The organism is Lentzea flaviverrucosa (assembly GCF_003350445.1).
GTDB lineage: Bacteria > Actinomycetota > Actinomycetes > Mycobacteriales > Pseudonocardiaceae > Lentzea > Lentzea californiensis.
In genome coordinates this window covers 54,952-112,622 of record NZ_QQAU01000013.1, presented here as the reverse complement: position 1 = coordinate 112,622, position 57,671 = coordinate 54,952, and the positions used below count along the sequence as shown (strand labels likewise).

The 57,671-nt window shown below is 70.4% G+C and carries 45 protein-coding genes, 2 tRNA genes and 3 pseudogenes (2 of these 50 only partly in view); 27 read left to right on the top strand and 23 right to left on the bottom strand.

The features are described 5' to 3' along the window. The 3 genes from DFR72_RS32945 to DFR72_RS32935 form a co-directional block, all read left to right on the top strand. On the top strand, positions 1–270 hold the end of the coding sequence (locus tag DFR72_RS32945) for a TetR/AcrR family transcriptional regulator (protein ID WP_114773847.1). 285 nt of this gene lie to the left of the window's left edge; 270 of the gene's 555 nt are visible here — the last part of the coding sequence; its start codon lies off the left edge, out of view; the stop codon is at positions 268–270. Positions 271–365: 95 nt separating this feature from the next. Further along, positions 366–1,286 carry an ArsR/SmtB family transcription factor gene (locus DFR72_RS32940; protein WP_090070330.1) on the top strand — a complete coding sequence of 307 codons (921 nt, stop codon included), beginning with the start codon at positions 366–368 and terminating at the stop codon, positions 1,284–1,286. A 16-nt stretch (positions 1,287–1,302) separates the two neighbouring features. Beyond that, positions 1,303–2,856, top strand: a complete 1,554-nt coding sequence (locus DFR72_RS32935; protein WP_090070332.1) for a tetratricopeptide repeat protein — start codon at positions 1,303–1,305, stop codon at positions 2,854–2,856. 161 nt (positions 2,857–3,017) lie between these two features. Here DFR72_RS32935 and DFR72_RS32930 read toward each other — a convergent pair whose 3' ends face one another. The 7 genes from DFR72_RS32930 to DFR72_RS32900 all read right to left on the bottom strand — a co-directional run bounded on the left by DFR72_RS32930 (position 3,018) and on the right by DFR72_RS32900 (position 18,107). Then, a complete protein-coding gene (locus tag DFR72_RS32930) occupies positions 3,018–4,823 on the bottom strand; it encodes a hypothetical protein (RefSeq protein ID WP_090070334.1) in 1,806 nt (601 codons plus the stop codon). After that, on the bottom strand, positions 4,820–5,923 hold the full coding sequence (locus tag DFR72_RS32925; protein ID WP_090070335.1) for a VWA domain-containing protein: 1,104 nt from the start codon (positions 5,921–5,923) through the stop codon (positions 4,820–4,822). Before DFR72_RS32925 ends, DFR72_RS32930 begins: the two co-directional genes overlap by 4 nt. Continuing rightward, positions 5,920–8,163 carry a DUF5682 family protein gene (locus DFR72_RS32920; protein WP_245983719.1) on the bottom strand — a complete coding sequence of 748 codons (2,244 nt, stop codon included), beginning with the start codon at positions 8,161–8,163 and terminating at the stop codon, positions 5,920–5,922. Before DFR72_RS32920 ends, DFR72_RS32925 begins: the two co-directional genes overlap by 4 nt. Beyond that, positions 8,121–9,191 carry an ATP-binding protein gene (locus tag DFR72_RS32915; RefSeq protein WP_211335617.1) on the bottom strand — a complete coding sequence of 357 codons (1,071 nt, stop codon included), beginning with the start codon at positions 9,189–9,191 and terminating at the stop codon, positions 8,121–8,123. Before DFR72_RS32915 ends, DFR72_RS32920 begins: the two co-directional genes overlap by 43 nt. After that, entirely contained in the window at positions 9,188–12,763 is a 3,576-nt protein-coding gene (locus DFR72_RS32910) for a WGR and DUF4132 domain-containing protein (protein WP_170176522.1), read from the bottom strand. The genes DFR72_RS32915 and DFR72_RS32910 overlap by 4 nt, the downstream gene beginning before the upstream one ends. A gap of 116 nt (positions 12,764–12,879) precedes the next feature. Further along, positions 12,880–16,386, bottom strand: a complete 3,507-nt coding sequence (locus DFR72_RS32905) for a WGR and DUF4132 domain-containing protein (RefSeq protein ID WP_170176521.1) — start codon at positions 16,384–16,386, stop codon at positions 12,880–12,882. Positions 16,387–16,565: 179 nt separating this feature from the next. Further along, positions 16,566–18,107, bottom strand: a complete 1,542-nt coding sequence (locus tag DFR72_RS32900; protein WP_090070342.1) for a glycoside hydrolase family 13 protein — start codon at positions 18,105–18,107, stop codon at positions 16,566–16,568. A 299-nt stretch (positions 18,108–18,406) separates the two neighbouring features. On the opposite strand from DFR72_RS32900, the gene DFR72_RS32895 reads away from it, so the two are divergent. Beyond that, a tRNA-Gln gene (locus tag DFR72_RS32895) sits at positions 18,407–18,479 on the top strand. 80 nt (positions 18,480–18,559) lie between these two features. Further along, positions 18,560–18,631: transfer RNA gene (locus DFR72_RS45870), tRNA-Ile, on the top strand. On the opposite strand, the gene DFR72_RS48000 is transcribed toward DFR72_RS45870, so the two are convergent. Further along, positions 18,588–19,316 (bottom strand): inositol monophosphatase family protein, encoded by a 729-nt coding sequence (locus DFR72_RS48000; protein ID WP_425459927.1) that lies wholly within the window; start codon positions 19,314–19,316, stop codon positions 18,588–18,590. The genes DFR72_RS45870 and DFR72_RS48000 overlap by 44 nt on opposite strands. Positions 19,317–19,385: 69 nt before the next feature. Here DFR72_RS48000 and DFR72_RS32885 point away from each other — a divergent pair, with 69 nt between their 5' ends. From DFR72_RS32885 to DFR72_RS32875, 5 genes and pseudogenes are all read left to right on the top strand, one after another. After that, positions 19,386–20,360, top strand: coding sequence for an ArsR/SmtB family transcription factor (locus DFR72_RS32885; protein WP_090070345.1), 975 nt, complete (start codon positions 19,386–19,388; stop codon positions 20,358–20,360). Then, the gene (locus DFR72_RS47785) at positions 20,357–20,527 is read left to right on the top strand and encodes a hypothetical protein (protein ID WP_170176520.1); all 171 of its coding nucleotides are present in this window, start codon (positions 20,357–20,359) and stop codon (positions 20,525–20,527) included. Before DFR72_RS32885 ends, DFR72_RS47785 begins: the two co-directional genes overlap by 4 nt. Then, positions 20,497–20,679: a hypothetical protein gene (locus DFR72_RS47780; protein WP_143086906.1), complete on the top strand. Its 183-nt coding sequence runs from the start codon at positions 20,497–20,499 to the stop codon at positions 20,677–20,679. Before DFR72_RS47785 ends, DFR72_RS47780 begins: the two co-directional genes overlap by 31 nt. Before the next feature lie 262 nt (positions 20,680–20,941). Next, positions 20,942–22,099, top strand: coding sequence for an RNA-guided endonuclease InsQ/TnpB family protein (locus DFR72_RS32880; RefSeq protein WP_211335616.1), 1,158 nt, complete (start codon positions 20,942–20,944; stop codon positions 22,097–22,099). Positions 22,100–22,186: 87 nt separating this feature from the next. Beyond that, a pseudogene (locus tag DFR72_RS32875) lies at positions 22,187–22,306 on the top strand (DUF1684 domain-containing protein); the annotation flags it as partial. Here the strand turns inward: DFR72_RS32875 and DFR72_RS32870 are convergent. The 3 genes from DFR72_RS32870 to DFR72_RS32860 all read right to left on the bottom strand — a co-directional run bounded on the left by DFR72_RS32870 (position 22,303) and on the right by DFR72_RS32860 (position 25,109). Beyond that, on the bottom strand, positions 22,303–23,001 hold the full coding sequence (locus tag DFR72_RS32870; protein ID WP_170176519.1) for an aminoglycoside 3'-phosphotransferase: 699 nt from the start codon (positions 22,999–23,001) through the stop codon (positions 22,303–22,305). The pseudogene DFR72_RS32875 and the gene DFR72_RS32870 sit on opposite strands and share 4 nt — an antisense overlap. A 38-nt stretch (positions 23,002–23,039) precedes the next feature. Next, positions 23,040–23,933: a hypothetical protein gene (locus DFR72_RS45860; protein WP_090070350.1), complete on the bottom strand. Its 894-nt coding sequence runs from the start codon at positions 23,931–23,933 to the stop codon at positions 23,040–23,042. A 159-nt stretch (positions 23,934–24,092) separates the two neighbouring features. Beyond that, positions 24,093–25,109 carry a LacI family DNA-binding transcriptional regulator gene (locus DFR72_RS32860; protein ID WP_090070352.1) on the bottom strand — a complete coding sequence of 339 codons (1,017 nt, stop codon included), beginning with the start codon at positions 25,107–25,109 and terminating at the stop codon, positions 24,093–24,095. A 155-nt stretch (positions 25,110–25,264) separates the two neighbouring features. Here DFR72_RS32860 and DFR72_RS32855 point away from each other — a divergent pair, with 155 nt between their 5' ends. Next, positions 25,265–27,982 carry an AfsR/SARP family transcriptional regulator gene (locus DFR72_RS32855; RefSeq protein ID WP_170176518.1) on the top strand — a complete coding sequence of 906 codons (2,718 nt, stop codon included), beginning with the start codon at positions 25,265–25,267 and terminating at the stop codon, positions 27,980–27,982. Here DFR72_RS32855 and DFR72_RS32850 read toward each other — a convergent pair. Both DFR72_RS32850 and DFR72_RS32845 read right to left on the bottom strand, forming a co-directional pair. Continuing rightward, entirely contained in the window at positions 27,968–28,441 is a 474-nt protein-coding gene (locus tag DFR72_RS32850; RefSeq protein WP_090070356.1) for a hypothetical protein, read from the bottom strand. The two genes, DFR72_RS32855 and DFR72_RS32850, sit on opposite strands and share 15 nt — an antisense overlap. 47 nt (positions 28,442–28,488) lie before the next feature. Continuing rightward, on the bottom strand, positions 28,489–29,931 hold the full coding sequence (locus DFR72_RS32845) for a sigma-70 family RNA polymerase sigma factor (RefSeq protein WP_170176517.1): 1,443 nt from the start codon (positions 29,929–29,931) through the stop codon (positions 28,489–28,491). A gap of 477 nt (positions 29,932–30,408) precedes the next feature. Here DFR72_RS32845 and DFR72_RS32840 point away from each other — a divergent pair, with 477 nt between their 5' ends. Beyond that, the gene (locus tag DFR72_RS32840) at positions 30,409–30,705 is read left to right on the top strand and encodes a YiaA/YiaB family inner membrane protein (RefSeq protein ID WP_211335615.1); all 297 of its coding nucleotides are present in this window, start codon (positions 30,409–30,411) and stop codon (positions 30,703–30,705) included. Between the two features lie 123 nt (positions 30,706–30,828). Here the strand turns inward: DFR72_RS32840 and DFR72_RS47995 are convergent. Both DFR72_RS47995 and DFR72_RS32830 read right to left on the bottom strand, forming a co-directional pair. Next, positions 30,829–31,107 (bottom strand): annotated as a pseudogene (locus DFR72_RS47995) (ATP-binding protein); the annotation flags it as partial. 294 nt (positions 31,108–31,401) lie between these two features. Then, positions 31,402–32,424 (bottom strand): LacI family DNA-binding transcriptional regulator, encoded by a 1,023-nt coding sequence (locus tag DFR72_RS32830; RefSeq protein WP_090070362.1) that lies wholly within the window; start codon positions 32,422–32,424, stop codon positions 31,402–31,404. A 150-nt stretch (positions 32,425–32,574) separates the two neighbouring features. Between DFR72_RS32830 and DFR72_RS32825 the strand changes: the two genes are divergently transcribed. The 8 genes from DFR72_RS32825 (at position 32,575) to DFR72_RS32790 (ending at position 44,756) form a co-directional block, all read left to right on the top strand. Continuing rightward, complete coding sequence (locus DFR72_RS32825; protein WP_090070364.1) at positions 32,575–34,206, top strand: glycoside hydrolase family 13 protein; 1,632 nt, start codon at positions 32,575–32,577, stop codon at positions 34,204–34,206. A gap of 16 nt (positions 34,207–34,222) precedes the next feature. Continuing rightward, a complete protein-coding gene (locus tag DFR72_RS32820) occupies positions 34,223–35,581 on the top strand; it encodes an ABC transporter substrate-binding protein (protein ID WP_090070365.1) in 1,359 nt (452 codons plus the stop codon). A 3-nt stretch (positions 35,582–35,584) separates the two neighbouring features. Continuing rightward, positions 35,585–36,547 carry a carbohydrate ABC transporter permease gene (locus tag DFR72_RS32815; RefSeq protein ID WP_245983716.1) on the top strand — a complete coding sequence of 321 codons (963 nt, stop codon included), beginning with the start codon at positions 35,585–35,587 and terminating at the stop codon, positions 36,545–36,547. After that, positions 36,532–37,404: a carbohydrate ABC transporter permease gene (locus DFR72_RS32810; protein WP_211335614.1), complete on the top strand. Its 873-nt coding sequence runs from the start codon at positions 36,532–36,534 to the stop codon at positions 37,402–37,404. The genes DFR72_RS32815 and DFR72_RS32810 overlap by 16 nt, the downstream gene beginning before the upstream one ends. Before the next feature lie 37 nt (positions 37,405–37,441). Beyond that, positions 37,442–40,363 carry a carbohydrate-binding protein gene (locus tag DFR72_RS32805; protein ID WP_090070367.1) on the top strand — a complete coding sequence of 974 codons (2,922 nt, stop codon included), beginning with the start codon at positions 37,442–37,444 and terminating at the stop codon, positions 40,361–40,363. An 82-nt stretch (positions 40,364–40,445) separates the two neighbouring features. Beyond that, on the top strand, positions 40,446–42,956 hold the full coding sequence (locus DFR72_RS32800) for a glycosyltransferase (protein WP_090070369.1): 2,511 nt from the start codon (positions 40,446–40,448) through the stop codon (positions 42,954–42,956). Then, complete coding sequence (locus DFR72_RS32795) at positions 42,956–44,356, top strand: radical SAM protein (RefSeq protein WP_090070371.1); 1,401 nt, start codon at positions 42,956–42,958, stop codon at positions 44,354–44,356. The genes DFR72_RS32800 and DFR72_RS32795 overlap by 1 nt, the downstream gene beginning before the upstream one ends. Before the next feature lie 109 nt (positions 44,357–44,465). Beyond that, positions 44,466–44,756: a DUF4342 domain-containing protein gene (locus DFR72_RS32790; RefSeq protein ID WP_090070373.1), complete on the top strand. Its 291-nt coding sequence runs from the start codon at positions 44,466–44,468 to the stop codon at positions 44,754–44,756. Between the two features lie 44 nt (positions 44,757–44,800). On the opposite strand, the gene DFR72_RS32785 is transcribed toward DFR72_RS32790, so the two are convergent. Then, a complete protein-coding gene (locus DFR72_RS32785) occupies positions 44,801–45,346 on the bottom strand; it encodes a DUF305 domain-containing protein (protein ID WP_090070375.1) in 546 nt (181 codons plus the stop codon). Further along, on the bottom strand, positions 45,346–46,389 hold the full coding sequence (locus tag DFR72_RS32780; protein WP_211335613.1) for a DUF1996 domain-containing protein: 1,044 nt from the start codon (positions 46,387–46,389) through the stop codon (positions 45,346–45,348). The genes DFR72_RS32785 and DFR72_RS32780 overlap by 1 nt, the downstream gene beginning before the upstream one ends. A 209-nt stretch (positions 46,390–46,598) precedes the next feature. Here DFR72_RS32780 and DFR72_RS32775 point away from each other — a divergent pair, with 209 nt between their 5' ends. Then, positions 46,599–46,784: a hypothetical protein gene (locus DFR72_RS32775; RefSeq protein ID WP_090070377.1), complete on the top strand. Its 186-nt coding sequence runs from the start codon at positions 46,599–46,601 to the stop codon at positions 46,782–46,784. Positions 46,785–46,790: 6 nt separating this feature from the next. Here the strand turns inward: DFR72_RS32775 and DFR72_RS32770 are convergent, their stop codons facing one another. Further along, on the bottom strand, positions 46,791–49,151 hold the full coding sequence (locus DFR72_RS32770) for an ATP-binding protein (RefSeq protein WP_245983715.1): 2,361 nt from the start codon (positions 49,149–49,151) through the stop codon (positions 46,791–46,793). 118 nt (positions 49,152–49,269) lie between these two features. Here DFR72_RS32770 and DFR72_RS47210 point away from each other — a divergent pair. Beyond that, positions 49,270–50,169: pseudogene (locus DFR72_RS47210) on the top strand (glycosyltransferase 87 family protein); the annotation flags it as partial. Positions 50,170–50,326: 157 nt separating this feature from the next. On the opposite strand, the gene DFR72_RS32760 reads toward DFR72_RS47210, so the two are convergent. Together DFR72_RS32760 and DFR72_RS32755 are read right to left on the bottom strand one after the other, a co-directional pair. Beyond that, positions 50,327–51,415, bottom strand: a complete 1,089-nt coding sequence (locus DFR72_RS32760; protein ID WP_090070382.1) for a GTP-binding protein — start codon at positions 51,413–51,415, stop codon at positions 50,327–50,329. Continuing rightward, a complete protein-coding gene (locus DFR72_RS32755; protein WP_090070384.1) occupies positions 51,412–52,425 on the bottom strand; it encodes a GTP-binding protein in 1,014 nt (337 codons plus the stop codon). The genes DFR72_RS32760 and DFR72_RS32755 overlap by 4 nt, the downstream gene beginning before the upstream one ends. A gap of 73 nt (positions 52,426–52,498) precedes the next feature. Here DFR72_RS32755 and DFR72_RS32750 point away from each other — a divergent pair, with 73 nt between their 5' ends. Genes DFR72_RS32750 through DFR72_RS32740 form a run of 3 tightly spaced genes read left to right on the top strand, consistent with a single transcriptional unit; the run spans position 52,499 to position 54,117 of the window. Next, positions 52,499–53,116 (top strand): DsbA family oxidoreductase, encoded by a 618-nt coding sequence (locus tag DFR72_RS32750; protein ID WP_090070386.1) that lies wholly within the window; start codon positions 52,499–52,501, stop codon positions 53,114–53,116. 1 nt (position 53,117) lies between these two features. After that, the gene (locus tag DFR72_RS32745) at positions 53,118–53,459 is read left to right on the top strand and encodes an STAS domain-containing protein (RefSeq protein ID WP_090070388.1); all 342 of its coding nucleotides are present in this window, start codon (positions 53,118–53,120) and stop codon (positions 53,457–53,459) included. Continuing rightward, positions 53,452–54,117 (top strand): DUF1345 domain-containing protein, encoded by a 666-nt coding sequence (locus DFR72_RS32740; protein ID WP_211335612.1) that lies wholly within the window; start codon positions 53,452–53,454, stop codon positions 54,115–54,117. Before DFR72_RS32745 ends, DFR72_RS32740 begins: the two co-directional genes overlap by 8 nt. Here the strand turns inward: DFR72_RS32740 and DFR72_RS32735 are convergent, their stop codons facing one another. Next, complete coding sequence (locus DFR72_RS32735; RefSeq protein ID WP_170176516.1) at positions 54,118–54,558, bottom strand: helix-turn-helix domain-containing protein; 441 nt, start codon at positions 54,556–54,558, stop codon at positions 54,118–54,120. It abuts the gene before it with no gap. A 73-nt stretch (positions 54,559–54,631) separates the two neighbouring features. On the opposite strand from DFR72_RS32735, the gene DFR72_RS32730 reads away from it, so the two are divergent. Both DFR72_RS32730 and DFR72_RS32725 read left to right on the top strand, forming a co-directional pair. Next, positions 54,632–55,828: an MFS transporter gene (locus DFR72_RS32730; RefSeq protein ID WP_170176515.1), complete on the top strand. Its 1,197-nt coding sequence runs from the start codon at positions 54,632–54,634 to the stop codon at positions 55,826–55,828. Next, positions 55,825–56,082, top strand: a complete 258-nt coding sequence (locus DFR72_RS32725; protein ID WP_245983714.1) for a Smr/MutS family protein — start codon at positions 55,825–55,827, stop codon at positions 56,080–56,082. Before DFR72_RS32730 ends, DFR72_RS32725 begins: the two co-directional genes overlap by 4 nt. A 3-nt stretch (positions 56,083–56,085) precedes the next feature. On the opposite strand, the gene DFR72_RS32720 is transcribed toward DFR72_RS32725, so the two are convergent. Both DFR72_RS32720 and DFR72_RS32715 read right to left on the bottom strand, forming a co-directional pair. Continuing rightward, the gene (locus DFR72_RS32720) at positions 56,086–56,856 is read right to left on the bottom strand and encodes an MHYT domain-containing protein (RefSeq protein ID WP_090070394.1); all 771 of its coding nucleotides are present in this window, start codon (positions 56,854–56,856) and stop codon (positions 56,086–56,088) included. Between the two features lie 130 nt (positions 56,857–56,986). Next, positions 56,987–57,671: the 3' portion of a cobalamin B12-binding domain-containing protein gene (locus tag DFR72_RS32715; protein ID WP_342768698.1), read on the bottom strand. The gene runs 332 nt beyond the window's last position; 685 of the gene's 1,017 nt are visible here — the last part of the coding sequence; the start codon falls outside the window, past its right edge; its stop codon occupies positions 56,987–56,989.

The following is a 57,671-nucleotide window of genomic DNA, read 5'->3' as shown; positions in this document are numbered from 1 at the left end:
CCGGACGACCTGTGGTCTCACCCGTCTGTCGTAACGGCACTGCTCGGCGTTCCGGAACTGCAGCAGCGCCTGGACGTCGCCGCGACCCGCTGGAGGCAGCAAACCGATTCCGACGGGCTGCACCCACAACGCGCGGACCTCATTTCCCGTGCACTCGACGGAGTGACGCTGGCAGACCTGCTGTGGCGCGGCCAGGAGTCGGCCGAAGAACGCGATCACACCCGTGACCTGCTGCTGAAGCTCACCGAGCAGTCCGGGCCGCTTGTCTGAGTTTGTCCACGGAACGTTGTCAAGTGGAACAACGCTGACACCGGACAACGAAGTCTGCGTACCTTCGGAAGTGGTTGCACTCCGGGGGGAAGCACATGCCGATCGTCATGTCCGAACCCGTGCCCAAAGGGCGCGGACTCACCATTCACTTCGAGTTGGAAGACCTGGCGCGCACACGGTTCGCCACCGCTCCGCTGCCGATGTACGAGCTCGTGTTCACGATGCACAGCGGTAACTGGGACCGCCTGCTGCTGCCGCAGATCCGCCCGCTGGCCGAACTGGTCAGACCCGGCCGGTTCATCCCGGACTTCTTCAACTCGGCGCGTCCCGACTTCGAGGACGCCGTGTGCCAGGTGCTGGAGGTGCCCTCCACGAGGGTGCGCGACCAGATCGCGAGCATGCTGGGCACCACGTCACCGTGGCTGCGGTCGTTCGCGGCCGGCACCCCGACCTCACGCCAGGACCTGCGCTCGGCGTTCCGGTCCGGCTTCCGCGACCTGCTCGGGCCCAACTGGTCGCAGACACGCCAGGCGTTCGACGCGGAGGTACGGCTGAGGTCGTCGCAGGCGGTGACGCGCGGGCTGGGGGACCTGCTCGGCCACCTGCACCCGTCGATCTCGTGGACCTCACCGGCCCTGCACGTGGAACTGGGCTGGGACACCGAGATCTCGCTGCGCGGCACCGGAATGCTGATCGTGCCGGTGCTCAACGGCCTGACCCGCCCGGCGGTGGCGATGTTCGCCGAACCACAACCGCTGCTCTTCTACCCGGTCACAGCACCCCAGCCGAGCGGCGCCAGCCTGGAACTAGCGCTCGGCCGCACCCGCACCCTCGTGCTGCGGGCCCTCACCTCCGAACGCACCACCACCGAACTCGCGAAACACGTGGGCATCAGCCTGCCCACCGCGTCGCAGCACGCGACGGCCCTGCGCACCGCGGGGTTCGTGTCCACCCACCGCAACGGCCGGTCGGTCCGCCACCGCCTGACCAGGCGCGGCTGGGAACTGCTGAACTGACACCAGGGAGGCCGGCATGACCGCGATGCCGCAGTACCGCACCGACCAGAGCCCACGCGCGCTGGCAACCCGCCTGCGCGCCCTCTGCACCGCCCGCGTCCCCGTCGCCTGCCACGTCTACGCCGGACTTTCCGCCCCGGTGCCGACGTCCGCCCTCCACGCGCGCATCACCCACGCCATGGCGCGCGCGTTCGTGGCGGGTACGTCGGCGGACGTACCCCGTTTCGAACCGCCGCCCTCCGCCCAGCTGCGCCTGCTGACCGCCGCCAGCTGGGGCCGCCTCGACGGCGCGGGCCCGGACATGACCACGTTCCCGGTCGACCTGGCGTCCGAGCTGTGGTGGCGCGTGCACGAACGCGCGCTCGGTTCGGTGCGTGCGCTCGGGTCGTCGCGTGCGCCTGATCGTGGGGTCGGTTCGTCGAGTGCGCCGGAAAGTGGGCTCGGTTCGTCGCGTGCGCCGGAACGTCGGCTCGGTTCGTCGCGCACGCCGGAAGGTGGGCCTGGCTCGTCGCGCTCGCTCGACCGTGCGCTGGGCTCGTCGCGTGCGCCGGAACGTGGGGACGGCGCGTCGCGTGCGCCGAAACGTGGGTTTGTTTCGTCGGGTGCGCCTGACCGCGCGCTCGGTTCGTGGCATGCGCCGGAACGTGGGCTCGGTTCGTCGCGCACGGCAGAGGGCGGGCCCGGCTCGTTGCGCATGCCCGAGCGCCGCCTGGCCTGCGATCTGTTGCTGCGCCTGGGATACCCGCACCGCGCGGCCGAGGTGATCGGCCTGAGCGTGATCGACCCGCGCAAGCACGTGCTCTCACCCGACCTGGCCCTCGAACAACTCGCCGTCCTGCGCTGCCACCTCCCGTCCTCCGCCGTGGAGGCGATGGCGTTGCGCGGCGCCAGGTCCGGCCTCCCGCCCGAGACGCGGCGTGACCTGGCTCTGTTCGTGGTGTTCCGCAACGCCGCCCGCGGCGCCGACTCCACCTCGATGCAGGCCGCCGCCGCGCTGGCGATCAAGGCCTCGTCCGAGCTGCCGCAGAACGGCTTCGCCGGCCTGCTGAACCGGGCACGCCTGCACCGCGCGCTCGCCGCGGTCCCGTTCGTGCGGCGCGACATCGTGGAGACCCACCGGCTCCTGGGCCGGGCGCTGGAATCGCTGACGTCGATCACCCCGGCCGCCGAGATGGACCGGCTGGCGTGGGCGGACGAGGCCTATGCCCTGTACGCGTTCCTCATGCGTACGCACCTCACCGTCGGCCTTGGTCAGCGCGCCGCCGGCTACGCCGCCGAACTGGCCGAGCTCAGTCCGGGTGACGACAGGACGTGGGCGTTGCAGGGCGATGCGCTGGCTTCGTGTGGTCAGCTGGACGCCGCTCTCGACGCCTATGGCCGGGGCATCGCGCTCGGTGGCTGGGGTGCGGCGCGTGCTGCATACCTCCGCGCCTTTGTGCTGGAACGGCTGGGGCGGGTGGCTGAGGCGGCCGAGGACTACGTGCTGTCCCAGCGGATCGATCCGACCTCGTCGGTGGTGGCGGGGCCGGTCGAACGGCCTGTGCCGGGCGCCAAGTATGCAGTGGGCTGACGCGGTGCCTACCGCTCCTCCGCGCGATTCCTCCTTACGCAACGTGCGAACCCCGGATTTGGTTCCCGCTCTGTCCACAGGCTTCCGACTTGTCCACAGGCTTCGCCGACGAGAGTTTTAGCTGCCGTCCGGTGACGTTGACGAGAGCTTCAGCGGGTGTGTCAGCGGGCGTCTGCCGTCACCAGTAAGCGCAGGTTCGCGGCTAGCCAGGTGGTAGCGGTTGGGGCGTCGGCGAACACCGTTACGTGGGTTGCTGCTGTGCGTAGGCCTGCGTTGTGCAGGTGGGCGCCTACCTCTCGTACGCGGGTGAACAGGCTGTCCGTCAGGTGGTCCAGGCCTCGGTGGGCTGCCTCGGCCAGCACTGTGAGGGCGCTGTCGACCGTTGCACTCAGCGGGTCGGAGGCCGTGGTGCCCGGTGACAGGGGTTGCGGTGTCTGATCTGTCGCCAGGTCTGGGACGGTCACGCCTGTGGAGGCGAGGACGGCCAGCGGGTCGACTACCAGCGTGCCGCGGTGCCTGCGGACTGTGCCGGTGATCGTTGTCGGGTTTGCGCGCAACGCCGTTGTCAGTGCGTCCAGGGCGTGCGGTGCTACTGCTCGGTGTGTTGCCTCCAGGCGGCATGTTGTGCCGTTGGGGCTGTGGAGGGTTGCGGTCAGGCGTTGGGCGGCTGGGTCGTAGGCGAGGTCGGTCACCTCGGTGACCCGGATCGCGCGGACCAGTTCTGCCTCGACCCTTGCGCGGACCTGGCGGGGCGGTAGCTCGGCCAGGTGTGCGGCGGCCGCTTCGTAGTCGTCGATCACCAAGGCCTGCGGCAGGTGGTCCCAGGCCGTGCCGACGGGCGTCAGCGAGGTTTTGGCCACTCGGCTGGTTTTGAGCGTTACGGCTCGGCTTGCGCTGCGGGTCGCCGACTCGGACACCACGTTCGACGCCGCCAGCCGCTGGGCGGTGCGCAAGGGAGTGTTGCGCTGCACCAGTACTACGTCGCCTGATGCCAGGTAGACGTCGGCTGTGTTCTCCGCGCGCTGACGGGCGCCCAGCGCGGTCAGGCGGACGCGTTTCAGCGGGGTTTCCGCCGGCTCGTCCGGACCCAGGATTTCGGCGCGTGGGCCTGTGGCGGTGGTGCGGGCGTGCAGTTCTGTCAGCAGGGCGGCGAAACGTTCTGCCTCGTAGTCGGCGCTTCGGCCGCGGTACGCGGTCAGTTGGGCGAGCAGGTCGGTGATCACGGCGGCGGGCCAGTGCAGGCGTTGTGCGGTCAGGTCGCGGTGCAGGCGTTGCCACGCTACGTCTAGCACCTCGCTTGCGTTCGTGGCGCCGTCCAGCAGCAACTGGTCCAGCAGGTCGGTGACGGCGGTCAGGTCTGTTGCCGTGGTGGGGGACCCGCCCACGTCGACCGTGTCGGTGCCCTGTTCGTCGGCCTCGCGGAAGGCCCACACCGCCAGCGCTGTCGCCTCGTCCTTGTTGACCGCGTCCGTGTGGACGTAGGACAGGTCACCGGGCACCAGGAACGTGACCGTGCAGGTGGGGAGTTCCGCCTGTGCCGTCTGGTCCTGCGCGGTCGGGCGGCGGAGCTTCACGCGGTAGCCGGCCTGGTGCGCCCTGCGGGCTCGGCGCAGCGTGCGTTCGCCCATCAACGCCACCAGGTCCGCGTCCGGCACCAAGCCCGGTGACCACAGTTCGGCGGGTGCGCTCGCCTCCTGGGTGCGTTGGTAGGCGAGGACGACGGCGATGCGGTGCCGGCAGACGCCCGCCGCCCCGCAGCTGCAGCCGGCCGCGTCCAGTGCGATGCCCGGCGGCAGGGTGGTCGTCGTGCCGTCCGGGAACTTGCCCTGGACGGCGCCGGCGGGATCGATGTCGAGCGCCGGTACGACGCCCGCGTCGAGTTCCTTGACGGCGCGTTTCACCAGACCGCGGTTGGCCAGCGCCGCGAGCGCGTCCGGGGTCAGTGCCATCAGGTCGGGTCTGGTCACCTGAGTTTCTCCGCAACGAATTCCGCCAGCTGGCCCGGGGTCATCGCGCCCACGTGGGCGCCGACGTTCGCGAGGCGCTGGCCCAAAGCCCTGTCGTAGTCCGGGTTCGCTTCATCGTCCAGCGCGGCCAGGCACAGCACGTGGGTGCCCTGCTCGCACAGGCCCTTGACCGTGCGCACCAGGCGCTCCTCGCTGCCGCCCTCGTAGAAGTCGCTGATGATCGCGACGATCGACCGGCGCGGGCTGTCCACGAGCTCGGCTCCGTACGCGACGGCCTTGGCGATGTCCGTGCCGCCGCCGAGCTGCACCTTCATCAGCAGCTCCACCGGGTCCGTCACGTCCGAGGTCAGGTCGACCACGTTCGTGTCGAACGCGACCAGGTGCGTCCTGAGTCCCGGCAGCCCCCACAGGCATGCCGCCGTGACGGCCGAGTGGATCACCGAGCTGGTCATCGACCCCGACTGGTCCACCAGCAGGACCACCTGCCACTGCTCCAGGTGCCGCGTGGTGCGCGAGACGAACTTCGGGTGCTCGATCGCGAGCCTGCGCTCGTCGGGCTGGTAGCGCTGGAGGTTCGCCCTGATCGTCGAGCGGAAGTCGAAGTTGCGCGAGTTCTTGTGGATGCTCGGCCTGCGCGACCTCGTGCCGCTGAACGCCGTGCGCACCTCCGTCTTCAGCTTCTCCATCAACTGCTTCACGACCGCCTCGACGATCTTGCGGGCCATCGCGAGCACGGCGGGGTTCATCAGGTGCTTGGTCCGCAGCACCGCGCGCAGCAACGCCGGGTTCGGCTCGATCCGTTGCAGCACCTCGGGATCCGTGACGATGTCGGTGATCTCGTAGCGCTCGACCGCGTCGCGCTCCAGCCGTTCGATCGTCTCCCGCGGGAACAGGGTGTGCACCTCGTCCAGCCAGTCGACGGTCTGCAGCACCGAATCCTCACTGCCGCCCTTGCGCACACCGCGTTCGGCCAGCCCGGGATCACGCCCGTAGAGCCACTCCAGCGCCGCGTCCCGGCGTGCCGCGTCACCCTGCAGGCCCCCGGTGCAGCGCGACGCGGGCTCGCCGAGGATCAGCCGCCAGCGTTCCAGGTCCGTCATGCCAGCCCGCCCTTCACCAGCAACGCGTCCACGCGCTTCTCGATCGCCATCGCCTCCGCCACGCTGATCGGGTCGGCCGTGAGGCGGGTGACGCCCTTCACGCTGCCCTCGACACCGCGATGGGCGAGCACGGTGGCCGCGATCGTTTCCCTTTCCCTGGGCGGGAAGTAGCTGAAAGCGAGCCGCAACGCGGGCAGTGCCACCAGGAACTCGTCCTCGTCCATGGCACTGACCAGTTCGTCGAGCACCCCGACCAGGTCCGGGCTCGCCAGCACCTCTTCGCGCGCCACGGCGAACAGCCCGGTGAGCCAGTCGCCGAGCGCCTCGATGTTCCTGATCTTGTGCACGTCCGGCTGGGAACCCAGCGTCCAGGCGAGCCCGAGCGCCGCACCGCGCAGGTCCGGTGGCGCCTGCACGTCGTTGCTCACCCTGGTCGCGACGCCCGTGACGTCCGCGACGTCCAGCGACAGCGCTGACCTGGCGTGCAGCACCGCGTCCCTGGTCGCCGCCATCGCCTTGAGGCGGTGCGGATCGGCCGGGGCCGGCCCGCCGTGCAGGCCCTCGACCAGCCACAGCACCCGCGCGGTGCCGACGTCGATCACCGAGCCCAGCAACGGGTCCTTCTTGGTGCCGAACAACCTGTCGTGGCGCCACAGCCCGAGCACACCGCTCAGCACACTGCCCAGTGCCGCCAGGTCACCCGTGTCCCGGACGCCCTCGTTGAGGGTCTGCTTGACCCTGCCGGACAACGCCGAGATCCCGCACAGCACCGCGTCGAACAGGATCGTGGCCAGTTCTTCCAGCTGTGCGTGCCGGGAGCGGCGTTCCAGCGCCACCCCGGCCGCCTCCTCCAGCGTGGCACCGTTCTCGGCGGCCTCGATCAACGCGGCCAGCCGTTGCTCGACCGGCCGCAGCGTCCACTGCTCGTCCAGCTTGGGCTGCGCGCCCTCGGACGGACCGCTCGTGCGCTCGAAGCCGGGGATCCGCAGCACCCGCAGGCGGTGGAGAATCCTGCTGCGGTGCAACGCTTCCGGGTCTGTGAGGTCGAGCGCGACCTTGCCCTCCTGGTCGAGCCCGTGCGTCCGCAGCAACTCCTGCACGGCGTTGACCAGCGGCGGCGCGGGAGTGCTCGGGTGCAACCGGCCGACCTTGCCGCCGCGCAACGCCCCGATCATCTCGATCAACGCCGGGTGCGCGCCGGGCTGCAGCGTGCCGCGCCGCGTCCACGGCGGCGGCTGCGTCAGGTCCTCGGAGATCAACGCGCTGGTCAGCCCGTCGAGCACGTCCGTGCGCGCCAGGTTCTCGTGCCCGCGCAACCTCGCCAGCGCGCCGGCCTGGGTGCGCGCGGCGATGAGGTCGGCCGTCGACACGGGCTGCTGCCTGCGGCGCAACCTCGTCGCCACCGACTCGACCAGCCAGTCCGCCGCGCGCTGCGACCCGGTCTCCCAGACCTGCTGGTAGTAACCGGGTGAGGGCATTCCTGACTGGTAGCCGGTGAACGCGTCCAGCCGTGCGTGCGAGTACGGCACGAGATAGCTCGCGCCCCGTTCGCGTTCGGGCACCTCGGGCCACTCGGTGCCGCCGTCGAGTTGCGCCTTGAGCGCGGCCGTGTGGAAGCCACCGGTGATCACGACGACGGGCCTGTCGCCCGCGTCGTGCACCGCCGCCCGCACCCAGCGCGCCATGTACTCCTCGCGCGCCGAATCGCCCTCGTCCGCGGTCGCCGTGCCGCGCAGCAGGTCGAAGTACTCGGCCATGCCCTTCGGCTCGGTCTCGCACTCGAACAGGTGGTCCCACAGCACGTCGACGTTGTCGACCGAGAACTCCCGGCACAGCCGCTCGACGACCTCGGTGTAGCGCAGTTCCGCGTCCGCGTACCTGTTGCTGACGTCGCGGAACGCCTCGTGCCACGCGGGCAGGTCGATGAACCTGACCTCGGCGCCGCACCGGCGTGCCTCCGTGATCGCCACCCATTCCGGCGAGTAGTCGCAGAACGGCGACCACGACGCGTGCTGGTCCGAGTAGCTGAACAACGCGACGGGCAGCTCGTGCCCGAGCAGCAACTCGTCGATGCGCTCGTTGAAGTCGGCGGGACCCTCGATGAGCACGTACGCGGGCTGCTGCTGCTCGATGGTGGCGGCGACGATGCGGGCACAGGCGGGACTGTGGTGCCGGACGCCGACGAACACGGCCCCCATCAGCCGGGCAGCAGGTGACGGGCGCGGTGCAGCTCCTGCCACTGCGCGCCCTTGCGCCGCGACGCGTGCTGCTCCAGGTACCGCCGCAGCCGCGCCAGGTCCTCCGCGTTGTCCTTCGCGGCCGTGCCCGCCAGGCACTCCACGACGTCCGCGGCCGAACCGACCTCGCCGCGCAGGAACCAGCCGCGCAGACCCACCGCGTGCGCCACCGAGACCGCCTCGGCCGTGCTCATCACGGTCGTGAGCCGGTCGCCGCCCTCGCGCAGATCGCGGAACGTGCGGACCAGGACCTCCAGCACGTCGCGCCTCGGCGCGAGCTCCACACCGGAGCGTTCCAGCAGCTTCGCGGCCTCCTGCTCGACCAGCGCGAGCTCGGTGTCGAAGTCCGCGATCGGGAACACCGTCTCGAAGTTGAACCGCCGCTTGAGCGCGGCGCTCATCTCGTTGACGCCCCTGTCGCGCGTGTTCGCCGTGGCGATCACGTTGAACCCGTCCTGCGCGAACACCATGCCGTCCGGGCCGCTCAGCTCACCGATCGCCATCACGCGGTCGGACAGCATCGACAGCATGCAGTCCTGGACCTCCAGCGGGCAGCGGGTGATCTCCTCGAACCGGACGATCTTGCCCTCGGCCATGCCCCGCAACATCGGCGCCGGCACGAGCGAGCGCGGCGACGGCCCCTCCGAGACCAGCAGCGCGTAGTTCCACGAGTACTTGATCTGGTCCTCGGTCGTGGCCGCGCCGCCCTGGATCGTCAGCGTCGACTCGCCGCACACCGCCGCCGCGATCAGCTCGGACAACAACGACTTCGCCGTGCCCGGCTCACCGACGAGCATCAGGCCGCGGCTGGTCGCGAGCGTGACCAGCGCCCGGTCCACCAGGGACGGATCGCCCACGAACTTCTTGACGACGCCCCGCTTCTCGTCGCCCACCACGAACTTGCGCGCGGCGTCGAGGCTCAGCGCCCAGCCCGGCGGCCTGGGGGCGGTGTCGGCGTCTCGCAGGCGCGCGAGCTCGTCGGCGTAGCGGACCTCGGCGGGAGGACGCTGCATCGTCTGAGTGCTGGTCATGACCGCAGGGACTCCAGTTCGGAGAGGATCTCGGAGAGGGTGATCGGGTCGATCGTGAAGGTGGCCGGGGCGTCCCGCGGTGCGGACCACGTGCCGTGACCGCTGGGCGAGAACCACATGTCGCTGAAACCGACCTCGGGGAAGACGTCCATGGCGCCCACCGCGATGCCGGGGTCCATCGCCGCGACGAGCGCGCCGCCGCCCGGGAACGGCCGGGTGATCCAGCACTCGACGCCCGCGTCCTGCGGCTCGCCGCGCACCCAGCCCCTCTTGGTGAGACCGAGGATCTTCCCGATCGGGTACGGGGTGCCGCAGGACTTCTTCAGCCGGGGGAGGACGTCCCCGGCGGACGCCACCAGGTGGACCGGGCGGCCCAGCTGCGGGAACGGCTGGAGGATCTCGTAGTCGGCGAAGACCTCGCCCCACGCCGCCGCCGCGTCCCGCAGGTCGACCGCGTGCGCCACGCGCACGACCGCGGTCTCGGGCAGCGTGAACTCGTCGTCGTTCGTGTCAGCCAGTGTGCGGTCCTCAGCCAGCCGGAAGGAATCACCGTCGGCGGTGATCCACACCAGGCGGCGGACGATGTGCCACAGCAGCGGATGGCCCGCCAGGACGGTGTGGAACTCCTCGGCGGTCCAGGTGCGCTGGTCGACCATGGCCCGTTCGAGCCGCTGGATCTGATCGGACGCGATGGTGCGGACGTCCTTCTTCAAAGCCATGAACCGCTTGTGCTCCAGCGGTGCCTGCTCCTGGTCGTTCTTCGCACCGGGTTTCGGCAGGTCCTTGCGGCGCTTGCCGTCCGGGTCCAGCACGAACGGTTTGAGCTGCTCGTCGAAGCCGACCGTGAACTGCCGCGGACCGTAGTCGACCACCAGGGTCGCGGCGTCGTCGAGACCCAGGCGCGGGACCAGCCGGTCCGACAGCTGGTCGCGGGACAGGCCGAGCTCGGCCGCGATCTGGGCGACCTTCTCCTGGGCCTTGGACTTGAGGCCCTTGAACGACACCTTCTCGGCGATGCCGTTCAGGTGGGACAGCGCGACCTCGGTGCCGATGTCGGCGAGGACGTCGAGACCCGTGACGGCGCGGGCGTGCTGGCTCTGGCCCGGCCAGTTGCGGATCAACGGTGACAGCGCGCGCACCGTCGAGTCGTCGCCGAACCAGCCGAGCGCGCTCAGCGCCCAGCTCTCCTTCGACGGAGCGCCTGCCTGTTCCCACGCCTGGAACGCGGCCCAGGCGAACGCCGCCAGCGAATCGCGGTCGAGCGCTTCGCGGACGATCGGCAGCCCGGCGTAGAGCTCTCCGGGCTTGGACAGCGCGGCCGTCATCAGCAGATGACCGGCCGCCTCCGCGGACAGCGCGTGCTTGCGATCCGCCAGCAGGACCTGCGGCAGCAGGCGGGTGTCCGCCCACTCGCCGATCGCCGGCAGCTTCGCGGGCAGCACGTCGACCGGGTCGACCGACAGCACGACGTCGATCGCGGCCTCGGCGCCGCACTCCCCGGCGATCGCGGCCACGTCGACACCGAGGTTGTTGTTCAGGTGCCGCAGCGCGGCCTCGGCGTTGCGGCGGGGGACACCGGCCTTCCCGGCCGCCGCCGGGATGAGCAGACGAGCGGCCTGCTCGCGGTGCCGGGCCAGCCACTCGAGGCCCCAGCGCCGGGCGGACTTGGTCCGGGCGAGCCAGTCGGCCATCTGCGTGGCCACCTCGGCCGTGGCGAACGGCATCAGCAGCATCCCGGTCCCCGCGGGAGCGGACTGGACGTGCCGCAGCAGCGGCGGCGCGGCGTCGGCACCGAACCGGGCGGCCAGGTTCTTGCCCCACTCCTCGACGCCCCAGCTGTAGTTCGGCTGCCAGTCCGCGAGCAGGTGCCGCACCTCGTCGTCGGGCGCGAGGAGGAACAGGTCGTTGTCGTAGTAGTCGACGGTGCCGGCCAGGTAGTCCTTGAGCAGCTTGCGCCAGTCGCGATCGTCCTGCACCCACGACGAGCCGGACGCCAGCCACTCGGCGTGCTCGCCGGGCAGCCAGCTCACCACCGGCTCCGGCAGCGGAAGGTCCTCCAGCACCACGGGCTTCACGGGCTTGCGGCGGTGCAGCCACGGCGGCGAGGCCAGCAACGGTGGCAGCTGGTCCGCGCTCGCCTCCGGCACGATCGCCTCGGCGGACTCGGCGAGCAGCGCGGCGACCTCGCCGGGCACGGTCAGGTGCGGGTTGCTCCGCAGGTGGACGTTCAGCAGCCGGCGCACGGCCTCGCCCGACGACGCGCGCTCGGCCAGCAGCCGCGCCGCCCTCACGGGGAACGCCCTCATCGCGGACACCGCGGCGGGCAGCACGTACTTCCCGTCCAGCCGGTCGAGCAGGATCGTGAACGCCTCGTCGGTCGGGAGCGCCGCGAGCACGGTCAACGCCTGTTTCCGGCCTCCCGTCCGCTGGTGGTAGCTGTCGGAGTCGAGCTCCTCCGCGAGCAACGGCGCGACGGCCGGCCCCAGCACGTACACCGCCGTGTAGAGCACGAACGCCGATGTCGTGAGCGACTCGTCGATGGCCCTGAAGTCCTCGAGGCTGCGGGCGCTGCTCGTCAGCATCCACCAGCGGCTCCGCGTGTACCGGTGCTTGCGAACCTCGGTGAACCAGTCCGCCCGCTCGGGGATCAGGTAGCAGCGGAGTTCCTGCCCGGTCTCCGACTCGCCGAGCTCCTCCAGCGCGCCTTCGGCGGCCGCGCGGTCCTCGGGGCTCGCGACGGCGATCGCGTACCGGACGGCGGTGAGCATCAGGCCTTCCGGCTCACCGATCGTCGTGTGGAAGTTGCCGGTGCGGTACCGCAGGCAGAACCCGGTCCACCTGCCGTGCTGGTTCCGCTGGTCGCAGTACGCGAGGCTCGCGAACTGGACGACCGCTGTGGTGGCGAAGGCGAGGCCGTGGTCGGCGATCCAGGCGTGCACGGCGGGCGCGCTCGCCTTCGTGATGGCCGCGATCGCCGCCGCTCCGACGGGATTCGGCTGCCCGGCCAGGTACTCGCGCGCCGCGCTGACCAGCTCGGCCTCCGAGCCCTTGGCCGAGAGGGCCTGCTCGATCGTCTCCGCCTGGTCCGTGATCAGCTGCCGCGCCTGCTCGGCCTTCGCAGGGTCGACCGTGAACTCCGGCTCCGGGTGGATCCCGCGCTGCCGCACCGCGTCGCGCAGCCACGCCTTGGGGATCACCCAGGCGTCTTCGTCGATGGCGGTCGTGGGCTCGGTGGCGGGCTGCTCGAGGGAGGTGCCAGGTGCGCCGGTAGCGGGCTGCTCGGCCGCGGCAGGTGCAACGGTGGCGGGTTCGCTGACAGCTGATGTGGCTGCGGGCTGTTCGGTCGCGGACTGCTGGGCCCCGGCGGCGTCTTCGGGTCGGTAACCCTTCTTCTCCTTCTCGGCCACCAGTTTCGCGACGTGCGCGACGGCTGCCTCGGCGGAGGCCAGCTCCTTGGTCTGGGTCTGGCCGGCGGTGCCCAGCCGTCCGAACCGGACGGTCACCGTCGCGCCGTCCTGCCCGATCTCCCAGAACTTCGCGGAGCCGTTCGCGACGAGTTCCCACCTGCGCACTGCCGTACCTCCTGGGGACACGCAAAAGGAGTTGATGTGCAAGGACGTTACCCAGGGGGTCTGACAATTCTTCACGGTCGGTCCGAAGAGCTGATCAGACCCCCTGAGCGCGGGGCTCACGACTGCAGTGACTCCAGTTCGGACAGCACTTCCGAGGCCGTGATGGCGTCGGTGGTCAAGGTGCTCGCCGCGTTGCGCTGCGACGACCAGTAGCCGTACCCGTCGGCGGAGAACCACACGTCGGTGAACTTGACCTCGGGGAAGATGTCGATCGCGCCCACCGCGATGCCGGGGTCCAGCGACGCGACCAGGGCACCACCGGAGGGCAGCGGCCGGGTGATCCAGCACTCGACGCCGCCGTCCTGGGGTTCGCCGCGGTTCCAGCCCTTCTTGGTGAGGCTGAGGATCTTGCCGACCGGGAGGTCCACGTTGCAGTACTTCCCGAGGTGGGGCAGGAGGTCCTCGCCCGCGGGCACCAGGTGCAGCGGGCGGCCCAGTTGCGGGAACGGCTGGAGGATCTCGTAGTCGGCGAAGACCTCGCCCCACGCCTCCAGCTCCGGCTGGAGGTCGACCGGGTGGGCCACGCGGACGGTGGCGGCCTCCGGGAGCGTGAACTCGTCGTCGCCGGAGCCGGCGAGAGTGCGGTCTTCTGCCAGGCGGAAGGACTGACCGTCGGCGGTGATCCACACCAGGCGGCGGACGATGTGCCACAGCAGCGGGTGGCCGGCGAGGACGGTGTGGAACTCCTCGGCGGTCCAGGTGCGCTGGTCGACCATCGCGCGTTCGAGGCGGTGGATCTGGTCGGACGCGACGGCGCGGACGTCCTTCTTCAGTGCCGCGAACCGCTTGTGCTCCAGCGGGGCCTGGTCCTGGTCGTCCTTCGCACCGGGTTTCGGCAGGTCCTTGCGGCGCTTGCCGTCCGGGTCCAGCACGAACGGCTTGAGCTGTTCGTCGAAGCCGACCGTGAACTGCCGCGGGCCGTAGTCGATCACCAGGGTCGCGGCGTCGTCGAGGCCCAGGCGCGGCACGAGGCGGTCTGCCAGCTGGTCGCGGGACAGGCCCAGTTCGTCGGCGATCTGGGAGACCTTCTCCTGGGCCTTGGTCTTGAGGCCCTTGAACTTCACCTTCTCGGCGATGCTGTTGAGGTGCGACAGCGCGACCTCGGTGCCGATGTCGGCGAGCACGTCGAGACCCGTGACCGCCCTGGTGTGCTGGCTCTCGCCCGGCCAGACGCGGATCAACGGTGACAGCGCGCGCACCGTCGAGTCGTTGCCGAACCAGCCCAGCGCGGTCAGCGCCCAGCCTTCCTTCGACGGCGCGCCGACCTCCTGCCAGCGCTGGAACACCGCCCACGCGAACTCCGCCAGCGAGTCCTCGTCGAGCGCCTCGCGGGCGATCGGCAGGCCCGCGTAGATGTCGCCCGGCTTGGACAGCGCGGCCGTCATGAGCAGATGACGCGCGGCTTCGGCGGACAAAGCCTGCCTGCGGTCGCGCAGCAGGACCTGGGGCAGCAGGCGGGTGTCCGCCCACTCGCCGATCACGGGCAGCTTGGCGGGCAGCACGTCGACCGGGTCGACGGCCAGGAAGGACTCCAGGGCGGCGGCCGCGGCAGGGCTCGGCGCGAGCGCCACCAGGTCCACGCCGAGTCCGTGCAGGTGGCGGATCGCCGTCTCGGCGTTGCGCCGCTCGGCACCGGGCTTGCCCAGGGCGGCGGGCACGAGGAAGCGCGCGGCCTGTTCGCGGTGCCGGGCGAGCCAGCTCAGCGCGGTCTTGCGCACCTGCTTGAGCCGCACCAGCCAGTCCGCCATCAGCGCGGCCACCTCGGGCGTCGCGAACGGCAGCAGGATGACCGCCGTCGACGAGTTGATCTCCGCGATGCGCAGCAGGGCGGGCAGGGCGTCGAAGCCGAACTTCGCGGCCAGCCGCTTGCCGGCCGACTCCGCGCTCCAGCCCAGGCGCGGCTGCCAGTCCGCGAGGAGGTGCCGGACCTCGTCCTCGGGTGCCCCGATGAGCAGGTCGGCCATGCGGTACCCGATGCGGCCCGCCTTGTACTCCGCCAGCCAGTGCTGCCAGGTCTTGTAGGGGTTGGTGTCCCAGTGGCCGTCCTTCAGCCACGCCTCCCGCTCACCGGGCTGCCACGTGATCGACGCGCTGGGCACCGGGAGGTCCGGCACCACCGCCGGCTTCACCGGAGGTTTCCGGTTCAGCCACGGCGGCGAGGCCAGCACCGGCGGCAACGCCTCCGCGGGCGCTTCTGACACCGCCGCCGTCTCGACCTCGACGAACCCCTCAGGTGCTTCCAGGTACGGGTACGTCTTCAGGTGCACGCTGAGCAACCGGCGGAACTCCTCGTTGCCGGCGGAGCGTTCTCCGAGCAGCCGGGCCGCCCTGGCCGGGAACGCCGCCATCATGGACAGCACCGCCGGACGCACGTACTTGGTGTCGATCCGGTCGAGCAGCAGGGCGAACGCCTCGTCGGTGGGCAGCGTGGAGAGGGTCTTCAGCACCTGCTTGCGGGTGTCCGCGCGCTGGTACTGGTGGTCGAGCGACTGAGCGAGCAACGGCGCGATCGCCGGACCCAGCACGTACAGCGCCGTGTGCAGGACGACCGAGTGGTTGGCCACCGAGGACGGCGCGGCCTCGAACTCCTCGTACGTGCTTGCACTGCAGTGCAGGAGCCACCAGCGGGTGCCCGTGTGCGGCGTCTGGCACGCCTCCTGGAACCAGCCGGGCCGGCCCGGCATCAGGAACGAACGCACCAGCTTCGAGTTGGGCTCGTCGACCTCGCCCAGCCTGCTCAGCACGGCTTCCGCGGCGCTGCGCTCGGCGTCCTCCGCGATCGCGAGCGCGTACCGGACCGCGATGAGCATCTTGCACTCGACGCTGCCGATGGTGATGTGGACGAACCCGCCGCGCGATGCCAGGCGTTCGTTGCCGTAGGCGCGCTGGTGCGACAGCCACTCACGGCTGCAGAACACCCGCATGAACTCGGCGGTGGCCTCCGTCGCGAACACCAGGCCGTGGTCGGCGATCCAGGCGTGCACGGCCTGCTCGCCGTTGGTGAGGATGGCCGCGATCGCCGCCGCACCCGCCGGGTTCGACCGCCCGGCGAGGTGTTCGCGCGCCGCCCGCACGAGATCGAGGTCGGACGCCGGTTCGGACAGGACTCGCTCGATCGTGTCCCCCTGCTCGCCGATCCGCTGCCGGGCCTGCTCGGCCAGCGCGGTGTCGACGGAGAACTCCGGGGCGGGGTGGAAGCCGCGCTGCCGCACCACGTCCCGCAGCCACACCTTGGGCATGACCCAGGTGTCCTCGTCGACGGGGACGGGGGCAGCGGTGGAGGTCTGAGCGGGTGAGCTGGGAGCAGCGGCGATCGGTGCGGAAGCGGGTTCCGGAGTGGTGCCGGCAGCCGGGGCCGTGCCGGTCGCGCGGTAGCCCTTCTTCTCCTTCTCCGCCACCAGCTTCGCCACGTGGGCCTCTGCCGCCTCCGCGGAAGCGAGCTCCTTGGTCTGGGTTTGGCCGTGCGTGTCCAGCCGTCCGAACCGGACGGTGACCGCGGCACCGTTCCGTTCGACCTCCCAGAACTTCGCCGCGCTGCCCGAGACGAGCTCCCACCTGCGCACTGACTGTCCCTGCTTTCGATCGGAGTTTGCCGGCGTCGGTCGTGCCGAGCCGGTCTGACGCTGGAGGTCGATCAACCGTTCCCGTACACGGAAAAACCCCCTGAGTCCGATCCGGAACCGATGTCCACGGAACGTACTCAGGGGGTCTGACAATTTTGTCGATCAAGTGGAACAGCTGGTCAGAGCTTCCACCACAGCGCGGTGTCCGGCGGCAGGAGCAGCAGCCCGTCACGCACCCCGTAGTACGACGAGGCCAGCAGGACCGAGCCCGGGTCCGGCAGTTCCACGACGGCTCCGGACAGGTTCACCGCGCACGCCACGCCGTCCCGTTCGAACCACAGCACGCCGGCCGGGCCGTCGACCCAGGTGAGGCCGGCACCCGGTGCCGGGTTCTCACGGCGCACGCGCAAGGCGTTGCGGTAGAAGGACAGCATCGAGTCCTGGTCGCCCGCCTGGGCCTCCACGCTGAGCTTCGCCCAGTCCGCGGGCTGCGGCAGCCACGACCCGCCGGTGCCGAAGCCGAGCGACGGCCCGGAAGCCGCCCACGGCAACGGGACGCGGCACCCGTCGCGACCGCGTTCGGTGTGACCCGACCGCTCCCACATCGGGTCCTGCAGCACCTCGTCCGGCAGGTCCAGCACCTCGGGCAGCCCGAGCTCCTCGCCCTGGTACAGGTACACCGATCCCGGCAACGCGAGCATCAACGCCAGCGCGGCGCGCGCACGGCGCAGACCGGTCTCACCGCCGCCGTACCGCGTCACGTGCCGTTGCACGTCATGGTTCGACAACACCCAAGTGGTGGGCGCCCCAACGGATTCGACGGCAGCCAGTGACGAGTCGATGACCGACCGCACCGCCTCGAAGGTCCACTCGGCCGAGAGGTAGTGGAAGTTGAACGCCTGGTGCATCTCGTCGGGACGCAGGTACATCGCCGTCCGCTCGGCCGAGGGCGTCCACGCCTCCGCCACGAGCACCCGCTCGCCGGGGTACGAGTCGACGACCGCACGCCACTCGCGGTGGATCTCGTGCACGCCGTCCTGGTCGAAGAACGGCAACGACTCCGTGCCCAGCAGCTTGAGCTGGTCGGCGTGGCCGATGTCGGGCAGTCCCGGCGCCTTGATCATCCCGTGCGCCACGTCCACCCGGAACCCGTCGACACCCAGGTCGAGCCAGAACCGCAGCACGTCGAGGAACTCCGCGCGCACCTCGGGCAGTTCCCAGTTCAGGTCCGGCTGCTCCGGCGCGAACAGGTGCAGGTACCACGACCCGTCGGCCACCCGCGTCCACGCGGGACCGCCGAAGACGGACTCCCAGTCGTTGGGCGGCTGGTCCCCGACGCCCTCGCGGAACATGTAGCGCTCACGGCCACTTCCGGCCAGCGCCTCCTGGAACCACGCGTGCTGGTCGGAGGTGTGGTTCGGCACGATGTCGACGATCACCCGGATGCCGAGCGTGTGCGCGTCGTCCACCAACGCGCGCACGTCGTCGAGTCCGCCGAACTGCGGGTCGACCGCGCGGTAGTCCGCGACGTCGTAGCCGCCGTCCGCCATCGGCGACGAGTAGAACGGCGTGATCCAGACCGCGTCGACTCCTAGGTCGCGCAGGTAGGGCAGGCGCGAGCGAATGCCGGGCAGGTCGCCGACACCGTCGCCGTCCGAGTCGGCGAAGCTGCGCACGTAGACCTGGTAGATGACGGCGTGGCGCCACCAGTCGTGGGACATGTCCCTGCCTTCCGATGGGGTGTGTCAGCGGTCCAGGAAAGACGTTGCAAAAGTTTTCCGCAAGTCGGCTTGAGGATTAGTGGAGAAGAGCCTCCAGGTCTGCAAACTTTTGCAACCCCGAATAATGCGTTGCAAGCGCGCCACGCCATCCGTCAGAGTGGATCTCGACGAACCGGAGGAAGGAGCCAGCCGTGAGGCAACACCTGCGCCATCAGCACTTCTGGTGCTCCTCGGCATGAGCTGACTCATGTCTCCGGGGAGCCGTCCCGTCGCACTCAGCGACGAGGCGGCTTTTTTGATGCCCGTTGGTCCAATTGGCACGGACACCGCGCTCTGAACGCGGAGATCGAGGTTCGAGTCCTCGACGGGCAGCCGTGACCGAAGCCGAAGCAGTCGAGGCACCAGGTTGTGGTCCTGGTCGAAGCCGGTGCGAGTCCGGTCGGTCACTTTAGCGCGCGGGATCCGGCGATCACCCAGGCCTCATGAGCCCGGGGTGCCTGGTTCGACACCAGGACGCGCGACCAGGAGAGCGAGGAAGGCGTCGTGCAGGACACCGTTGGTGGCCAGCACGACGTCCTCCCCGGCCACCGTCACGCGACCGCCCGCCTCCTCCACGAGCACCGGCAGGCACGCCAGGTCGAACCGGTCCAGGCCCGCGCCCGCCGCGATCACCGCGTCCACCCGGCCCGTGATGAGATCCAGCACCGACGTGGAGCCGTCCACGACGACGCATTGGTCCAGCGTCGGCTTCCTCTTGCCGTGCAAGCACACCCGCGCGCCGTCGATGGTGCCCCGTGAGGACACGCGGGCTACTTCCTCCTGCTCGCCGCGGAAGATCCGGCAGCCGATACCCCGTCCCGCCGCCATGGTGATGCCCAGCGACGGCATCGCGGACACGGCCAGCGCGTTCTCCAGCACCAGGTCCACCGAGTACGTCGGCCGCCCGGCCACGAAGTCGGCGGTGCCGCTGATCGGGTCGACCAGCCACCGTCGGCCGGAGGTCCCCACGCGCTCGGGCCGTTCCTCTCCCACAATGCCGTCCTCGGGCACCGCTTCGGCGAGCATCCGGCGCACCAGGTCCTCGACCTGGAGATCGGTCGGGGTGACCTCGCTGCCGTCCTCCTTGAGCCGCACGTCCGCGTCGCCCGCCCGGAACGTGCGTTCCGCCACCTGTGCTGCCCGGCCGGCGATCCGCAACGCCAGCCGCATGTCGGTCCACATGACCGCGAAGCCTGGCGCGGCTGCCTGCCGGGTGTAACAGATGTAGCGTTCTGCTACATGATCGAGTTCGTGCTCGGCGAGTCCGACCTGGTGGACGTGCGGTTCGCCGTCTCACCGCTCAGCGAGCTGACACTCAGCCTGCGGGTGTTGAAGGACCCGGCGAAGTACCCGTTGCACCTGCCGTGGGTTCGCGGCATCCGCGGCGTCGACGCCGACGTCCTCCTGGCGCTGTCCACCGCCCGAGGCTGGACGCCGGACTTCCTGAGCCCTCGCCCGCTGACACCGTTCACGCGGATCGAGGACGAGTTCGCGGCGTTGCGCGAGATCCCCGCGCGCACCATGCGGCGCGATTACCGCACGCTGTTCGGGGACGTCCCGGTCGCGTTGCGCGACCGCGGCCGGGTGCTCGACGCGCTGGAGCACTACTGGCACGCGGCGTTGGCGCCGCGGTGGGACCGGATGCGCGCGGTGCTCGAAGCCGACATCGCTCACCGGGGCCGTGACATGGCCCAGCACGGGCTGGCGGCGATGCTCTCGGGGATCTCCGACCGGATCACCTTCTCCGCTCCGGTGGTCCAGGTGCGGATCGCGGGGGCGCAGCCGCGGCGGGTGGAGGCCGGGGGACAGGGGCTGACGCTGGTTCCCAGCGTGTTCGCGCGACGCACGGCGGTGCCCGTCGACGCCGGCGCACCGCCGTTGCTGATCTATTCGGCCCGTGGCGCCGGCACGGTGTGGGAGAAGGGCCGCAGCCGTGGGCCCGCAGCACTCGCCGGTGTCCTCGGGCAGGTGCGCGCGGACCTGCTGGCCGAGCTGGCGCAGCCGCGTTCGTCCACGGACATCGCACGCTTCACGGGCGTCACGACCTCGGCGGTGAACCAGCACCTGCGGGCGTTGCGCGACGCCGGCCTGCTGGCCTCGCAACGGCACGGGCGCAGCGTCGTCTACGCCCGCACCGACCTCGGCGACGCCCTCGTTTCCCATTCCGTGGAACAGGGAAGCTCCGTTGTGAATCCGTCGTTCGCAAGGACATGAGCTTCGCGGAGGACTGGCAGACCTGGAAGACGGAGCGGGAGACCACGCTGGCGGACCCGTACGGGTGGCTGGCGCTCGTCTCACTCGACTGGCTGGAGACGAGCCCACGCACCTATGACGGCCTACCGGGCGAGTGGTGGCAAGACGACGACACGCCGGATACCTGATCCGCATCCACGACCCGAAAGGCCCGGTGCTGCGGGACTTCAAGGGCGTGCCGTCGTACGACTCGCAAGAGAAGTGGGTGCTGGACGGCGAGTACGAGCCGTTCTGCGCGCCCGTGCCCACGACCGTCGGTGCGGTGGTGGAGGGGCCTTAGCCACGTGTACGAGGCGCCGGGCCGTATGCGGTTCAACGGGCTAATCGCAGGAGTCCCGGCCGTCCACGGCCGGGAGGAATGCGTTCTGTGGTGTCGCGGTGCTCCGCCGCAGAAGGCGGCGATGTAGGAGGGTGACCAGAAGTGGTCAGCCCACAGGTACGCGATGTGGCTGGGGAAGTCGTGGTGCAGGTGCCTGGAAGAGTGCGGATATCGGGGTTCGACTCCATCGAGGTGCCACAGGCCAACGATTAGAATGATCGTTGTGAAGATCGTCGTGCGGGTGAAGCTGCTGCCGGACGCTGTGCAGGCGTCGGCGTTGGCGGCTACCTTGCACGCGTGCAACCAGGCCGCGAACGAGGTGTCGCGGATGGCGTTCGAGCGGCGGGTGTTCTCCCGTCGGGCACTGCAGCGACTGGCGTATACGAGCCTGAAAGCGCGGGGCTTGTCGGCTCAGCCGGCATTGCACGTGATCCGCAAGACCGCCGACGCCTGTACCACGCTGCACGCGAACATCCGCAACGGCAATCTCGGCTCGGAGGGCTCGAAGCGCCGCGTGAAAGCGGAGTCGACACCGGTCGGGTTCCGGCCGGACGCGGCGCAGCCGTTCGACGACCGCTGCCTGTCGTGGAATCACGACGCGCGGACGGTGTCGATCTGGACCACGGCCGGCCGTGTGAAGAATCTGCGGTTCACCGGTTCGCCGGATCAGCTGACGATGTTGCGTGAGCACCGGCGGGGCGAGACGGACCTGGTGCACCAGGACGGCATGTGGTTTCTGATCGCCACCTGCGATATCGCGGAGCCGGAGACGTTCGAGCCGTCCGGGTGGCTGGGCATCGATCTGGGGATCGTGAACGTCGCGACCACAAGCGACGGTGACCGCGCCGCCGGGCGCCGCGTGAACCGCTACCGGCGGCACCTGCAACGTTTGCGTCGAAAACTGCAACGCAAGAAGACCAAGTCCGCCAAACGCACGCTCAAACGGCTGCGCCGCCGGGAATCGCGGCATGTGGCCGACACCAACCACGTCCTGTCGAAACAGTATGTGACCGCCGCGCAACGCACCGGACGCGGGATCGGCCTGGAAGACCTGGCCGGAATCCGCGACCGGGCACGGCTGAGGAAACCACAGCGCGTCGTGCTGAACTCGTGGGCGTTCCATCAACTCGGGGCCTTCATCACCTACAAAGCCCAGCGCGCCGGGGTGCCGGTCCAGTTCGTGGACCCGCGTAACACCTCGCGAGGCTGCTCCGAGTGCGGCCACATCGATAGGCGCAACCGGCCCAGCCAAGCCCGGTTCGTCTGCCGGTCCTGCCGCTACACGGCGAACGCCGACCACAACGCTTCCCGCAACATCAGCCACAAAGCCGATGTCGCGTGGAACGCGGGGCGCCAGTCAGCCGCCCCGACAGCCGCCTGATCAGTGACTGTCCAGACGCAGCCGGCCACACCACAGCCAGTGGTGCCCGAGCCGCAAGCTCGGCCCTTCAGGGCCGAGAAGCTGACCCGCGCCACGAATCTGCCGTGCGCGTTCACCGACTTCGCCACCTGCCCGCTGCCGCCCGCGGGCAACCACCTGGCGTTCGGCGTCGAGGCGGGGGAGAAGACGCCCTACGAGCGAGGCTAGAAGAACTCGTCGAGCAACCGGTACCAGGCGAGCATCTCCGGGCGGGGGGTGAGGCCGTAGGCGCGGTCGAACGCGGCTACGGCCTCTTCGCCCAGTTCCCGGTGGGCCAGCGCGATGTCGCGATGCCGGTCGGAGACGCCCAGCCGCGCGACGTCGATCAGCACGGTCGAGCCGTCCGGCCGCAGCAACACGTTCGGCGGGCAGAAGTCGCCGTGCGCCACCACGAGGTCCTCGGCCGTGGGGGCGGTGGCGACCAGCCGTGCCAGCAACTCCTCGGGTGTGGCACCGAGGTTGTCGTCGTCGAAGTCGTCCGGGTCCACCAGGCCCGCCTCGACGTTGTGCCGGGCACTTTCCAGCACCGCGGGGATCGTCGCGTCGTAAGGACATGAGGCCACCGGCAACGAGTGCAACGACCGCAGCAGCGTGCCCATCACGGTCGCCGCGAGCGCGGGGTCGGCGGAGGCCAGCGACGGTGCGCCGACATCGGCCAGCACCAGCCAGTCCCCGGCGAACGCCCGGATCTCCGGCACCTCGAAGTGCTCGCCCAGCCACAGCAACCGGTCGCGCTCCTCGACGCCCGATCGCTTCACGTAACTGGACCCGGCCCGCCACACGTCGCCGGACAGGCCTTCGTGGTCAGCGGACCACGCGGAGGCCGGGCCGGCCGCGCGCAGGATCTCCTCGGGGACGTTCACCTGATCATTCTCCCCGATGGACAGCGTCCTCGTTCAGCTCACTCGCAGGCGGTGCCGTCCTTGTCGCTGTCCAGCCCGTAGATGTCGGTACCGATGACACGGATCGGGCCCGCGACGTAGGCGGGGCCGTTGCCGCTGCCACCGGCACAGTCCACATCGGTCGCGATCGGCACGCAGCCGCTGTAGTTCGGGTCGCACGCGGGCTTGGGCGCCGGCTGGGGTTGCGGCTGGGGCTGGGGCTTCGGCTGCGGAGCGGGCTGTGGCTGAGGCTGTGGCTGGGGTTGCGGCTTCGGCTGCGCGACCGCCGCAGGAGTGGTCGTCGTAGTGGTGGTCGTTGCCGTCGTGGTGGTCGTTGTCGTGGTGCTGGTCGGCGCCAAGGTGGTCGTGGTCGTGGTGGGCGAGGCCGTCGTCGTCGAACCGGCCGCGTTGCCCTTGTCCGGCGCACCGCCGACGGCGGCTCCGATGATGCCGACCGCGAAGAAGAACGCGAGCAGGCTGGCCGCGCCGATGGCCACGGGGGCCACCCACGACTTGCGCGCCGCAGTGACCGGCACGACCGCGCCGCGGGGGATCTCGCGCGGCATGCGCAGCGAGATCTGCAGCAGCCCGGTGCCGCCGCGCTGGACGAACGCGGCGCAGCCGGTCGACCCGCCGCCGGACTCCACGTGCATCAGCACGGGCGCATACCGTTGCGACATCAGGAAAGTCAGCTCGCCCACGCGGTAGCCGTCGAGCCGGACCTCGATGCCCCGCCGGCCGCGGTGCTTGCCGGCGGCGATCGTGCACCACGTCAGGTTCACGGCGACGTGCCGCGTCACGCCGTCCGGAACCGCGTATCGCGACAGCACGTCCTGGTGGTGCTGCTCGCCGGTGACGGTCACCGTCACCTCGCCGGGAACCATCACCAGACCGGCGGCCGAGTTCTCGATCACTGTCGCAACTCCCTCGGGATGGGCTTGTACGCCTCACCATCGAGAACCTGCGCATGGTGTTACCGAGAGTGCTTCGGAGTTGTACCGAACGGGTGAAAATCAGGCCGGTTCGTCACGGAAGGTCGACGATCGCCGATGTAAGTCCTTTGGATGACTCGATCAGGCGCTGGAACGGATCACGAGCGACGTGGGCAGCAGCAGCGACGGGGGCAGGCCCTGCTCGCCCGCCAGTTCCGCGAGCAGCCGCCACGTCATCGTGCGCCCGAGCTCCTCGACGTCCTGCCGGATCGTCGTCAGCGGCGGCGTGGCGGTCGCAGCGAACACCGAGTCGTCGAACCCGACCACGGCGACGTCCTCGGGCACGCGTTTGCCCTGCGCGTGCAGCACCTGCAACGCGCCCAGCGCCATGATGTCCGCGGCCACGAACACCGCGTCGAGGGCGGGATCCTTGCGCAGCAGCAGTTCCATGGCCCGCGCGCCGCTCTCCGGCGTGAAGTCGCCGTGCGCCACCAGGTTCGCTGCCAGCCTGGCCTCGCTCAGGCCGCGCCTGAACCCGCTGAGGCGGTCGGCGCCGACGGCCATGTCCTTCGGCCCGGCGACGGTGGCGATGCGCTTGCGGCCCAGCGACGCCAGGTGCCGCGCGGCCTCCAGGGCGCCGGTGAAGTTGTCGGCGTCGACGAACGGGACCGTGGTGCCCAGCGGGCGTCCACCGGAGACGACGGGCAGGCCGATCTCGGCGAGCATCGGCACCAGCGGGTCGTCACCGTGCAGGCTGACCAGCAACGCGCCGTCGACGTGCCCGCTGCTCAGGTAGGTGACGAGGTCGCCGGTGTCGGAGGGCTGGCTCATCATCAGCAGCAGCTGCATGTGGCGGCCGGCGAGTTCGGAGTGGATGCCCCGCAGCACACCCGCGAAGAACGGGTCGGACAGCACGCGGCCGGTCGGTTCCGAGACGACCAGGGCGATGGCGTTGGCCCGGTTGCCGGCGAGGGAGCGCGCTGCCTGGTTGGGGGCGTAGCCCAGCTGCGCGATGGCGGCGTGGACGGCCTCCCGGGCCTTCGCGCTGACGTACTGCTCGTCGTTGATCACCCGCGAGACGGTCGACTTGGACACTCCGGCGACCCGCGCGACCTCTTCGATCCGGGGGCCGGGACGTCGCTTCGCCGTCTCGGTCATGCGGTCATCCTAGGCTGCCTGGCCGGACCATGATCTGTTCAGGTCCATCTTCGTTCCCCCTCTTCACGGCGGCGTGCGCCAAGTTTCCAAGATCGTCCGCACAAATTCCGCACAGCACCCCCGAGTTCTGGCACCATGCCCCCCGAGGAGGGCTAGTGCGGTATCGGCTTCTTGGGCCGCTGCAGATCTGGCGTGGGGGCGTGGAACTGCGGCTGGGCGGGCCCCGGCAAAGGGCGTTGCTCGCTGCGTTGGCACTGCACGCCAACGAGACGGTCAGTTTTGAACATCTGAGCGAAGCGGTGTGGGAATCTCCACCCGCGGCTCCTGAATCGAACATCCGAACCTACGTCGCCGCCCTGCGCAAGCTCGTGCTGGACGACCTCGTCACCGTTCCAGGTGGATACCGGCTCAAGGTGCCGGACGGAGAGGCCGACGTCGGCGTCTTCGAGGAGCTGTGCGCGGCCGGCGACGAGGCGTTGAAGCGGGGCGACCACCGGGCGGCGGTGCCGAAGTACGAGGAAGCGCTGGCGTTGTGGCGTGGCCCGGCGCTGGACGGCCTCACCGTGGGGCCGCGGCTCGAAGCCGAGCTCACGCTGCTGCAGGAACGGCGGCTCACCGTCGCCGAGCAGCACGCGCGGCTGTCGATCGAGCTCGGCCAGGGCCAGCGGCTGATCCCCGAGCTGCGGCGGCTGACCAAGCAGTTCCCGTTGCGGGAACAGCTGTGGCTGCAGCTCATGCACGCGCTGCAGCGGGCCAACCGGCCGGCCGAGGCGCTGCAGGTCTTCGACGGCGTGCGGGTGCTGCTCGCCGAGGAACTCGGCACCGATCCGGGCGGCGAACTGCGCGAGCTGCACGCACGGCTGCTACGCGGCGACCAGCCGCGGCCGGCGTTGAACACGCTGCCCCGCGACGTCGCGGACTTCACCGGCCGCGTGGCCGAGCTGGACCGGCTGACCCAGGCGGTCACCGGCAAGGCGGCCGTCGTGATCTCGGCGATCGACGGCATGCCGGGCGTCGGCAAGACGACGCTCGCCGTGCACCTGGCGCACCGCCTGGAGCACCCGGACGGTCAGCTGTTCATCGACCTGCACGCGCACACCGCGGGCCGTGCGCCCGTGGAACCGACAGACGCGCTCGACGTGCTGTTGCGCGCGCTCGGCCTGGAGGAGATCCCGGTCGGTCTGGACGAACGGGCCGCCCTGTGGCGGGCCGAGCTGTCCCAGCGCAGGTTGCTGGTCGTGCTCGACAACGCGGTGAGCGCCGACCAGGTGCGTCCGCTGCTGCCGGGCGTGCCGGGATCGCTGGTGCTGGTCACGTCCCGTGCGCGGCTGGTCGAGCTGGAAGGCACCTCGACGCTCACGCTGGACGTGTTGTCCGAGGCGGAGGCGTTGCAGCTGTTCGCCACGATCGTCGGCGACGAACGCGGCAACGACGCCGCCGCTCGTGAGGTCGTGGAGCTGTGCGGACGGTTGCCGCTGGCCGTGCGCCTGGCCGCCGGCCGGCTCCGCAGCCGTCCCACCTGGACCACCGCCCACCTCGCGACGCGGCTGCGCGAAGGGCGATTATCCGAACTGGACGCGGTGTTCGCGCTGTCGTTCAGCCAGCTCCCCGCCGCGCACCAGCGGCTCTTCGGCCTGCTGGGCCTGCACCACGGCACCGACTTCGACGTCCACCAGGCCGCCGCGCTGGGCGAGCTCGACCTGCTCGAGACCGACGGGATGCTCGAAGACCTCGTCGACGTGCACCTGCTGGAGCCGACGACGCTCGGCCGGTACCGGATGCACGACCTGCTCCGGCAGTACGCGCAGTCCAAGGTGCACGCCACCCGTGAGCCGCTGACCAGGCTGCTCGACCACTTCCTGGACACGGCGAACCAGGCGACGAGGCTGATGTCGCCCGCCGCGCGCAGGTACGAGGTCGACATCACCTACCGGCCGCAGTCACGGCTGGTGCTGCGCGACTACGACCACGCGGTCGAGTGGCTGGAGACAGAACGTCAGACGCTCGTGGCCGCCGTGGCGTTGTCGCTCGACGGTGACTGGCGCACGCACACGTGGCAGCTCGCGCGCGCGTTGACGTTCTTCTGCATGGTGCGCGGCCACACGCGTGACTGGGCCACGATCAACGAACTGGCGCTGGAGGCCGCGAAGGACGAACCGGTCGCGCTCGCCATCACCACCAAGAACTACGCGATGGTGTTCTGGCAGACCGCGCAGTACCCGACGGCCATCCACTACAACGAGCGCGCGATCGAGATGCTCCGCGAGCTGGGCGACCTGCAGGGCGTGGCGGGCACGCTGAACAACCTCTCGCTGGTCTACCGGACCCTCGGCCGCCACACCGAGGCCGCTGAACTGCTCGAACAGGCCATCACCGTGGCACGTCAGCTCGGCGACCGGCACCTCGAGTCGCAGGCGATGAGCAACGTCAGCAACATCTACAGCGCGCTCGGCCGCTACGACGAGGCGCTGCAGGCGTGCACGTCGGCGCTCGCGCTGATGCGGGAGATGGGCAGCCGCCGCGACGAGGCGGACACCCAGAGCGCGCTGGGCATGATCCTGCACGCCATGGGTAGGCACTCCGAAGCGTTGGAGGCGCTGGAATCGGCGTTGGCCGCCGTGCGCGCGATCGGTGACGTCACGACGGAAACCGTGGTGCTCAACTACCTCGGTGAGGTGCTGACCGCGGCCGGGCGTCCTGCCGAGGCCATCGCACCGTTGCGTGAGGCGCTGGAACTGGCCGAGCGCATCGACGACCGGCGTGAGGCCGCGAACGCGCACAAGCACCTCGCCCGCGCGGTCGCCGATCCCGCCGAGGCGGAGCGGCACCGCAAAGAGGCGGACGAGAGGTTCGCCGCCCTAGTCACGGAGTGAGCGGGGGCCCGGCCTCCCGCCGGGCACCACCGCGCCGCGCGGCAGTCCGTCCCGCAGCAACGGCAACAGCCTGGGGTGCTTGCTCATGAGCACCGCGGCCGTGCCGTTGCGCTGCTGGATCCGGCGGCAGAAGTGCGGTGACAGCCCCACGCCGAGATAGGCCTCGGCCCGTGGCCCGTAGACGACCGCGCCGTCGTGCCCGCACCACGCGGCCGCGACAGCCAGCCCGTCGGCCCAGACGTAGCCCTCGACGTACGTCCCGCCGTTGTGGCGGATCGCCTCGCTGAAGGCGTCGCTGAACGTCACCTGCGGCTGCAGTCTGGTCCCGGCGTCGGCGGACCACCAGGTGCCCAGGTCGAGCACCAGGCCCTCCACACTCGCGTGCGCCCACTCCGAGTCGTCGACGAGCGTGCGGAACGGCGCCTCCAGCTCCGTCAACGCGGCCGTGAGCTCCTCCACCCGCCCATGGTGCGGTGCCCGGGCGGATCCCGCTGTCCGAAGTGGACTCAGGCCTGCGCCTGGGCGATCGTGATCGGGATGCTCACCTGCACCGGCCCCGCCACCCCGGTGATGACCCCGTCCCCGGCCTTGGGACCCGCCTGCAGCCGCGCGCGGAACGTGATCGTCTGGCCGGGCGCCAGCGTCTGGCCGCCCTCGCACGTCACGGTGCCCTTGCCCGCCGGGCAGCCGATCATGCCCGCCGAGGTCTTGCCCGGCCCGACCGTCTTGATCTTGTCGGGCATGGTCAGCGTCAACGTCGGCACCGTCGTCGGTGCCGTGCCGTTGTTGGTGATGTTGATGTTCATCTCGTTGGCCGGGCCCTCGGTGGTCATGGCGATGCCACTGGGTGCCGACCCGGACAGGCTGGCCGCCGCGGGTGCGATCGTGTTGTTGTTCGTCGTGGTCGCCGGTCCGGCGGCGCCGCTCGTCCCCGCGCCCGGTGCCACCGAACCGGCGGTGGCACCCGTCGGCGCGCTGCCGGAGTTCTGGGGCGAACCGGGCTGACCTGGCTGGCTGCTCTGCGCCACGCCTTCCGAGGTGCTCGTGCCGGTCGTCGGCGCCGCTCCGCCGATCGTCGAGGACGGCCCGCCGTCGGAGCTGACGACTCCGGAGGCGGCGACCACCACGACGGCCGCGGCGGAGGCGGCGACGCCCAGCCACGAGCTCAGGCTGACGGTCACCGCGGCGCCCTTGGTCGCGGTCGCGGCGGCGGCGAGGTAACCGGCGGTGCCCGTGCCGAGCACGATGGGGGCGACGAGCCCGCGCAGCGCGCCGTTCACGTCGGACAGTTCGCTGGCGAGCTTGCGGCATTCGGCGCAGTCGTCCATGTGCGCGTCCAGTTGAACGGCGTCACGGCCCTTGAGCCCGCCACGGGTCCAGGCGCCGAGCTTCGTCACCGTGGCCCGGCACTTCTCCGTCGGCTCCTGGTTGATGTGCGCCTGCAGGAACGCCTTGCGCAGGCCTTCGCGCGCACGGAACGCCATCGCGGAGACGCCGTTCGCCGTCAGTCCCAGCAACGGCGCGATCTCGCCGGGCGACTGGCCCTCGATCGCGGTGTGCCACAGGACCGTCTGCCACCGTTCGGGCAGCGTCGCGAACGCCGTCGCGGCCATCGCCTGGTCGAGGTCCTCCACCGGCTTGTCGCGGAACGGCACGCTGGTCGCCTTGGTGGCGCCGTGCACCTCCTCGATGTCACCCGCGAGCTCGAGCCGCTTCTCCTTGCGGGTGCGGTCGTACGCCGCGTGCCGCACGGCCGTCAGCAGGTAGGGGCGGAACGCGGCCCCGGGACCACCGCCGCCGCGCAACGCGGCGAGGACCTTGGCGAACGCCTCCGCCACCAGGTCGTCGGCGTCCGAGGACGACGAGGACAGCTGCATCGCCAGCATGGTCGCCGAGCGCACGTGCCGTTCGTAGAGCTTGCCGTACTCCTCGACCTTGCCGTCTCTCACGGCGTCGATCAGGTCGGCATCCGACGACGGTCGTCCACGCTGCCCGATCAAAGAAAGCCCTCTTAACGTGATGCCCTGTGCTGATACGCGGACCCTATCGACATCACCCAACACGAACAATCCACGCATACGATCCTGATGTATAAAAGAGTTCAGGACCCGCGCAAGTCTTGACCAACACAGGACTGATGGCCCTAGCGCCTACTTGCCTGACCTGCGTGGACTTCCTGACCCGGCTGGTTCCGATGACCTGGGTGCGCCCGCTTCGTTCGCAAAACTAATCGGTGGCGCCGAAATAATTTCGGTGCAGCCCCAAAGGAACCAATCCGCGCTGGGCCAATGGTACGCATCCGGCGGGAATCATATCGTCCACAGAGGACTTGCGTGGCCGGTCCTCCTGCCTGTTGGACGGAACGTGACCTGGACATGAGTAGCCGTACTCATGACAGCCCGCGGGCGACGCTGGACTCTCGGATCATGACCTCTGCCACGCCCTCGCACACGCCGACGACCGCCGCTTTCTACGTGCAGGCGGTCCTCTCGTTCGGGCTCTCGCTGACCGCCGTCGGCATCGGAGTCGTGTTCCTGCCCGTCGACGGATGGGTGCGCGCGTTCCTGGGCATCGCGATGCTCTACACCGTCACCTCGGCGTTCACGCTGGCGAAGGTGCTCAGGGACCGGCAGGAGGACACCTACATCACCAGCCGGGTGGACAGAGCCCGGCTCGACAAACTGCTCACCGACCACGACCCGTTCAAGATCGACGCTCCCTGACGGGTCGGGGGTGGCCCTGCCGCAGCCGCCACGCGCCGGCTCGTGGTGGCTGCCGGCCTCCCCGAACCGCAACCGGACCCTGGCGCCGCCCAGCCGTCCGCGCTCCAGGTGGACGGTGCCGCCGGTCGCCTCCGCCGCGGCACGGGCGATGTCGAGGCCCAGCCCGGTCGACCCGCCTCCGCTGCTGCCGCGGTGCAACGCCGAGGACGGATCGGCCACCCCGGTGCCGCCGTCCTCGACCACCAGCGTCACCCACCCCCTGTGCCGCACCACCGACACCCCGACCGGTGCGGCGGGAGGCGTGTGCCGGAAGACGTTCTCCAGCAACGTGTCCACCACGGCGCCCAGCGCCTCGGTCGCCAGCGGCACCCAGCAGGGCTCGGCCACGTCGATCTCGCACATCCCGCCCTGATCGGCGACGGGCCCCGACCCCACCGCGTCGGCGTCCAGCCGCAAGGCCGCCAGCGGAGTCCGCAGCCGGTGCGACAAGTCCGCGATCATCTCGCGTTCCTTCGCGAGCAGCTGCGACGTCCGCGACGATGCCTCGTCGATCGACACCGCCAGGGCCTCCAGTTCGCGCTGCCCGCGCAACCGCACCCGCCGGCCGACCGGCGTGGCCGGCTGTCGCAACGCCGCCGGAAAAGGGAACGGCCCGTCTGACCGCGAATTCGCCCGGCAAGCTGCTGGGCCACGCCACTAGCGCGCCGGGGGTGCCGTCGAGTTGCGGGTCACCAGGCGCACGTCCAGCACCAGTGGACCGGCCGGCCGTTCGCCGCCCTCGACGAGGGTGAGCAGTCGGTCGACGGCGTGGGTGGCCTTGCCGACGATGTCCTGCGCGATGGTGGTGAGCTTCGGCGTGATGTACGCGCTGATGTCCAGGTCGTCGAAGCCGACCACCGACACCTGGTCCGGGACGCCGATCCCGGCCTCCAGCATGCCCTCGATGATGCCGATCGCCAGGATGTCCGCGGTCGCGAACACGGCGGTCGCGTCCGGGTGTGCGCCGAGCCAGCGCCTGCCCAGCGCGGCGCCGTTCTCGTGCGTGGTGTTCAGCGTCTCGACCGGACAGTCCGCAGTGGACAGACCCGCGTCCTCGAACGCCTGCCGGAAGCCCAGGAAGCGTTCGTGCACGACGCCGACGTCGGTGAACGACGGGCCGGCGAAGACGATCCTGCGGTGTCCCAGGGAGAGCAGGTGCGCGGCGGCCAGGCGGGCGCCGGTGAAGTCGTCGGAACGGACCCCCGTCGTCAGCGGGCCGGCGGCGTAGCTGTCGATCGCCAGCACCGGCGTCGCGCCGGTGACCTTGCGGTGCAGGCCGGCGATCTCCTCGTCCAGGAAACCCAGCAGCACCGCGCCGTCCAGGCTCCACGAGCGCAGCGCCTCGCCGATCTCGGCCGTGTCGGAGACCCCGCGCAGCAGCAGGTGGTAGCCGCGCTTGCGGAGCCTGCGCTCGATCTGGCCGATGATCGCGATGTTGTGCGGGCTGATCGCCAGGCTGTCCTCGCTGGCCGCCGGCACCAGCAGCCCGACCAGCCGGGACCGGTTGGCCGCGAGGCTGCGGGCCGACGCGCTGGGCACGTACCCGCGTTCGTCGATGATCCGGCGCACCCGCTCGACGGTCTCCACCGAGACCCGCGCGCTCTTGCCGTTGATCACGTTCGACACGGTCATCACGCTGACGCCCGCCGCCTGCGCGATGTCCTTCAAGGTGACCCGCATCGCTGGCGCTGCCCCTCCGATTTCCGTCGTTGACACCCTCTGTGCCCGCAGGCTAGCGTCCCACGCCACAGAGATTTAACGCTATACCTAATCTGATCAGCGACGATCGGCGGCTGCCGTGCGTCGGGACCGAACGAGGGGAATCGCACCGTGACGACGGACCTGCCGCCGCCCGCGCCCTGGTGGCGCGACGCGGTGATCTACCAGATCTATCCCCGCAGCTTCGCCGACGCGGGCGGCGACGGGATCGGCGACCTCGGCGGGGTGCGCGCCCGGCTCGGCCACCTGGGCGACCTGGGTGTCGACGCGATCTGGTTCACGCCCTGGTACCTCTCGCCGATGGCCGACGGCGGCTACGACGTCGCCGACTACCGCGCCATCGACCCCGCCTTCGGCACCCTGACCGACGCCGAGGCGCTCATCGCCGACGCCGCCGCGCTCGGCATCCGCACGATCGTCGACGTGGTGCCCAACCACGTCTCCAGCGACCACGCCTGGTTCCGGGCCGCGCTGGCGGCGGGGCCCGGATCGCCCGAGCGCGAACGCTTCTGGTTCCGCGAGGGCAGGGGCGAGCACGGCGAGCTGCCGCCGACGAACTGGCGGTCGAGCTTCGCGGGCGGCACGTGGACCCGCGTCACCGAGGCGGACGGCCGGCCCGGCCAGTGGTACCTGCACCTGTTCGCCCCCGAGCAGCCCGACCTCAACTGGAACCACCCCGAGGTGCGGCGCGAGCACGAGGACGTGCTGCGGTTCTGGTTCGACCGCGGCGTGGCGGGCATCCGCGTCGACTCGGCGTCCATGCCGGTCAAGGACCCGGAACTGCCCGAGGTGCCGGAGACCTACGCCGCGGGGGAGCACCCCTTCATCGACCGCGACGGGCTGCACGACATCTACCGCGGCTGGCGTGCCGTCGCCGACTCCTACGCCGAACCGAGGGTGCTGGTCGGTGAGGTGTGGCTGGACGACCAGAAGCGCTTCGCCCGCTACCTGCGCGCCGACGAGATGCACTCGGCGTTCAACTTCGACTTCATGGGCCGTCCCTGGGACGCCAAGGAACTGCGCGAGTCCATCGAGTCCACTTTGGACGCCCACGCCCCGGTGGGCGCGCCCGCGACGTGGGTGCTGTCCAACCACGACGTGACCCGGCCGGTGACCCGCTACGGCCGCGCCGAGACGTCGTTCTCCTTCCTGGCCAAGCGTTTCGGCGAGCCCACCGACCTGGCGTTGGGGGAGCGGCGGGCACGGGCGGCGGCGCTGCTGACCGCGGCACTGCCCGGCGCGCTCTACCTCTACCAGGGTGACGAGCTGGGCCTGCCCGAGGTCGAGGACCTGCCGCTGGACGTGCTGCAGGACCCGATGCACTTCCGTTCCGGAGGCGTCGACCCCGGCCGCGACGGTTGCCGCGTCCCGTTGCCGTGGACCAGGGAGGGCAGCACGTACGGCTTCGGGCCCGAGGACGGGCAACCGCCCTGGCTGCCGCAGCCGACCGGCTGGGGGGACCGGTCGGTGCAGGCGCAGCACGACGACCCCGCGTCGATGCTCGCGCTCTACCGGTCCGCGCTGGCGCTGCGCCGCGCCGAGGCGGGCCTGCGCGGGGAGTCCTTCGCCTGGATCGACCTGGGCCCGGACGCGATCGCCTTCCGCCGCGACGACGTGATGTGCGCGGTCAACTTCGGCCCCGACCCGCTCCCGCTGCCCGCGCACCGGGAGGTCCTGCTCACCAGCGTCCCCCTCGACGGGGACAGCCTGCCCATCGACGCCGCCGCGTGGCTGCGCGCGTAGTCCCCCTGGAGAGACAATGAAGTCCCACCGTGCAAGAGTCGCCGCCCTCGTGTTGCCGCTGGCACTGACCGCGTGCGGCTCCACCCCCGAAGAGGTCACCGCCGACGGCGAGGTCGTCCTCACCGTCGCGATGGACGCCGGGCTGGAGCCCAAGGCGGTCGAGGCGTTCAACGCCCGCGTCGCCCAGTTCGAGCAGACCAACCCCGACATCGACGTGAAGCCCCAGGAGTACACCTGGACGGCGGCGACGTTCACCGCGCAGCTCGCCGGCGGCACCGTGCCGGACGTGCTGACGGTGCCGTTCACCGACGGTCGCGGCCTCATCGAACGCGGCCAGATCGCCGACGTCAGCGGCCAGGTCGCCGCCCTGCTCTACGCCTCGTCGCTCAACCCGGCCGTCGCCAAGGCGGGCCAGGCCGCGGACGGCAAGCAGTGGGCGGTCCCGATCGCCGCCTACGGCCAGGCCCTGCACTACAACCGCACCCTGTTCACCCAGGCCGGGCTCGACCCCGACAAGCCGCCGACGACGTGGGCCGCCGTCCGCACTGCCGCCAAGCAGATCACCGAACGCACCGGCCAGGCCGGCTACGCGCAGATGACCCAGGGCAACACCGGCGGGTGGATCCTCACCACGCTGGACTACGCCTTCGGCGGGCGCACCGAGAAGGTCGACGGCGAGAAGGCCGAGGCCACCATCGACACCCCGGAGATGGCCGAGGTCCTCGGCGCGTTGCGCGCCATGCGGTGGGACGACAACTCGATGGGCGCCAACTTCCTCTACGACTGGGCGGGCATCAACCAGGACTTCGCCGCCGGCCGCATCGGCATGTACGTCTCCGGTGGCGGCAACTACGGCAACCTGCTCACCCAGAACGGACTCGAGCCCGCCGACTACGGCGTGGCCGCGCTGCCGTTGGCGGACAAGCCCGATGCCGGTGTGCTCGGCGGCGGGACGCTCGCCGTCGTCAGCCCGAACACGGGCGACCGCGGCAAGTCCGCCGCGGTGAAGTGGATCGACTTCTACTACATGGGCAAGCTCACCGCCCAGGACGCCGCCGTCGCCGACGCGAAGACGCTCTCCGAGACCAAGCAGCCCGTCGGCGTGCCCGCGCTGCCGGTGGTGGACCGCGCCACCTACGACAAGCAGCAGGAGTGGGTCAAGCAGTACGTGAACGTGCCGCTGGGGCAGATGAAGCCCTACACCGACGCGATGTTCGGCCAGCCGCTGGTCACCGAGCCGACGAAGTCCACCCAGGAGGTCTACAAGATCCTGGACACGACGGTGCAGAAGCTGCTCACCGACCGCGGCGCCGACATCGCTTCGCTGCTCGAGGCGGCCGACGCCGAGGCGCAGAGCACGATCGGCCGGGGCTGAGCGGTGGTCCTCCAGTCCCAGGCTCCCGCGGCGGCGGTCGTGGCGCCGCCGCCACCGGCACCCCGTCGCCGGCGCACACCGTCCACCTGGGTCCGCCGCGGCGGGCTGACCAGCCTGCTGTTCCTGCTGCCGCTGCTGGTCGTGTTCGGGGTGTTCTCGTGGGCACCGATCGCGCGGTCGGTGGTGATGAGCTTCCAGCAGACGAACCTCGTCGGACCGGTGCGGTTCGTCGGCCTGGACAACTTCGCCCAGGTGCTCGGCGACCCTCTGTTGTGGACCGCGGTCGGCAACACGCTGTGGTTCGCGGTGCTGGCGCTGGTGTTCGGCTACCCGATCCCGCTGGTCGCCGCCGTGCTGATCAGCGAGGTCCGGGCCCGCCGCGGCCTGTTCAGCGCACTGGCCTACCTGCCGGTGGTGGTGCCGCCGGTGGTCGCGGTGCTGCTGTGGAAGTTCTTCTACGACGCCGGCCCGTCCGGGGTGTTCAACACCGTGCTCGGCTGGGTGGGGCTGGGACCGTGGCAGTGGCTGCAGAACCCCGGCAGCGCCATGCCCGCGCTGGTGCTGGAGGCGACCTGGGCGGCCGCGGGCGGCACGGTGATCATCTACCTGGCCGCGCTGGCCGGCGTGCCTGCCGAGCAGTACGAGGCCGCCGAGATCGACGGCGCCGGGATCTGGCGCAAGATCTGGCACGTGACGCTGCCGCGGTTGCGCGGCGTGCTGCTGGTGACGTTCATCCTGCAGATCATCGGTACCGCACAGGTGTTCCTCGAGCCGTTCCTGTTCACCGGCGGCGGCCCGGCCAACTCGACGATGACCGTCCTGCTGCTGATCTACGACTACGCCTTCGCCAGCAGCCTCGGCGGTGACTACGGTGCCGCGACCGCGCTGAGCACCGTGCTCGCCGCCGTGCTGGCCGTGCTCTCCGCCCTCTACCTGCGGGTGACCAAGTCGTGGAGCGCATCGTGAGGCGCGGGTTGATCTCCCCGTCGGAACGGGCCACCCCGGCGATCCGCCGGACGGTGCGCGTGGTGCAGGGCCTGCTGCTGGGGGCGTTGCTGCTCACCGGTCTCGGGCCGGTGCTGTGGCTGGCCAAGGCGGCGGTCACCCCGACCCAGGACACGCTGCGCACGCCGTTGTCGCTCTTCCCCACCGGCATCGACCTGGCGAACCTGGTCACCGCGTGGACCAGGGTGGAGATCGACAAGTACTTCCTCAACACCGTGGTGATCGCCGCCGGGTCGTGGCTGGTGCAGCTCGTCGTGGCCACCACGGCCGGGTACGCGCTGGCGATCCTGCGGCCCCGCTACGGACGGCTGATCACCGCCGTCGTGCTCGGCACGCTGTTCGTGCCCGCGATCGTGCTGCTGGTGCCGCTGTACCTGACGGTCGTGCGCGCCGGGATGATCAACACGTTCTGGGCGGTGTGGCTGCCCGCCGGCGCCAGCGCGTTCAACGTCGTGCTGGTGCAACGGTTCTTCGCGAACCTGCCGCGCGAGGTGCTGGAGGCCGCACGGGTCGACGGCGCCGGGCCCGTGCGGGTGTTCTGGTCGGTGGTGCTGCCGCTCTCGCGCCCGATCCTGGGCGTGGTGTCGGTGTTCGCGGTGGTGGCCAGCTGGAAGGACTTCCTCTGGCCGCTGCTCGTGCTGCCCGACCCTGCGGTGCAGCCGCTGTCCGTGCGGCTGCCCGCGTTGCAGCGCTACGTCGAGCTCGACGTGTTCCTCGCCGCGCTCGCCATCTCGTCGGTCATCCCGGTGGCGCTGTTCCTGGTGTTCCAACGGCTGTTCCTGCAGAGCGGTGCGCTCGAAGGAGCGGTCAAAGGCTAGGCCCTGCAACGAATCCCTCGCCCAGGAGACAACAACGATGTTGTGGAAGATCCGCGCGGCCGTGCTGGCCGCCGCCGTCGTGGCGGGCACGATCGCCGCCACCGGGCCGGTTTCGGCCGCACCCACCACCCACCAGGCCGAGTCCGCCGCGCTCTCCGGCGGCGCCCGCGCCGAGATCGAGCACGCCGGGTACACCGGAAGCGGGTACGCCGGCGGGTTCACCGACGCGAACCGCGGTGCCGCCGCGGTCACCGTCACCACGAGCGGGTCGGCGGCGGGTGCGCACCGGCTGGTCCTGCGCTACGCCAACGGAACCGGCGGCACCCGCACCGTCACCCTGGCCGTCAACGGCGGCACGCGGCAGCTCTCCCTGCCGGCCACCGCGGGCTGGGCGTCGTGGGGGACGGTGAGCCAGAACGTCACCCTGAACGCGGGCGCCAACACCCTCGCCGTGCGCTATGGCAGTGGCGACAACGGAAACGTCAACATCGACAGCCTGTCGGTGGAGCCCGTGATCCCCGCGGCGGGGGTCGTGGAGGCCGAGTCCGGCACGCTCTCCGGCGGTGCGCGGGCCGAGTCCGAGCACGGCGGGCACACCGGCAGCGGCTACGTCGGCGGGTTCGTCGACGCGAACCGCGGCGCGGCGGTCACGTTCACCGTCACCGGCACCGCGACCAGGTCGAGCCTGGCGCTGCGCTACGCCAACGGGACCGGCTCGCCGCGCACCATGACCGTCACGGTCAACGGTGCCGCACAACAGGTTTCCCTGCCCGCGACCGCGTCGTGGAGCGAGTGGGCCACCGCGAACGTCGCGGTCACCACCGTGGTGGGGGCCAACACCGTCGCGGTGTCCTACGGCAGCGCGGACAACGGCAACGTCAACCTCGACAGCGCCACTCTCACCGCGGACGACAGCACCCCCACCCCCGAGGGCACCGCCGAGCTGGAGAGCGGCTTCCTCGGCGGAGGCGCCGTGCCGGTCACCACGGCGGGCGCGACCGGATCCGGCGCGGTCTCGCTGCCCGGCACGGGCGCGCGGGTCGTCCGGACGATCAACCAGGCCGCCGCGGGCACCGCCACCATCACCCTGCGGTACACGGCCTCCGTGAGCGGCACCGTCACCACTTACGTCAACGGCGTCAAGGGCGCGCAGCTATCGCTCACCGGCGGCAGCGGCTGGCGCACCGCCACCCACACCGCCGTGCTGCGGACGGGTCTGAACATCGTCGGCTACGGCGACGCGACCGGTGCTCAGCTCGACAACATCGCCGTGACCGGCTCGGCCGCCCTGGCCGCACGCGGAGCGACCGTTCCGTTCACCACCTACGAAGCCGAGGCCGGCACCACCACCGGTGCCGAGCTCACCCCGGCCCGCCAGTACACGACCGACGTCGCCGAGGCCTCCGGGCGCAGCGCCGTCAAGCTCACCGGCACCGGTCAGCACGTGCAGATCACCCTGACCCGGCCCGCCAACGCCCTCACCGTGCGCGCGAGCGTCCCAGACGGCACCTCGCCACCGCTGGCCGTCTACGCGGGCGGCACCAAGGTCGGCGACCTGTCCCTGACCTCGAAGTACAGCTGGATGTACGGCGCGTACCCGTTCGCCGAGGGCCCGGGCGGTGCGCGCCCGCACCGCTACTTCGACGACGCGCGGATCCTGCTCCCGCAGACCTATCCCGCAGGCACCGTGCTCCGCCTGGCCAAGGACACCACCGCCAGTAGTCACATCACCGTCGACCTGGTCGACGCCGAAGTCGCCGCCGCCACGACCTCGCCCGCCGGGTACGTCGACGCCCGCACCCACGGCGCGAACCCCGGCGACGGAGCCGACGACAGCGCCGGCCTCCGCGCGGCCATCGCCGCGGCACAAGGCACCGCGGCCAAGGGCGTGTGGCTGCCCGCGGGCGCCTACAACCTGAACAGCCTGGTGAACGTCAGCGGCGTGGACGTGCGCGGCGCCGGCATCTGGCACACCGTCCTCAACGGAGCCGACCGCCGCGGTGGCTTCGCCATCACCGGACCCGGCACCACGATCGCGGACCTCACCTTCGACGGCGACGTCACCACCCGCGACCCCGACGACGCGCCCAACTCCGACTCGTTCATCGAGGTGGAGTCCGGGTCCGCGTCGACGGTGTTCAACGTCGCCACCAACCACGCCAAGACGGGTCTGTGGCTCAAGCAGGCCGACGGCTTCTTCGCCGCGGGCCTGCGGGTGCGCAACACCATGGCCGACGGTCTCAACGTCAACGGCAACAACGGTCCCACCGCGAACGTCCGCGTGGAGCAGAGCACGTTTCGCAACACCGGCGACGACGGCATGGCCATGTGGTCCTGGGACCGCAACAACACGGTCAGCCGCAGCGTGTTCGCGTTCAACACCATCTCGCTGCCGATCCTCGCCAACGGCGCCGCGATCTACGGCGGCACCGACAACCGCATCGAGGACTCCCTGATCAGCGACACCGTGTTCAACGGCGCCGGGATCATGGTGTCCAGCTGGCACGAGGCCAAGCCGTTCGGCGGCACGACCACCGTGCAGCGCACCACGCTCACGCGGGCCGGCACCCGCAACTGGGACTGGAACACCCACACCGGTGCCGTCTGGCTGTTCGCGGAACGAGCCGACATCACGGGCGCCGTGGTGCTCCAGGACCTGGACATCACCGACGCCGGCTACCACGGCATGTTGTTCAGCTGGAGCAAGGCGATCACCAACCTCACCGTCGACAACGTCAGGATCAGCGGCACCGGTGGCGCGACCGACGCCTTCACCGACGACAAGGGCGTCCCGGTCTCCAACGCCGGCTCGCACGGCATGCACTTCAACCTCGCGACCGGCACCGGACGCTTCGACCGGGTCACCGTCGCGGGCGTCAAGGGCGCCGGCAGCCAGGGCGTGGCCAACGACGAGAACCGCTACACGGTGCAGCGCGGTACCGGTAACAGCGGCTGGTAGAAGCCGATTGAGACGCGATCTGGCGGGTAAGCGCTTTCATGCTAGCTTCGATGAGAGTGACCCTCTCGAAACGGAGCAGCCTATGCCGGCTCTTTGGGGTGTCTCGTTCGATGCCACGGCCATGTCCGGCGTGGTGGTCGAGTTCCTCAAGACCGCCAGATCGTTCTCTGACCAGGGCTATCGCGTTCACCTCGACCTCGGGTACGACATCAAGGCGGACAAAGGACGATTCTTTTCCCGGTACCGCCGGGAACGCGTGCCGGAATGGGTGAAACTGGATCGCGTCGACGGCATCGAGCGCATTGCCGGATACGACCGGGAATTCGTGGCGGCGACGCTCGAAGCAGTGCGGCGCGACCAGGTCCCTGACACCGATGCCGTCACCGAGCAGCTCGCCGACGCGATCGTGCGCACCTGGGAGGCCCGGGGCGTCACGCTCGTCATGGTCGAGAACGGCACGTTGCCGGAGAACGTCGCCTACACGAAAGCGCTCTACCTGGCGATCGCCCGGTACGGCGCCGCACACGACCTCGGCCGGTTCGTGCTGTGGCGCGACCACGACCTGATGTGGCAGAGCGAGCCGGCCAAGTACGGCAGCTTCCCCTACCCCGCAACGCCTCCGATGGTGAACTCGCCGCACATCCACTACTTCGCGCTGCACGACGAGGCGAGACGGCGCACGCTGGAGTGGATGCCGCACCTGCGCAACATCGACCTGCTGCCGAACACGTTCACCGAACCGGACCGCCCCGGCAGGCCCGACTTCCTGCGGCACCACGGCATCGCGCCGGGCACGAGGATCATCGCCAGGTCCACGAGGATCATCCCGCAGAAGCGCATCGACCGCGACCTGCACCTGGCGGCCCTGCTGCCGGGCACCTGCCTGTTCGTCGCCGGCGACACCGAGGAGGACCCGGCCGAGACCAGGAAGCTCCGCGCGCTCGCCGAGGAGCTCCGGGTGCCGGTCGTCTTCGGAGGCGTCCTGGAGCCGTGCGAGTCGGCCGGTCCGGGGTTCTCGGTGCGCGACCTGCTCGCCCACGCCGCCGTCGTGTCGTTCCTGACGTCCTACGACTACGAGAGTTTCGGCAATCCCATCGGCGAGGCGATCGCGGCCGGTGTGCCGTACATCGCGAGTCGCTACGCCCTGTACGACACGGTGTACGCGGGCTACGAGGCGCCGGTGCTCGACATCCTGGAGCACGACCTGCCGACGCCGGAGTTCGCCCGGCAGGTCCACGAACTCATGACGAACGCGGAGAGGCGGGCGGAAGTGGTGGCGCACAACAGGCAGCTCGGCACGCACACCCGTGAGGCCGCGACCGGCCTGGTGGGCACGTTGTTCCCGCCCGCGATGGGCCCGCACACCCGGCTCAGCGTGGTGCTGCCGGTGTTCGACGAGGCCGCGACCATCGAGGCCGTGCTGCAGTCCCTGCGCGACCAGGAGGACATCGACCACGCCACCTACGAGATCGTGCTGGTGGACAACAACTCCACGGACGACACGGTCGAGATCGCCCGCCGGTTCGCGGAGAGCTCGCCGGTCGACATCCACGTCATCAGCGAACGCGAGCAGGGCGTGGCGTGTGCGCGCAGGGCCGGCATGGAGTTCGCGGTGCGCAGGAGCCGCAACCGCAAGGACCCCGGCGAGCGCTTCTACCTCGTGTCGGCCGACGCGGACTGCCGGGTCGACAGCCGCTGGCTCGTCGAACTTCTCGCGGTGATGGACAAGGACAAGGCCGCGATCGGGGTGTGCGACTACTACTACAACGCCGAGCACTTCGTCGGCAGGCCAAGGCTTTGGGACGCGATCCAGCGCACGTTGCGGTGTCGCGCGGTGACGTTCTCGTTGTTCGGCGGGTTCCCCGACGGCAAGGGCTTCGCGGTCGAACGCGAGGCCTACGAGGACGTCGGCGGCATCGAGATCTTCTACCAGCTGCAGAACGGGAAGTTCGTCAACCACCTGTCGGACGACTGGGACTTCGGCATCAGGGTCGCGGGCTCCGGTCACGACATCGCCTACGCCCCGAAGTCGCGCGTCGAGATCAACCCGCGGCGGGTCAACCACGCGATCGACGAGGTCATCTCCGGCCGCGCGTACGGCAACGACGGCATCATCGTCATGCGGGACATCCGGCCGGAGGCGCCGCCCAAGACGGCCGACCTCACCGAGGCCGAGGCGGTGCAGGCCTGGGAGTTCTCCATCAAGGACTTCACCCCGAAGAACACCGTCCTGCCCGTCCTGCTGACGCCGTCCTTCCTGGACGAGGACGCCGTGATCGCGTTCTTCGGCGAGGACCTGGCGGCCAGGCTCGCCACGCGCATCGCGGAGATCAAAGCCGAGATGAGCGTCGTCGACTTCCTCCCCATCCACTCCTACAAGACGCCGTCCTACCGGCTGTACCTGGAGTTCCGGGACGAGATCTTCGCCCGGCTGCGGGCCACCGTCGGCGAGGACATCGGCTACCCGCCGCCGCTGCCGGAGTGCTTCGACGCGGTGCCGGAAGACCGGTTCGCGGAGTTCGTGAAGTACTACTGCGAAGACCGCGAGTCAGGGGAGGCGCACAACTACTTCGGCAATGGAGGCGTGTTCTGATGAACCGTGTTCTGACCGACTCCGAACCCAGGGTGTGGGCGGCGCTGCAGGACCCCGCCAACGCCCACCTGCTCGACTACGTCACCGAAGACCCGTTCGGCGCGCACGTGTTCCCCGGCAACGTTCCCGGCTACGGCGTCGACGACTTCCTCGCCGACCTGAGCGACCAGCTCACCGGCACGGCACCGATCCACCTCTGGTCCTACATCCCCACGTGCGCCTACAAGTGCCGCTTCTGCCAGTACCCGGTCGTGCTCGTCAAAGGCGGCCGCAACGAGGAGAAGCTGTCGCAGTGGGTGGACTGGAACATCAGGGAGGCCGAACTCTGGCTCCAGCGCGTGCCGGAGCTCGCGGACGCGCCGATCGGTGAGTTCAACGTCTTCGGCGGCACGCCGTCGTTGTTGCCGGAGAAGGACATCCGCCGGCTCCTCGACTTCTACCGCGAGAACTTCGGGTTCACCGGCGAGACGACGATCCGGTTCGAGGGCGACCCGAGCACGTTCACCCCGGCGAAGCTCGAGACCTTGCGAGAACTGGGCTGCACCAAGCTCTCCAGCGGGGTCCAGTCGTTCGACGACGACGTGCTGCGCGAGTGCGGCCGTGAGCACAGCGCTCAGATGTGCGTCGACTTCGTGCGCAACGCCCAGGCCGCAGGCTTCGAGTGGGTCAGCATCGACCTGATGTACGGCCTGCTGGACCAGACCGTCGACAGCGTCAAACGCGACCTCGACGTGGTGCTGGAGAACGAGGTCACCGCCGTCGTGTGCACCAAGCTGCACCTGAAGTCCTACGCCGAGACCAGGACCGGGGTGGCGGGGGAGCAGCCGGCGCCGTGGCAGCTGCCGCAGTACCGCGAGAAGCTGGTGCGGGACGGTCACTTCTGGCCGGCGTTGCAGGAGCAGTACCGGATGCGCGAGGTGCTGACCGACGGCCTGCGCGCCGCCGGCTACACCGAGCACCCCACGATGTACTTCGCCCGCGACGGCCTCGGCCCGGAGAAGTGGAAGTCCATCATGGTGGACCAGGACAAGCAGGAGGCCGAGGTCGCGATCGGCCTGGGCGGCAGTTCCAGCTGCCGTGCCTCCGAGGCGATCACCGACGTGAACTGGAAGAACTACGCCCAGACCGTCGAGGCGGGCCGGGTGCCGCTCGGCTCCGCCACCGGGTTCGACGCGGGAGCGCAGGAGGCGAGGGCGGTCAAGATGGCGTTGTCCACTTTGCAACCGCTGCGTTCGGACCTGCACTACGCTCGGTACGGCACGTCACTGCACGACAGCCCGTGGCGGGAGAAGTTCGGTTCTCTGGCCGAACGCGGCCTCGTCTCCGTCGACTCCGGGGGAGTCACGCTGACCGAGGACGGTGAGGTGCTCGTGGAGGCCATCATCAACACCGAGCTCTGACCTCTCTGAGGGGTAGATCAGGCAGGGATCAGGGGAAACCCTGATGGCACGGTGTCCGGTCGCGGGCAAGCTGGAGTCGTCGAGGAAGATCCGCAGTTCTAGGAGAGTCATGAGCGAATCCACGTCCGAGTCCGCCCGTACCGCCGTCGACTCGGTGGTCGACGCCGTGCGCGGGCTGGTGAACGAGGGCATCAACCGCCGCGTCGTCGTGCGTGACAGCAAGGACGACGTGGTGCTCGAGGTGCCGTTGGCTCTCGGCCTGGTCGCGGCGTTCGCCGCCCCGGTGGCGACGACCATCGGTGCCGGTGTGGCGCTGGTCGGCAAGTGCGGGATCAAGCTGGAGAACCGCCCGGCGCCCGCCGGTCAGCCCGCGACGCCGGCCGAGGCCGGGCAGGCGTAGCAAGCGGACGGGTGCCGTCGCCCGGTAGGAGCGACGGCACCTCGTCACGAAGCGTCTTTCAACAGGGTCAAGAACTCCGCACGCGCGGCAACGATGCGTGCGCTCAGTTCGACCACCGGCTTGCTCGTGCCCGACGACAGCTCTGCGCGGGCGACGGTGCGAGCCTCCTCGCACTGGGTGCGCAGCAACGCCGTCAACTGCTGGTCGAAGGCTGTGCCCTCGGCGTACCCGATGGCGGTGACCTCGGCCGGCGTGATCATGCCGGGCATGTCGTGCCCGGCGTGCTGGTCGCTCTCCTGTTTGCCGTTCTGGGCGAGCAACTCCCGCACCTGCGCCAGTTCGGCCCGGTAACGGGCCTCCAGCTGCGTGGCCACCGGGCGCAGCGCGGAACCGGGCCGGCTCGCCGTCAGGTCGAGAGCGGCGAGCGTGGACTCGTTCTGGGGGATCACCAGGTCCATGAACGCCAGGTCGGTGGCGCTGAGATCGGTGGCGCTGAGACCGTCCGGCGGGGCACTGGCCGGCGGGGAGTCGCCGGCCGGTGCCCCACAGCCCGTCGCCACCAGCAAGGCCGCGATGAGGAGGGCTCGCACTACGGGCGGCCGTCCGGTCCGCACTTGACGATGCGGTTGATGCAGTCGCGCACGCGCTGCGCCATCTCGGCTTCCGGCCAGACGTTGAAGAAGTCGCCGTGCATCGTGAACCCGGGACCGGACGACAGCTTGAACCGCGCCGGGTCACCGCTCGCGGGGTACCGCAGCACCTGGCGCAGCTTCGGCACGGGCACGGGGTGCGTCGACGGGCAGTCGCCGGCGACCGGGTAGGACATGTGGCTCTTGTGGTCCGCGGAGTCCAGGTCCTTGCCGTTCCAGCACTGCGGGAAGTCCAGGTAGGACTCGATCATCGTGCCCGCCGGGCAGTTCACGAAGTCCTTGGACGCTCCGACGTGGCCTGCGTGCAGGCACGACCAGCGCGACATCGTGCTGTTGTCCGGAGCGGTGGCCTTGGCGTTGCCCGCGACGATGCGCAGTCCGTACGGCAGCGGCTGGATGCGCGCGGTCACGTCGTCGCGCACGCCCTCGCCGAGGTAGTAGAACGTCGTGCCGGTCGGTTCGACGGGCTGGCCGTCGACGAGCAGCGTCGGCACCCAGTACGACGAGAGGTCGACCTTCGGGCTGCACGAGCTGGTCGCCCCGCTCAGGCTCGTGACGTCCGAGCGGGCGTTGGTGGAGGCGTTGCCGAAGAAGCTGTGCATGTGCGAGGCGCCGGGCAGGTTCGGCAGGACGATCGGGTCGTCCGGGAGCCGGTGCGTGAACGGGCACTCGGCGACGAACTCCGCGACGCGCACCGCGTTCGGCGGGATCGGCTCCTGCGGCTTCGGCTGCGCGACCACGGCGGCCTTCGTCGTCTCGGCCGCGGGCGTGGTCGTGCCGGCCTGCGGTGGCGTCGTGGTGTCCGCCGTCGTCACCGGCGCCGGGGTGGTGGCCGCGGGCGAGGAGGTCTGGATCGCCTTGGGCGGTGCGGGCGGGGTGAAGAACATCGCGTTCGCGGTCACCGCGGACGCCGCGACGCCCGCCACGGCGAGGGCGGCGATCCACACGCGCCGCCGCAACCGTGAACTGGGGACGTGAGGCATGGAGTTCCTTTCGGGCAGAACTGGCACAGGGAGACGAGGACTCCGGCCCGGCGTTCACCTCGCCAGCCGGTCCAGGTGTCCTCTGACCAGGAGATGTCCGGGGCGCCCGGCGATAACAGAAAACTTCGCCGATCTTTTCGGCGCGCGCGGATCAGCCTCGGCGACCAGACGGGCGACCAGCGGAAATGCCGCCGGTAGGCTGCGCCGGCATGAGCAGAAAACTGTTGGTCGGAATCGGCGTCGTGCTGCTCCTGCTCGGCGGGGTGTGGACGGCGCAGGGGCTGGGCTACCTCGAGGGCAGCTTCATGACCGGGCAGCAGCTGTGGACGACCATCGGGCTGCTGTGCATGGGCGCCGGCGTCATGCTGCTGATCCCCTGGCCGAAGAGGCGCTGACCCGCGTCAACCCAGTGCGGCCGCCAGCTTCGCCGCCGTGACGCGCACCGCCGGTGTGTCGTAGCGGTCGCACTCCGCCAGCGCCCGCACCCGGTGCTCGCGGGCCTGCGCCGCGTCCCCCGCGGCGTCGGCGAGGTCGGCGAGCCGGGCCATGATCTCGACCCGGTGGTCGGACAGCCGCGCCTCGCCGAGGGCCGCCAGCAGTTGCTCCTGCGCCTCGCCGTAGCGGCCCGCGTCCATCAGCACCAGGCCGCGGTTGTGCTGCACGCGGGCGGTTCCGGCGGTGTTGGAGTGCTTGCGGAACAACGCCTCCGCCTCGTCGAGGAGGTCCATCGCGGCGATCACCTGGCCCGCGGCCGCCAGGGTCGTCGCCAGCCGGATCAGCAGCATCGACAGCAGTTCGTCGTCACCACCGGCCTCGCGGTGCTGGTCGACGCTGCGTTGCTGCACCTCGGCGGCTTCGGCGAGGTCACCGGTCGTGTGGAGCATGAAGCCGAGCAGGGAGAGCGCGAGGTTCTCGCCGATCCGGTAGCCCGCCTGCTCGAACAGCTCGACGGAACGGCGACCGAGCCACACCGCCTTGTCCGGTTCGCCGACCCGCCGCCGGATCGCCGAGCCGTAGTAGCAGGTCCACGCCTCGGTGACGGTGTCGTCGACCGGTATCGCGGCGGCCTCCTCGTGCACGGACAGCGCTTCGTGCGGCTGACCGCACAACGCGTAGAGCGCCCACGACAGGTAGTTCAGCTGCTCCGCGGCGGCCTTGGCGTTGCCCAGCAGGCGGGCCGAGTGGGCTCCGGCGGCGAAGATCTCGCGCCACAGCTCGCCGACGCCGTGCATGTCCGAGTACCAGTGCATCGCCTGGGCCAGTGCGAGAACGCGTTCGTGCTCGCCGGTCTCCACGCCTGCCTTCACGGCGGTGCGCCAGTTGTCGAGCTCGAGCTCGAGCCACCGGGACGCGGACTCCCTGTCGCGCACCGGACCCGATCGCTCGGCCGGCACGTCGTGGTCGAAGAACAGGGCGGCCCTGGTCGCGGTGCCCAGAAGCCAGTGGCGCAAACGTGTGCGCACCTCGAGGACGGCGGCCGGGTCCTCGTCCAGCTCCAGCCGTTCGGCGGCGAAGACGTGCAGCAGGTCGTGGCGCGTGTAGCGGCCGGGTGTGTCGCTGATACCGAGCAGGCTCGCGTCGGCCAGTTCGTCCAGCGCCTCCTCGGCGTCGTCGACGAGGACACCGGCCAGGGCGGCGCTCGTGTCGGGGCTCGGCACCAGGGCCAGTCTGCGGAACAGGGTGGCGGCGCCCGCGCTGAGCTGGTCGTAGGAGATCTCGAACGCCGCCCGCACCTGCAGGTCGCCCGCCCGCAGCACGGAGAGCCGGCGGCCCTCGTCCTCCAGTTGCCCGGCGAGGTGGCTGACCGTCCACTGCGGTCTGCTGGTGAGCCGGTTGCCCGCGATCAGCAACGCCAGCGGTGTGCCGCCGCACAACTCGGCGACCCGCTCCGCCGCCTCGGGTTCGGCGTCGAGCCGTTCGGGGCCCGTCACGGCCCGCAGCAGCTCGACGGAACGCTCCAGCGGCAGCAGTCCCAGGGCGAGGCGGTGCCGGGCGTCGAGACCGGTCAGGATGCGGCGGCTGGTCAGCAGGACGAGCGTGCCGGGGCTGGACGCGAGCAGCGGACGCACCTGCGCCTCGTTCGCCGCGTTGTCCAGCACCAGCAGCACCGTCCGGTCGCGCAGCTGCGACCGGTACAGCGACAGCCTGTCGTCGGGGTCGGCGGGGATCTGGCGTTCGTCCACACCGAACGACCGCAGCAGCCGGTGTGCGGCCTTCTCCGGCGTCAGCGGCTCGGTGCCGGTGCCGCGCAGGTCGAGGAACACGCAACCGTCGGGGAACCTCGCACCCAGCCGATGGCCCGCGTCCACGGCCAGCGCGGTCTTGCCCGCACCGGGTGAGCCGTGGACCACCGCGATCTGCAGCCGGGACGACGACGCGGCGTCCGCGGCGAACCCGTCCAGGAGGTCCTTCTCGGCCTCCCGGCCGGTGAGCTCGAGGAGCACCGGAGGCAGTGAGGAGGACGTCACGGCGAACGGCGCGTCGGGCCGTTCCCGCACCGCGACGACCCGGCTGGCACGGGCGAGCGCGGTGAACTCCGCCGCCTCCTCGTCACGCAGCCCGAGCCCCCGGACGAGCAGCTGCACGGTGCGGAATTGCGGGCTGAGCGTGCGGCCGCGTTCCATGTCGCTGATCGCCCGTGTGCTCAAACCGGTGTGTTCCGCGAGTTCTTCCTGCGTCAGCGGAACACGCGATCGGTAAAAGCGGAGAAAGTCCCCGAACGCTGATGTGCTCACTGCGCACCCCCTCTTCCTCCTGCGCATCATCCGCCCTGATAGACGTTCGGGCACGCTCGTCGTTGCTGGCAAGAGGACTTCTGCTGGTGGTTCTGCCGGTTGTTCAGCAAGGTGAACAACAGGAGCCGTCGCTAATTTCGAATAGGTGTCAACAGCGTCCCCGACGCGGAAAACCGATCTGGTTCCGCGAAGATTTGTTTCTCCACTGGCCGTCGCGCTCTGGCTTGCCGCCCTGGTGTGGCTGCTGGTGACGTGGTCCGGCCATTACCCGATCGACCTGGACGTGTACCGGCTCGGAGGCCTCGCCTGGCTCGAGGGCCGGCCCCTCTACGTCGGGTTCACCGGCCCGCCCCTCGACCCCCAGCTGCCCTTCACCTACCCGCCGGTCGCGGCGATGCTGTTCAGCGGCCTGACTCTCGTTCCAGGAGCGCTGCAGAACCCGCTCACGGTCGCGGCCGGCTTCGTCGCGCTCACCGCGGTGTGCGTCGCGGTCGCCGGCGAGGTCCGCCCCGGTCTCAAGTGGACGGCCGGCCTGCTCTCGGCGATCGGTGCGCTGGCGCTGGACCCGGTGTGGACGACGTACGGCTACGGCCAGATCAACCTGTTCCTGCTGGCGCTGGTCGTGGCCGACGTGGTGCTGGTGAAGGACGAGCGCTTCCGCGGTGTGCTGATCGGAGTCGCCGCGGCGATCAAGCTGACGCCCGCGATCTTCGTGCTCTACTTCGTCGCCAGGCGCGACTGGCGGGCGGCCATCACGACGACGGTCACGTTCGCCGGCCTCGCGGTCGCGGGTTTCCTCGTCGCACCAGGGGATTCGCTGCAGTACTGGCTGCACTCGCTGCTGAACCCGGACCGCATCGGCGACATGTCGCTGTCGACCAACCAGTCGATCCGGGGCGTCCTGCGCGGCTTCGGCCTCGCACCCGGCGCCGAAACGCTGCTGTGGGCGGCACTCGCCGCGGTCGTCGTGGCCGTCGCGGTGCTCCTCGCCCGGCGGACCCGCGACGACCTCGTCGCGCTGTTCGTCGTCGCGGGTGCAGGTCTGCTCGCCTCACCGGTCTCCTGGCTGCACCACTGGGTGTGGTGCGTGCCGGTGCTCGTGTTCCTCGCCCTGCGCGGCAACGCCTGGCCCGCCTTCGCCGCCGTGTTCCTGGTGTTCGTGACCCGCCTGCACGAGTTCGACACCTACGTGTGGCTGACGGTCATCGTGCTGGGAGCGCTGGCATGTGCCCGTGGTCGTGCAGATCGCTGTAGTCCCACTCCGGCAACGGATCGGGGAACGTCCGCCACACCTGTGGCCCGGCCGCCAGTTCGGAGTCGGTGAGCAGCGCGGGGTCCAGTCGCCGGGCCGGCTCGGTGACGTCGAGGTCCACCCCGATGAACACCAGCTCCTGGCGTGCGGCGGGGGAGTCGAGCAGCTGACCCGGCTCGATGACCAGGTGCGGGCCCGCCTGCGACCACACGGCCAGCACGTCGGGCCGGGTCGCGATGTGGCAGAAACCCTTGCTGCGCAACACACCTTCCCAGTCCGCCAGCGCGTCCGCGAGCCGGGCGGGGTGGAACGGGCGCGACGCGCGGTAGGTGACCGACCGGATGCCGTACTCCTCGGTCTCCGGGGTGTGCCCACCGGCCAGCTCCTGGGCCCAGCCCGGTGCCTGCGCGGCGGTGACCGGGTCGTAGCGGCCGGTGTCGAGCACGTCGGAGAGCTCGACGACGCCCCGGTGCGCGTGCAGCAGGCGTGCGGACGGGTTGAGGCGCCGCAGCACGGCGTCGAGCGTCGCGAGCTGGCCGGAGGTGACGAGGTCGGTCTTGTTCACCACCAGCACGTCGGCGAACTCGGCCTGGTCCACGAGCAGGTCGGAGACATCACCCGCGGCCAGTTCGCGCAGGAAACCCGACGCGTCCACCAGCGTCACCATCGTGTCGAGCCGCGCGTGGTCGGACAGGCTGGTGCCGTCGGAGAACGTCCACTCGAACGTCGCCGCGACCGGCATCGGCTCGGAGACGCCGGTGGACTCGACCAGGATCGTGTCGAACCGGCCGGAGCGCGCCAGTTCGCCGACGCTGTCGAGCAGGTCCTCGCGCAACGTGCAGCAGATGCAGCCGTTGGTGAGCTCGACGAGGCGTTCGGTGGAGCGGTCGACGAGCGCGGCGTCGATGTTGACCTCGCTCATGTCGTTCACGATCACCGCCACCCGCCTGCTCTCCCGGTTGGTGAGCACGTGGTTGAGCAGCGTCGTCTTGCCGGCTCCCAGGAAGCCGGACAGCACGGTCACGGGAGTGCGCGTCACAGTTCAGACTCCTCGTGCCAGTCGGCGAACGGGTCGGCGAAGTCGAGCTCGCCGATCAGCCCGAGCTCCTCGTCGGTGACCAGCGCGTCCCTCAGCGCCGCGGTGATCCCGGCGGCGTCGGCGGACGTGGTGATCACGACCACCTCCTGGTCGCGTTCGCCCTCCCAAGGCCCCAGGTTGCCCACGCGCAGCCCGGCTCCCGCGGACTCCACCCACAGGGCCGCCTCGGGCTGGCTCGCCACCCACACCCGGCCGCGGACGCGCACCACGCCGTCGAGCAGCACGTCGATGCAGTTGTGCAACCGCATGGGGTGGAACGGGCGCCGGTCGGTGAAGTGGACGACGGACACGCCGTGCGCCGGTTCCAGCGGCGGCCGCCCGAACAGCAGCGAGCCGAAGCCGTCGTCGATCTCGCCGCGACGTGAGGTGGCGGGAACGGCGCCGAGCAACGCGACGACGTCGAGGTCGGGCAGCAACTGGCGCGGCGCACCGGGCGTGAGGCGGTCGAGCACAGCGGTGAGCACCGGGTCGCCAGGGCCGGTCAGCACCAGCGCGTCCGCGAACTCCGCCTGTCCCACCACGACCTGCGCGACGGTCCGCTCGTCGCCCTCGGCCGCGCGCATGCCGCGGTCGGCGAGCGAGTCGGCGCCGGTCGCGTCCTCGAGCCAGGTGGTGGTGTCGATCACCGTCACGACGGCCTCGACCTCCACCTCGGTCTCGCTCAGCGCGAAGCAGACGGCCTCCGGTTCGAGCATCGGGTCGAGCTGCACGATCACCCGTCCGTCCAGCCCTTCCAGCAACGGGACGAGGTCCAGTCGCAACGTGCACGAGACGCACCCGTGCGCGAGCTCCAGCACCGTGAGCCGGCCGTCCGCCCAGCGCCGCACCACCCCCTCGGCCAGGCTGCTGAGGTCATGCCTGACCAGCGACGATTCCGGTGACGCCCGCCAGAGCTCGTCGGCCACGTCGTGGTGGGTGAACCCGGCTACCAATACGACCCGTGCTGCCATGACCGGGAGCCTACATGACAACGATTATCGTTTCTGAACGGACGTGGCAGCGCGGGCGTGACATGATCGAACGATGCAGGTCGAGTTCTGGGCTGACGTCATCTGTCCGTGGTGCTACATCGGCAAGGCGCGCTTCGACAAGGCGCTGGCCGGCTTCGAGCACCGCGCCGAGGTCACCGTGGTGCACCGCGCGTTCGAGCTGGATCCGAACAAGGAAGGCGTCGAGTCCGTGCAGGCGATGCTCGCCGCCAAGTTCGGCCCGCGCGCCGCCGAGATGGAGGACTCCGTCGCCCAGCTCGCGCGCGACGAGGGCCTCGAGTACCGGCTGGACCGCGAGGTCGGCAACACGTTCGACGTGCACCGGCTGCTGCACCTGGCGGGGGAGCGCGGCGTCCAGGCCGAGGTCCTCGACGCCGTGCTGCACGCCAACTTCGGGCAGGCGCGGTCGCTGTTCACACCCGAGTCGCTGACCGAGATCGCGACGGAGGCCGGGCTCGACGCCGCCGACGTGAAGACCGTTCTCGAAGACCCGGCGGTGTACGCCGACGAGGTGCGGGCCGACGAGCAGCGCGCACGGGAGATCGGTGTCTCCGGCGTGCCGTTCGTGGTCGTCGCCGGACGTCTCGCGGTGGCCGGCGCGCAACCGGCGGAACTGTTCGGGCGGGCGTTGACGCAGGCATGGGAGGCGTGAGGTGGAAGAGACGACGTTGACGGTCGAGTCCGAGAACGTCCCCGGCGCGGTCGTGCTGCGCGCCGAGGGCGAGGTCGACTCCTACACCGCGGAACTGTTGCGCGGCAAGCTCTCCGAGGCGTTCGGCGCGGGACTCCCCGTGGTGCTGGACCTCAGCGCCGTCGAGTTCTTCGCGTCGGCCGGCCTCTCGGTGCTCGTGGAGTACCACCTGATCGGCGAGGACCGCGGCGTCCCGTTGCGCCTGGTGTCGCCCAGGGGCAGCGTGCTGCGCGCGCTGAAGGCCACCACGCTGACCGAGACCCTCGACCTGTACCTCGACCTGGACGCGGCGTTGCGTGGCTGACCTGCCGTCCCGCCCGATGCCGGACGGCTTCGTGCTGGACCGCACCAAGGTCGCGGTCGCGATCGCGGCGGGTCTCGTCAGCGGCCTCGCCGTCACGCTGACCGGCCACGGCGAGTTCGGCCTGCTGGTCGGCTGGGACGTCGCGACCCTGGTGTACCTCGTGCGGGCGTGGCTGGTCATCTGGCCGATGGACGCCGAGAAGACCGCCCAGCACGCCGTCCGCAACGACCCCACCCGCCGAGTGGCCGAGGTCGTGCTGATCGTGGCGGCGTTGGCGAGCCTGGTGTCCGTGGGCTTCGTGCTGGCCCGTGCGGCACACACGACCGGCGCGTCCGAACTGCTGCGCGTCGGACTGGGCGTGCTGTCCGTGGTGCTGTCGTGGACGGTGGTGCACACGATCTTCACCCTGCGCTATGCCCGGCTCTACTACTACGGCGCCGACGGCGGCATCGACTTCAACCAGCCAGAACCGCCGGACTACGGCGACTTCGCGTACGTCGCGTTCAGCATCGGCATGACGTTCCAGGTGTCCGACACGAGCCTGTCCGGCCGCGAAATGCGCCGCACGGCGTTGAAGCACTCCCTGCTGTCGTACCTGTTCGGCACCGGCGTGCTGGCCACGACGATCAACCTGGTCGCGAGCATCAGCAGCCAGTGATCACGCCGGGTGCTCCGCGATGAGCACCAGCGCGTCGAGCACCCGCCACCAGTCGTGCTCGCCCGCCTCGTGCCCGAGCGCCTCCGTGAGCAGGGCGCAGGCGCCGATCAGCCGCGCGGCCACGTCCTGGGGGTCCTGGCCCGACTTCTCGGCGAGAGCGGCGGCGGTGGCCCGGAAGCGCTTGCTCCTGCTCAGCTTCACCACGCTCTGCGGCGTAGGCCCGGCCGTCGCCGGCGGGTCCGACGAGAACCCGATCGACAGTTCGGTGCCGAGCGCGGACGCGAGCCTGCCCAACGCGTTCGTCGTCGGGTTCCCCCTGCCGTTCTCCAGGTTCGCTATGTAGGGCACGGACAGCCCGGCGTCGGCGGCGACCGAGGCGACGGTCCGGCCCGACGCCTGCCGCAGCGCGCGCAGTCTCGGCCCGATGGGCTCGTTCGGCACAACCGCTCCTATCTTGACAGAACACTTCGATCGACGCTCTTATTCTGTCAAGAATACTACCTGGGGGTGGGTAGTGCTCGAGGCGCTGAGGATTCGTGATTTCCGGCTGCTGTGGACCGGACGAACGGTGAGCCTGCTCGGCTCGTGGCTGCTGGTGATCGCGATCCCGGCCCACGTCTTCGCGCTCACCGGCTCCCTGCTCGCGACCGGCCTCACGCTGGTCGCCGAGTACCTGCCACCGCTGCTGCTCGGCCCGTTCGCGGGCGTCGTGGCCGACCGCTGGGACCGCAGGCGGGTGATGATCACCGCGGACCTGTTCCGCGCCGCCGCGGTCGCGCTGATGCTGGTCGCGACGGCCGGGCACTCGCTCTGGCTGGTCTACGCCGCGCTGATCGCGGAGAGCACGGGTGCCGTGCTGTTCCGCCCGGCCGCACAGGCGCAGGTCCCGGCCGTTGTCGGCACTGGCAGCGGTCTGAGCAGCGCGAACTCGCTGAACGCGGCCGTCGACGGCACGGTCCGCCTCGTCGCGCCGCCGTTGGGCGCGGTGATCCTGACGTTCGCCGGCTTCCAGACGCTGATCTGGATCGACGTCGCGAGCTACCTCGTCTCAGCCGTCGCGATCGCGTTGACCACGCGCACCACGGCGCAGGCGGTGAGCAAGCGGGTGTTCGCCGATCTCGCCGGCGGCTGGAAGGTGTTGCGGGGCCTGCCGATCGCGAGGGCACTGCTGCCGCTGACGGCGGTGTTCCTCGCGGCGAACGCCTCGCTCAGCGCGTTGCTCGTGCCCTTCGGCGTCCGGCAACTCGGTGGCAGCGAACAGATCGGGCTCGTGGTGTCCGCGCTCGGCGCCGGGTTCCTGCTCGGTGCCGTGGTGATCCGCGGGCTGGTCGACCGGGTGCAGCCGCGGCTCCTGCTCGCGGTGAGCCAGCTGGCGACCGCCGTGGCGTTCCTCGTGCTCTTCAGCTCCACCTCGCTGGTCGTCGCGCTGCCCGCCGGTGTCGCGATCGGCGTGTTCGGTTCGATGACGCTCGTGACACCGCAGACGACGTTGCAACGGGCCGTGCCCAACGAGGCGCTCGGCCGGATCAGCGCCGTGTTCCTGACCGCGGAGGCGCTGGCGACGTTGGTCGGCGCACTCGCCGGACCGCTGCTGGCGGAGGCGGCGTCGCTGTCCGCCGCCGTAGTGGTCGCCTGCGTCGTCACCGCGGGCGGCGCGCTGGCGGGACTCGCGGTGATGCCCCGTGCGGCTCAGGCAGAATGCGCGGTGTGAGCCTGGAGAAGCTGACCGTGGACCTGCACCCGATCTTCCGCAGCGACCAGGACATCGCCCAGGCCGTCCGCAACGCGCTGTTCCGCGCGGCCGGGCAGAAGGTGCCCCTGGTCGAGATCATCACGGGCAAGGGGTCCGGCAAGCTCAAGAGCCGCGTGCTCGCGATGCTGAAGCAGCCGCACGTGAAGAAGCTCTACCGGCGCGTCGAAGTCGCGCCGGGCAACGACGGAATGGTGCTGGTGCACCTGAAGTAAGGCTCAGCCCTGGCTGGTGCGGCGCATCACGCGGTCGAGCAGCTCGGCCTCCTCGCGGCTCTCCTGGTCGTCCGTGGTGAGGGCGAGCAGGAAGATGATGATCACGCTGACGCCGGCCCCGCCGATGATCAGCGACGTGATCAGCTCCTGCGAGTTGCCGACGACGATCGACGCGCTGTGGTCGTGCGCCATGCTCATGGCGTACATGCCGGTGTAGTGCATGCCCGTGACGGCGACGCCCATCACCAGGGCGGCGCCGATGACGGCGAGCATGCCGCTGACCTTCCGCGTGAACCACAGCGCGACGGTCGAGGCGACCACGGCGATCACGATGGACAGCGCCACGAGACCGGGGTTGTAGCTGACGTCGGCGTTGATCACGATCGCGGACATGCCGGTGTAGTGCATCGCGGCGACGCCGAGCCCGGTGACGAGCCCGCCCGCGGCGAGTGGCCAGAAGCGCGTGTCGCCGTTGATGCCGTAGCGCCGCACCAGGAAGAGGCCGATGGCGACGACCACGATGGCGACGATCATGCTCAGCAACGTGATCGGGATGTCGTAGGAGACGTTCGCGCCCATCCACGTGCCGAGCATCGCGGTGAAGTGCATGCCCCAGATGCCGAGCCCGCCGATCGACACCGCGGCGACGCCGATCCACCAGTTGCGCGTCGTCCTGGTCGCGTGCCGCGCTCGTTCCGCGGACAGGAGACCCAGGACGGAGCCGAGGAACGCCACGGCGTAGGCGGCGAGCGGCGTGAAGGTCCCCATGTCCATGAGCGAGATGAAAACATTTCAAATCTATTGGACACAAGGCTGTTGTGGACAATGAAATCCACTAACACGAAGGGCGATCGGCCGCGCACTCGCAGTGCACCAAAACCGTCCACAAAGGACTACTGTGCGTCTACGCCGACAGCGATCTGGCCGGTTGGGCGAGCATTCGCTGCGCTCGCGGGAAATCACGCAGCTGCGCGGCGAGCAGTTCCAGCGCGGGTTCGAGCACCTGCGCCGGCACCCCGCGGGCGTTGAGCACCGCGCCGGTCCACTCGAGGAAGTCGCGGAACAACGCGTCGTCGTCCACGTACAGCGCGGTCGCGAGGTAGTCCACGATGTGCGCCAGGTCCTCGGCCGTGTGCTGCCGCTGTTCGTCGCTGTAGGACCGCATCGCGGGCACGCGTTCCTCGAGGCCCCGGTACACCGACCGCACGAGAGCGCGTGCGGTGCGGGACACCAGCGTGTACTCCTGGTCGGCGAGGTGCGGCAGGTCGTCGACGGGCTGGTGGGGCGTGCCCGGTGCCGTCAGCGTCCGGGACAGCAGCATGTCGGCCGCGGACCGGGCGTCGGCGGCCCAGGCGTTCGCGCCGAACCGCCGCGCGTACGCACCGTCCACGCCGAACGCCGCGCCGCCCACCATCACCGGTACGCCGGTCGCCTGGCACGCCGTCATGGTGGAGTGCGCCACCGGCAGGCGGGTGGCGATCGAGCTCGACAGCGCCACCACGTCCGGGCCCGTGCGGTGCAGGTAGGTGATGAGGTGCGGCGTGGGCACCTGCGCGCCCAGGTAGTCGACGGCGAAACCGCGCAACGAC

Excerpts from the sequence above, each read along its gene's own strand:
- DFR72_RS32830 (WP_090070362.1), bottom strand. The coding sequence starts at position 32,424 with ATGCGGGTCACCTTGAAGGACATCGCGCAGGCGGCGGGCGTCAGCGTG.
- DFR72_RS32770 (WP_245983715.1), bottom strand. The coding sequence starts at position 49,151 with ATGCGCAGGAGGAAGAGGGGGTGCGCAGTGAGCACATCAGCGTTCGGG.
- DFR72_RS32935 (WP_090070332.1), top strand. The coding sequence starts at position 1,303 with ATGACCGCGATGCCGCAGTACCGCACCGACCAGAGCCCACGCGCGCTG.
- DFR72_RS32900 (WP_090070342.1), bottom strand. The coding sequence starts at position 18,107 with ATGTCCCACGACTGGTGGCGCCACGCCGTCATCTACCAGGTCTACGTG.
- DFR72_RS32780 (WP_211335613.1), bottom strand. The coding sequence starts at position 46,389 with ATGCCTCACGTCCCCAGTTCACGGTTGCGGCGGCGCGTGTGGATCGCC.
- DFR72_RS32860 (WP_090070352.1), bottom strand. The coding sequence starts at position 25,109 with ATGACCGAGACGGCGAAGCGACGTCCCGGCCCCCGGATCGAAGAGGTC.
- DFR72_RS32925 (WP_090070335.1), bottom strand. The coding sequence starts at position 5,923 with ATGACGGACCTGGAACGCTGGCGGCTGATCCTCGGCGAGCCCGCGTCG.
- DFR72_RS32790 (WP_090070373.1), top strand. The coding sequence starts at position 44,466 with ATGAGCGAATCCACGTCCGAGTCCGCCCGTACCGCCGTCGACTCGGTG.
- DFR72_RS32885 (WP_090070345.1), top strand. The coding sequence starts at position 19,386 with ATGATCGAGTTCGTGCTCGGCGAGTCCGACCTGGTGGACGTGCGGTTC.
- DFR72_RS32805 (WP_090070367.1), top strand. The coding sequence starts at position 37,442 with ATGTTGTGGAAGATCCGCGCGGCCGTGCTGGCCGCCGCCGTCGTGGCG.
- DFR72_RS32820 (WP_090070365.1), top strand. The coding sequence starts at position 34,223 with ATGAAGTCCCACCGTGCAAGAGTCGCCGCCCTCGTGTTGCCGCTGGCA.
- DFR72_RS47785 (WP_170176520.1), top strand. The coding sequence starts at position 20,357 with ATGAGCTTCGCGGAGGACTGGCAGACCTGGAAGACGGAGCGGGAGACC.
- DFR72_RS48000 (WP_425459927.1), bottom strand. The coding sequence starts at position 19,316 with ATGCGGCTGGCGTTGCGGATCGCCGGCCGGGCAGCACAGGTGGCGGAA.
- DFR72_RS32795 (WP_090070371.1), top strand. The coding sequence starts at position 42,956 with ATGAACCGTGTTCTGACCGACTCCGAACCCAGGGTGTGGGCGGCGCTG.
- DFR72_RS32840 (WP_211335615.1), top strand. The coding sequence starts at position 30,409 with ATGACCTCTGCCACGCCCTCGCACACGCCGACGACCGCCGCTTTCTAC.
- DFR72_RS32915 (WP_211335617.1), bottom strand. The coding sequence starts at position 9,191 with ATGACCAGCACTCAGACGATGCAGCGTCCTCCCGCCGAGGTCCGCTAC.
- DFR72_RS32800 (WP_090070369.1), top strand. The coding sequence starts at position 40,446 with ATGCCGGCTCTTTGGGGTGTCTCGTTCGATGCCACGGCCATGTCCGGC.
- DFR72_RS32750 (WP_090070386.1), top strand. The coding sequence starts at position 52,499 with ATGCAGGTCGAGTTCTGGGCTGACGTCATCTGTCCGTGGTGCTACATC.
- DFR72_RS32940 (WP_090070330.1), top strand. The coding sequence starts at position 366 with ATGCCGATCGTCATGTCCGAACCCGTGCCCAAAGGGCGCGGACTCACC.
- DFR72_RS32720 (WP_090070394.1), bottom strand. The coding sequence starts at position 56,856 with ATGGACATGGGGACCTTCACGCCGCTCGCCGCCTACGCCGTGGCGTTC.
- DFR72_RS32775 (WP_090070377.1), top strand. The coding sequence starts at position 46,599 with ATGAGCAGAAAACTGTTGGTCGGAATCGGCGTCGTGCTGCTCCTGCTC.
- DFR72_RS32755 (WP_090070384.1), bottom strand. The coding sequence starts at position 52,425 with ATGGCAGCACGGGTCGTATTGGTAGCCGGGTTCACCCACCACGACGTG.